This is a genomic window from Phycisphaeraceae bacterium (genome assembly GCA_020851465.1).
In the GTDB taxonomy this organism is placed as follows: domain Bacteria; phylum Planctomycetota; class Phycisphaerae; order Phycisphaerales; family Phycisphaeraceae; genus JADZCR01.
On record JADZCR010000001.1, the window covers coordinates 346,029 to 403,699 of the forward strand.

Genomic DNA, 57,671 nt, shown 5'->3' on the forward strand with positions numbered 1-57,671 from the left:
GCATCCAATGGCACAGACCACGGCACCGCGGGGCCTCTTTTCCTCTTTGGTGAAAAAGTGCGCGCCACGAAAACTGGACTCCTGGGCGAACAGCCTTCACTGGCGGCTGATCGGCTTGATCAAGGAGACCTGATTTACAACACGGACTTCCGCTCGATTTATGCTGCGGTGCTTCAGGACTGGATGAAGGTGGACGTGAAAGAGGTTCTAGGCGCGCCGTTCCGTGCCGCGTCGGTGATTAAGACGTAAATGACGGACGGCAAAGCATTCTCTGCGGGATTTGAGGCAGGGGGGTTTTTAAGTTTGCCATTCCCTTCGTAAACTCCACCGCATGCACGCCCCGCCGTTGTGGCTTTTAATTCTCTGGTCGCTGTTTGTTCTTCAGGCATGGTTGTCCGCAGCCCAGGCGCGGAAGTTTCTGCGCTCCTTTCGTGAATCGCGCCATACGAACAGCCTCTATACCCCCGAGGTCACGGTGATTGTGCCCTTCAAGGGTGTGGATCACGAGATGGAGTCGGGCGTCCGTCGTCTCTGTGAGCAGAACTATCCAACCTATTCGCTGCGAATGGTGGTTCAGAGTGAGGATGACGCAGCCTATCCGATTCTGTTGCGTGAGCTGGCGCGCTATCCGCAGCGGCAAGCCCAGGTGCTGGTGGCGGGCGAGGCATCGCCCACCGAGGGACAGAAAGTTCACAATCAGCTTTTCGCGCTGCGGGACATCTATGACAACACTCCCGATCAGGATGTCTGGGTTTTTGCGGACAGCGATGCGATCCCCGGCCCGGAATGGCTTCGTCACCTGGTCGGCCCGCTGGCACAGTCGAAAAAAACCGGTCTGACCACGGGATACCGCTGGCTGATTCCTTCGCCAGCTTCGTCGGGGCAGGTCGCGGAATCTCCCGCTATTAACGAAAGCAAGCCGACGATCTGGTCTCATCTGGCGAGCCTGATGAATGGCTCGGTGGCGATGATGCTGGGGCGGGACGAATGGAACCACGCATGGGGCGGGTCGATGGCCATTCGTGCGGACATCGCACGACAGGGACGGCTGCGCGATCGGCTGGTGGGAGCGCTTTGCGATGATTATCAATTCACGCGCCTCAGCCGCGACCTGGGTTTACGGGTTTACTTTGTGCCGCAGTGTTTGGTGGCCACGCCTGTGAGTTTTGATTGTCGGGGGATGTTTAATTTCGGGCATCGTCAATATCTGCTCACGCGCGTGTATGCGCCTCGCGTGTTTCTCACCGGCCTGCTGCTCACGAGTCTGTACGTCACAGGCTTCGCCTCGCTGGCAGCCTATCTGCTGTGGTGTGTGGCGCACGGCTGGACGAGCATGCCGTGGATCTGGCCGGCGGCAGCCCTGGTGCTCGCAGCGGTCGGCGATCAATTCCGCGCTCTCTTTCGTCGTCGTGCGGTGCGACTCGCGTTTGGGGAGAAAATATTTCAGCAATTGCGTCCGACTCTGCGGCTCGATCAGTGGGCAACGCCTTGGTGGATGTTGATGCACTGGATGACGATTGTCCGATCCGCGTTTGGGCGGACGATGCGATGGCGGGGAATCCTCTACCGGCTGGACGGCCCGCAGCAGTGTGAACGGCTTACGCCTTAAACGGCCCTCTTAGCAGTAAGGTTTTCGAGAAAGACACGCCCCGATTGACAGCTCTATAGGCGTCTCTGCTGCAATCACATCTTTGTGTTGTGCCACACGGCTGCCAGTTTTTCGGTCAGGGCAGCGCGATCGTGGTGCTCCGCTGCATATGCACGCCCAGCATGTCCCAGGCTCAAGCGCAGTTTCGAGTCGTCAAGCAACTGGCTGATGGTGCGGGACCACTCTGCGGAAGTACCTGCGCAGAACCCGCGCGTTCCATGGCCCGCGCTGGCGATGTTTTCCCCTACGGCTGATCCGACCCATGGCAGGCCATGTGCCAGGTATTGAATCACCTTGTAGGGACACTTGCCGCGTGTCCAGAGAGTGTCGGGCATGGGACACAAGCCGACATGACACTCGCGTAATGCGGAGGCTTCTTCGTCAGGGGACCATTTACGGAAATCGACACGCAGCTTGCCGAAAGACATCGGTTGATGCGCCACCAGCCGTAATCGAGTGTGCGGATGCGTCGTCGGCAGTAATTCGAGTACGGGTCGAATCTCTTCCAGATACGGCTGGGTTGCTGCGGAGCCTACCCAGAGGAGGTCAAGCGACCCGTCTTGTGCCGGCTGCCGCTCCCCTGCGGCGGGCGGCGGGTCGATGGCCATGCGAAGTACCGTCACGCGCGGACAATACGGCCGCGCAAGCGAGGCAAGATATTCGCTTCCCGCCAGAGCCGAATCACAGCGGCTCAACATCCGTGCGAAGCGAAACCTGCGGCTGGCGCTGGGTCTTCCGCCTTCTGCGCTGGACGAGGTCAACGGATCGTCGAAGTCGAACACGATCCGCCTTGCATGTCGTCGCAGGCGGGGTAGCCACCAGGGCGCGAGCAGATGGCGATGCCACCAGATCCCATCAAATCCGCGTGTGCGGCCGAGTAACCGCCACTGCCCCGCCGCCGAGCTGGGCAGCGTAGCGCATTCCACTTCGATGTTTCGTGCCTGCAAGGGCAGGACATAGCCCGCCACCCGCTGGAGAAAGCTGGCGGATTCCGGCTTGCGCGTGATGGCGAGAATTCGGATCACGGAGGGTTCGCCAGTTGCGTGGCCCGTAGGCGCAGCGACTATACTCGAACCGTCCGCAACGCGCTGGCGCGTTGCAGGAGCACTCGCGGTCCAACCCAACACCACAAAGGTTCCCATGGGAAAACCTCTCCGCTCACTCATCCGCAACACGCTGTTTCGTGATCAGGGCAATCTCGTGGCTCTGGATGATGCCTTTGTCACGATGAAGCGACTTCTCAACGGGCATGAAGTCAGCGATATCCTCGATGCGGGTGCCAGCGACGGCCGAATATCACGAAAAATGCTGCGACATTTTCCCAATGCGCGAAGCTGGCTGTTCGAGCCGCATCCAGCTTATCGGGAGCGACTGGAGCAACTCCACCGGGAGAATCCCCGTTACAACCCGCAATTTCTCGCGCTGTCTGATAGTCCGGGGACGATTGACTTTTTTGACATGCCCCGGCTGGGGGAAACATCTCGGTTCGCACCCAGCGAAAGACTCATTCAGTATCTCTCACATACCAGCAGCCCGTCCACAAAAACCACGGTGCCGGCTGTCCGGCTCGACGACTGGCATGAGGAGAACGGCCGGCCGCCGATTCAGGTGATGAAGTACGACATTCAGGCTGGCGAACTGCTCGCGATGCGCGGGGCGACACGGGTGCTCGAATCCAGCGTGCTGCTGGTGTACACCGAGGTTTACTTTAATCCCATGTATGAAGGCGGCGCCCTGTTTGGAGAGGTGGACCAGTTTTTGCGCGAACGAGGATTTGTCCTCTATAACCTTTACGGTTTGCGCAGCGATAAAAACGACATGCTGGCCTGGGGTAATGCCATCTTCGTTCACGCGCAACGAATGAAGTTGTAAGTTGGCCGCTTACGGAGCGGAAACTCGACGGACTCGCAGTGGTTGCATTGTTAGTCAGGCGCGAGCGGTACGCCGCAACATCGCTTCGACTCGATGACCCAGTTTCAGACAAGACGCTGCGTGGGAAAGCAGCTTTTCTCCGAATTTGCTGCTGCGCGATCGTTCAGCAGAATCGCGCCGCAACCCCGTGCGATAGCCGTGAGTCTTGAGAAACAGCGGCTCCAGTCCGCAAGCGCGGAGGTAGTGCCGCATGCTCACAAGAGTAGGGATGAATATGTGGCCGTCGCCGAAATAGTGCCAAGTGCACGGTTGCTTCCAGACGCTGAGACTTTGTGCGTTCAGCGTGTGAAGGTAAATCATCCCACCTTCGCGCAGGGAGGCGGTGAGTTTTTTCAGTACAGCCATCGGTTGTGACAGGTGCTCGAAGACGTTGTCGCAGATCACCAGATCAAAATAGTTCTCCGGGATCGAAACTTCTTCGATCGGGCCAGTGTGAATCGGCACGCCTGTCGAGCGGGTCAGCGAGTCAGCAGCAAAGGCGGAAATCTCATTCCCCTGGGCCTGCCAACCAAGCTCCAGCGCAGCGCGGAGCAACACACCTTGGCCGGAACCTACTTCCAACAGCCGTCCTCCGGGACGCGCGGTTGCCAGTCGTTGTAACCAGAGGCGTCGTTTGGCGATGGCGGCTCGCGCCTCCTGCTCGCGCAACTGATGTGCCGCCCACCAGCGATCATAAAGCTCCACCGGCGGCGGGCCTTGTGAATCGCTGGATAATTGCCCCGTCTGTGCGCAGATCCAGTAATCCCCGCCGCTCGTCTTGAGCCGTTGATGCTCCGTCTCCACACCCAGCGCATCACAAAGACGAGAGCATCGTGTAGCAGGATCGCTGGCTTTCCATGCTGGCCGCAAAGTGCGCGGAAGACTCACGGGATATTTTTGTGAATGCGGAACGTCAGCCATCAAGTCATCATAAGGCGAGCATCTCCTTCGAGAAATATTCGAGCTGCTGGAGGTCGGTGCTATGATGCGCGGCGATGCTGAAATGGGACCGATGTGAATCGCCGCCGCCGTTGCTGGACCAGCGAATTCTCGCCGCCGCGCGGGTGGAAACCTATAAATCCGACGCACGCAGCACCGTCTGGCGCACGGAGACGCCTGAAGGGGCGTGGGTCGTCAAGCGTTTCGAATATTCACCACTGCGGCAACGGGTTTCGCTGATTTTGGGAATCCATCCGGGCCAGCGTGAACGACGCGCCAACGCGGAACTGGTCCGCCAGGAGATGCCTGCCGTGCCGCTCGTTGGTTGGGTCGAGCAGCGTGTCGGGCTGGGCTGCAAGATTCATCTGGTGACACCTTACGCGGGTGAATCCTTGCAGCGGTTGCTTCGGAGCGGACTGGTGCATGATGCGGAATGGTTGCGACGCACGTTACCAAGAGTCGGTGAGTTAGCGAGCCGGTTGGTTGAAGGCAGATGGTTTCTGGCTGATCTGAAGACTGCAAATATTGTGATCGACAAAGATGGCCAGCCTCGTGTGATCGACGTGGGCCGTGCGCGTCGCTGTCGCAGCCGCGCCAAGACAACGCAGATGCTCGCGGTTTTGGAAGACACGCTGAAAAAGGACGGTTTGGCGGAGGAAGTATGTCGGCAATGTGTTGCCCCCGCAGCCGCCGCAGCGCATTAGTTTTCGGGTGACCTCTTGATCAACCGCCGTGATCGCGCGGATGGGTTAAAGCTTCAGGCCGTGATTGAGGCATTCCCAGTAGAACCGCGGGCTGAACCAGCGATTGCGGCGAGGATCAATCTGGGGGTGTGCTGCGATGCGGGCGGCCATGGTAGCCGGATGTGTGTCCCGGTAATTTTTCAGCGCGTAGTACTTGCTGGTGAATGCGGGACCAAACCGCCGCTTGAGATTGCTTTCCTGTTGTTGTTTATTTTGCTGGCCCCAATAAAGCTCCTTGATCCACTCAAATTTAGTAGCCAATTCTTCGGGGCTTTTGACCCAGCCATAGTGAAAGAGCCGGGTATTGGCCCACCGGACGTAGTTACCAAGCTGCTCTTTGTTGAAATAATCGTGCTTGGGGTGGCCGCCCTTCAGGCCGGGACCGCAGCCGTCGCCGTAAAACTCAACCGTTCCGTCGAGTTTCATCGGTCGGCAAACCTTGCGAAACATCCAGGTGTCGATGGACTGGTAATCGAACGAGAATTGCAGCACGCGGTGCATCAATGCCTTGACGCCGGGCGTCGAGGCGTATTCATCCATGGTCGCCCGCAGGGTTGGTAATTCTTTCTCGTGGATGACCTCGTCAGCAAAGAGGAACATTCCCCAGTCGCACTTGGTTTTTTCTGCCAACTGAAGTGATTTGTTGCCTTCGATGCGAAAGACCTCGCCGCCCGCCGTGATGGGTACCCATTCGCTGTCGTGGATTTGGATGCGCGGATCAATCGACTGGATCAGGTCGCGCGTTCCGTCCTCTGACTTTCCGCAGAGGAAGACAAACTCATCGCAGATCGGCAGGATCGAGCGGATCGACTCAACAATCGGATAGTTGAGCCGTACGAGATTTTTGCCGTAGGTAAAACCGCAAACTGATGGCATAGGGTGGCTGAAGTTGGGGAAAAAGAACAGAGTCGTGGCTCGACCACGCGGTTCGAGCAGTTTTCGGATCGGCTAGTCCTGTCCCTGCCGCGTCGGCCGGACTGGCGGGCGGCACCCGCGATTTAGTCAGCCCAGTCGCAACAGAATGAGGACATCATGCTACGATAATCGTTCCCCCATGAATATCCGCAACTTCTGCATCATAGCTCACATTGACCACGGCAAGAGCACCCTTGCCGACCGGATGCTCCAAAAGACCGGCGCGATCTCCGAGCGCGACATGACGAACCAGGTGCTTGACGGCATGGATCTGGAGCGCGAACGCGGCATCACGATCAAGGCCAGCGCGGTGAGCGTGAAATACACGCCTCGAAGCGGCAAGTTTGCCGGGCAGGAGTTCCTGCTTAATTTCATTGATACCCCCGGCCACGTGGACTTCCACTATGAGGTCAGCCGAGCGTTGACCGCCTGCGAAGGGGCGATTCTTGTCGTTGATGCGACCCAGGGTGTCGAGGCACAGACCGTCGCCAATGCCTACATGGCGATCAATCAGAACCTCGAAATCATTCCACTGGTGAACAAGATCGACCTGCCATCCGCCCGGCCGGAAGATGTGGCTATCGAGGTCGAACACGTTTTAGGTATTCCGTCGGACGACGTGATCTTCGCGTCAGCGAAAACGGGACAAGGTGTTGAAGAGTTACTCGACGCCATCTGCAACCGTCTGCCCGGCCCTAAGGGTGACGTAAACCAGAAGACACAGGCTTTGATCTTCGACAGCGAATACGACGACTATCGCGGCGTGATTGTCTATTTTCGACTGTTCAACGGTCGTCTCGCCCCGGGTGACAAGATCCGCATGATGGGCACCGGCCGAAGCTACGCGATCACAGAAATGGGTAAGTTCACGCCGAAAATGGCGGTGAGCAAGGCGCCATTTACTGCGGGGGAAGTAGGCTATTTTGTGGCGGCAATCAAGGCGCTCGATGAGGTCAATATCGGCGATACCGTGACGCTGGAAAACAACCCCGCGGACACCCCGCTTCCGGGATACCGCGAACCGCAGCGGATGGTGTTCTGCGATTTTTATCCGATCGGGGATACACAGTTCGATGAGCTGCGCGATGCCATCGACCGGCTGCACCTCAATGATGCGAGTTTCAGCTATGCGCCAACCTCCAGCGAAGCTCTGGGCTTTGGTTTTCGGTGCGGATTCCTCGGGATGCTCCACATGGACATCATTCAGGAGCGACTCGAGCGCGAAGGCAAGGTGGAAATCGTTCAGACCGCGCCGACGGTGACTTACGAGATTCTCAAAACTGAAGGCGCGGTGATCCAGATCACTAATCCCGCGGATTTACCCGATCTGTCACAGGTGCAGGAGATCCGTGAGCCGATCGTCAAGATCGAGATCATCACACCCAAGGAATACATCGGCGACCTGATGACGCTGTGCGAATCACGCCGCGGCCGCTATGTAAAACAGCAATTTCTCAGCGATACGAGGCAAATTCTGGAATACGATCTGCCGCTGGCGGAGATCATTTTCGACTTTTACGACAAGCTTAAAAGTATCACGCGCGGTTACGGAACGATGGACTACAACCTTGCCGGCTTCCGTGCGGATGACCTGGTGAAAATGGACATCCTCGTTAATGGCGACAAGGTTGATGCGCTGAGCCTGATCGTCCATCGAGAGAAAGCGGAGCTGCGAGGCCGAGCACTGCTGACTCGCCTGAAGAAAGAGATCGAACGCCACCTCTTTGAAATTCCGCTCCAGGCGGCCATCGGCGGAAAGATCATCGCCCGCGAAACCATCAAGAGCGTAGGTAAAAACGTGACAGCGAAGTGTTACGGCGGCGACGTCAGCCGAAAACGCAAACTGCTGGAAAAACAAAAAGAAGGTAAGAAACGAATGAAGCGCGTAGGGACGGTGGACATCCCTCAGGAAGCGTTTATGGCGGTGCTGGATTCGGGTGAGTGAATTATCAGACCGCAGTCCGAACAATATGTACGTCCGCCTCTTGCGCAAAAACAGTCCCAAGCCTGCTCATTTGCTGAATCCACCTGTCGCGACATGGCAAGATGATTTGTTGAGAGGTTGGTGTGTCTTGTCGTGGCCGTGTGTGACGATCAGGCAAGATTACTGACCGGGAAAAGTAGGGCAAATTCATTTCGGCGGCTGGTTCTTTCTTTAATCCAATTGTTTGGTTATCGACGTCCTCGCCGGATCGTGATTCGGTCGGCGGCGGCTTATCGAAGTTTTGTGGGGAATGATTAAGTCACCCCCGCAACTCGACGATGACTAGTGCGAACGGAAGGTTCCTAGCCGACTCCGCCAAAGTGGCGCCCGCGGAGGGGAGACGGCACCGTGAACCGAAGTTTGAACAGGCTTGGAGTGAAGAAAAACTTCGGGTTCGCGTGGACCCGAGCAATGAGTCAGTCGGAGCACTTTTAGGAGAAAGTCCATGAACCGCTACCGCAATGCTTCTGGTTTTACGCTTGTTGAAATTCTGATCGTCGTTGTGATCCTCGGCATTCTCGCCGCGATCGTCATCCCGCAGTTCACCAGCGCCAGCGAAGCCGCCAAAGGCTCAAGCGTGGTGAGCCAGCTCCAGACGGTCCGCAGCCAGCTTGAGCTGTACAACGTGCAGCACAACGGCACGTACCCAACGGTTGCTCAGCTCTGGGGCAACATGACCAGCATGACCAACGCTGCTGGTACGTCGGTGACTTCAGGCGGCGTCGGCCCCTACCTTCAGCAGGCCCCGGGCAACGCCCTTGAAGGCGGCAGCTCCTCAGTCGTCAACTCGACCACGGGCACCGCAGCGGCGGGTGTGGGTTGGTTCTATAACCCCACTACCGGCGCGATCAGGGCAGTCTGCTCGTCCGCCAAGGCTACTGAGCTGAGCCTCGACACGACCAACGACGTGGCGACGTACTAAGCTCTATCGGACTACTACGGTCGCCCCGGCTTGACGGTCGGGGCGACCTTTTTCTTTTCAGTCGCGTGGTGAAGTAACAACCGCTTGTTTAACGCGACGCGCCAGCCGGCTGAGGTGAACATGGAAACTCCAACACCATCGACACAGCGCCGCCGCGCCTCTCGTCTTCTGGAAGCGCTGATCGTTCTGATGATTCTTGGCGGCCTGAGCAGCCTGGTGTTGCCTCAGTTTTCAAGCGCAGCCCGCGTTTCGCAGGAGACCTCGCTGCGCGACGATCTGCGATATATCCGCACACAGATTCTTGTCTATCGAGCGCAACACGGCGGAACAGCGCCGGGCTATCCCGACGGTGATGCCACCCGTCCGCCAACGACCACAGACTTTGCCGCACAGATGACGCTCTTTACCGACGCTCAGGGGCGGACATCCATCCAGAAAAGCGAGCAATTTTGCTTTGGTCCTTATCTGGAGCAATTGCCGGCAAATCCTGTGAATCACAGTGCCGCGATTCGTTTCATCGCATCCGAGGTTCCGTTCCCGATGGTTCCGGGCGGGAGTGAAGGCTGGTTTTATCAGCCCGCCACCGGCACATTTGCGCCGAATATTGAAGGCCGGGACGCAGTGGGTGAGCCGTACTTTCAATATTGATCCTCACCACAGACTGCACAAGTCCTTTACGGCGGCAATCCTCAGCGTATTTCGGCGTGATTGAACTTATTTGCCTCCTGATTTTCACCGATGAGGGGAGAGAAAGGAGATTCCGCATGCGATCTCTGCGCTATCTCAACACGATTCTGACCATTCTCGCGGTGCTGCTGGGTCTGGAAATCTGGACCACCTGGATGCGTCCCGGTGACAGCGGCCTGGCTTCACCAGCCGTTGCCGGAGCCGATACCCGCTCGACGGACCGTTCCACAGGCGGCATTCCCGATGCGGGAGCACAGCGCAAGGAAATGATCGATCTGCTCAAGCAACTCAACGTCCAGCAAGCGGACGTGGTGAAGGTGCTCAAGTCCGGCGAAGTGCGCGTGAAGCTCGAAGACGCGCCGAACGATAACAAGTAAGCGTTTCGACTTGCTTGAGATCGCGCTGGACGGAGGCGACGTTCCCTGGTCATCAACAATCCGGGGAAGGGGATGAAATGCGACACGTTCAAGACAACCCGACGCCCAATCAGCATTCAGAGATGAATGGGATGCTGCGTCTGTCGGCGGGATACCGCCGTGCATTTACGCTCATCGAAGTGTTGTCGGTCGTGGTGATTCTCGGCATAGCCGGCGCGGTTGTGGTTCCGCAGATGCTCAGCCGAGGAAACCTCCAAATCCAGGCTGCCAGCCGGATCATCATCGCAGACCTGCTCTATGCGCAGAACGAAGCCATCACGCGCCAATCTGTCCGCCGTGTCGTCTTTGACACCGCAGCAAACAGCTACAAGTTGACGGACGGCAACGGTAACGTGCTGGCGGTGTCGTGGAAAAACGGAAGTGCCGCCAATTATGTCGTCAACTTTTCGGCAGATTCGCGCTTTGATGCGGTCACGCTGAAAACCGCCAGCTTCGGCGGTACGCAAACCATCGAGTTTGATCCGCTGGGAGCTCCCAATAACGGGGGCACGGTGGATTTGGTGACGGGATCCATAACTTACCGCATCTCAGTTGCCGCGTTTACAGGGCGGGTGACTGTCGCGCCGGTGACGGCGACCAATCAGCCGTGACAGGAGGCTAACGAAAGTGCGTTTACCTTTTATTCAGAGTGGTGTCTGCCCCATCGGACTTGATACCGGCACACACAGCATCAAGATGATGCAGCTCGAGCGTCGCGGCAGCTCCTTTGCCGTTCGTGCAGCCGGTTCACGCGCGCTGCCTTGCGATTTACCCAGCACCGCCTCGGAACGCTCGACGCTCTATGCGAATCTAATCAAGCAGATTCTCGCAGAAGGCGATTTCCAGGGCCGCCGGGTCGTGAGTTGTCTTCCGGCAACGTCGATTCAATACAAAAACCTACGGCTGCCACGCATGCCCTACGACGAGCTTCGTTCCGCTGTCGAGTGGGAGGCCGCGGATCGTTTGAAGATTGTCCCAGAATCGATGCAGGTGCAGTTTTTCGCAGCAGGCGAGGTGCGTCAGGGAGAGGAACAGCGAGAAGAAATCATAATGCTCGCTGCCACCCGTGATGCGATCAACGAACACGTGGACACTCTGGTCAAGAGCGATCTCAAACCAGTAGCGATTGACGCGGTGCCCGGAGCACTGGCCAGAACACTGGTGTTTCATAGCGATAACAACACAGATCAAGATGCGCCGCAGATGGCGCTGGACATCGGATCATCTTCCAGCAAGGTGCTGGTGGTGCGCCAGGGGCGCGTGGTGTTCTTCAAACTCATTGATATCGGCGGACGCAAACTCGACCAGACGGTGGCGCAAAATCTCAGCCTGCCCCTGGCGGATGCGGCAGATTTGCGGCGGCGTCTTCAGCGGAGCCCGAAGCCAGAGGACGGGAGCACCGCAGGCGAACAACTTTTTGGCTCCACAAGACGCGAGAGTCTCGAACGCGCGGTTTATGAATCACTCCGCGCCACAGCGAGTGAACTGGCTAAAGAAGTGTCACTTTGCCTCCGCTATTACAGCGTGACTTTCCGCGGCAAGAGGCCGGAGAAAGTGTTGCTGGTTGGCGGGGAAACCTATGAACCACAACTGGCGCGGGCACTGGCGGAAGGCATTGACCTGCCCGTCGAAGCGATCCGCCCCTTTGCGGGCGTGGACATATCGAAGGCGACCGAGCTGGACGCTGATGGGACCAATAGCGAGTGGGCCGTGGCTGTGGGGCTGTCGATGCGGCGCGAGGCCGCGGCTAAGCGGGGTGCCGCATGAACGAGATTAACTTTTTACCTCAGGTGTTTATCGAACAGCAGACCCGCCACCACCGCGTACATCGCGAGCTGGTATGGGTAGCTGTGACCTTGCTTGCGATCGTGGGTTGGTACGCCAGCTCGCGAGGCAGCCTCGATAGTCTCGAAAGCTACGCCAACGCATTACGTGATGAAGCGGACGCGGTGCGAGATCAGGTGAGCGAGATGGAGAAGCTCAGGATTCAGCAGAAATCTCTGCTGCATCAGGTCAAGATTCAACGCGAGCTGACTCAGCCGATCAACACTACGTCGGTTCTGGCCACGGTGGCGAAACTGATGTCGCCGTCGATGGCGTTAACCAGTCTGGAGCTTCAAGGCACACGACCGGTTCCAGCTCCCGCGCCGCCGAAGCTCAAGGAGGGAGAGGTTGCGCCGCCACCCAAGCCGGCCCAGCGGCAGATTCTCCGGCTTGAGTTCATCGGGCTTGCGCCGTCAGACGTTGAAATTGCCAATTTCGTAGGTCGGCTCAGCGATCATCAGCTTTTCAGCAACGTCAAGATGATCTACAGCCGCGCTACGGTTGTTACCGAACTCCAGGCACGCGAGTTCCGCATTGAGCTCGAGGTGCCGCTGGACCGCGACTACAAGGTCGCTGAGAGCAAGGAGGTGGCTCTTGCGGATTGAGAAAGACCAGAAGCGCACGCTCGCCACGGTGGGCATCCTTGTCGCAGCATTTGTCGTGGGTCTGTGGCTGCCCCACCGACTTCAGGAACGAAGGCTGCATCAGCAGATCAAAGCGGCGCAGAAACAGCTTGGCTTTGATCGCGCCAGCTCTCAGGGCCTGGGAAAGCTTGCCCGTGACGTGATCGCATTGCGCGAAGTCACCGATCAATCGCAAAAGTATGTTCCGCAGGAGACAGAGCTGGCGCCGTTGCTGCGGCAATTGAGCACCAACCTGCAGACGCTGGATACGTCGGATCAGGTTATGGAAACCGAGACGAGCACCACCGGGCAGGACTACTCGGTGATTCCGGTGACTCTGAAATTCAAGGGGTCCTTTCCCAGTGCTTTCGGATTTATCAAAAACATCGAGTCCATGCGTCGTCTGGTGCGCATCACGCGCCTGTACGCACGGACAGATGCTTCAAAGCCGGGGGAACCCCTGACGGTGGAGATCCAGATTTGCGCGTTTTCGTCTTCGTCTGAGGAGGCACCTACGCCATGAGTCCTGTGATCAAGAAGCTCGTCAATCAATTGACGGCAGACAAGAAAAAATTATCGATCATGCTCGCGCTGGTGATGGTGGGCATGCTGCTGTGGGGCCGACTGCTGCTCAAGCAGGTACCTCGGACAGCCGTGGCTAATCCGAGCGAATCGCTCAGCGCTCAGACCGATAAGGTGATCGAAGAAGCCCGAGAAATAGCCCGTAAAACCATCAACATCGACCTGCCATCAGCCCTTTCGCGCGATGTATTCACCTTGAATCCCGCGGGTTATGCCCGAATTGAGAAAGTTGAAGCAACGGTCACGCAGGTAGGAAAGTCGGACCCTAAACCGGCCGATGAATCCGAGCAGGTCAGCGTCACGGTGCTCCGTGCCGCCAAAGGCCTGGTGCTCCAGACCACGATGCTTGGTGAAAATCCACGGGCCATGATTAACGGTCAGGTGTTAAAGCCGGGTGAAAAAATACGTGGTTTTGAGCTTAAACAAGTGAATTCGCGTGACGTGATCCTCGAAATGGAGGGGATCGAAGTTCGGTTGGAAATGTAAACCGTGAGGCCGGGCCAATGCCCAAGGAGACCGCTATGGGTTTTTCAACGAAGCAGATTTTGTCGGCCGTTTTTTTTTGCTCGGTAGGGTTGGTTTATAGCAGCCCGGCAATTGGGGATGACCGTCCCGCAGCCAAGGAAGGCAGCAGCGCGGTTCAGCAGGACGCTACTCCTGCCCCTGCCGCGGACGCCGCCGAACAAACCAAACAGCCGCCTACGACCCAGCCATTGAGCCTTTTCGGCTCGGATTCGGACGCCAAATCCGCCGACCCGCAGAAGCTCCCAGAGGGGCAGACCGTCGCGGTCAGCTCGATCGGCCAGATTGATTTACACGTCAAAGACCTGGAATTGACGCAGGTGCTTCAGCTCCTCTCAATCCAGTCGCAGCGGAACATCGTCGCGACCAAAGGCGTGAGCGGATCGATCTCCGCCGATCTCTACGGTGTGGATTTTTATGAAGCACTGGACGCCATTCTGCACACCAACGGATTCGGCTACCGCGAGAAAGGCAACTTCATTTATGTGTACACCGCAGCCGAGATCAAGGCCATGCAGGACGCGGAGCGGAAGCTCACCAAGCGTCTGGTTCGGCTGAACTATCTGACTGCCGGTGACGCAGCGAAGTTTGTTACCCCCCTGCTTTCAGGTGCTGGCTCCATCACGGTCAGCGCGGAGTCAACGACAGGCTTTCAAGCGAGTGTCGCCGACGGCGGCGCCAACACCAATGCGCACGGCGACATGATGATTATTCGTGACTACGCGGAAAACGTGGACGACATCGCCAGCGTGATTAAGGAACTCGACGTCAAGCCCAAACAGGTCGAGGTCGAAGCGACCATTCTGCAAGCACGGCTTAATGAGGATAACGCCTTCGGCGTCGATCTAACCATCCTGGCCGATTTTGCTGCCAGCGAGTTCACTTCGCCGCTGACCGCGATTGATCAGTTGATCTCCGGCACCGGCCCCAGCGGCAGCGGTCAAGCGATCCAGACCACCGTGGGTCAGACGGGTACGGGTGAGAGTGGTGCCCGCGTCGGCATTATCTCCAAGAACATCGCAGCGTTTGTGAAGGCTTTGGATTCGGTGACTGACACCACCGTCCTGGCTACACCCAAGATTCTCGTGCTCAACCGCCAAAAAGCGGACATGCTCGTCGGTGAAAAACTGGGCTACCTCAGCACGACCACAACGGATACCTCCGCGACGCAGACCGTCGAGTTTCTCGAAGTCGGTACTCAACTGACGCTGCGTCCGTTTATCAGTGACGACGGCTATGTGCGCCTGGAGCTGCGGCCGTCGATCTCTGACGGCGAGACCCGCACCGTGGGGTCTTCAGTCATTCCCAACGAAACGACCCAGGAGCTGACGACCAACGTGATGGTTCGCAGCGGTCAAACGGTCGTGCTCGGCGGACTCTTTAAGGAAGACACGACGGTTTCACGCCGCCAGGTTCCATACGTTGGTGATATCCCGATTCTCGGTGCGGCGTTCAAGGGTCAGGAAGACACGGTCACCCGTTCGGAAGTGATCTTCCTGGTGACGCCGACGATTGTGAAGGATGAGACGCTGGCGGAGGTTGGTGATCGCACCGCGGAGACGGTCGAGACACTGCGTCAAGGCTCGCGTTCGGGTCTTCTCCCCTTCTCGCGTACCAAGCTGACCGCAGCACACGTTCGCGATGCCCTCAAGTATCAGCAGGAAGGCAAACGTGACAAGGCATTGTGGGAAGCGGAGGTCGCGCTTTCTCTGGATGCGACCTGCATCGAAGCGATCCGCCTCAAGGAAGAATTGACCGGCAAGCGCATCTACTGGCCGGACACCGGCATCATGCGTGAAACGGTTGAGGGTGTAATCAACAAACAGATCGAGAACAACCCCGCGCCTCACAGTGCAGCCCCGGCGACTCAGCCGGCGGACACCAGTGCGGTTCAGGCTCCCGCGACTCCCGCAGCAGTTCAGGCTGCGGCGATCCCCGCGGCGACTCCGGCTATCGATCAGGCGCAACCGGAAGCGCCATCCAGCAATGCAACGGCTGTCGTAGATGAGAGAGCTGCCCTCGAAGCAGGCTCACCTACGGAATAAGCACTTTGCGAATTAGTGGATTACGACTACTGGCATCGCGAGTTCCCGGGAGGGGATGAAGGACCAGGAGACGCAAGCGATGAAGCTTACGACAAAAATGATTTTGAGCGGTCTCACGGCAGGCGTGGTGCTGCTGGGTACCGCTGGCTGCAACAGCAATCAGACCAAGAGCCACAAGGCCAAAGTCAATGCAGCAAACGCGCGCTGGATGAACCTACGCTCGACTCTGATGCTCCAGATGGCGCAGCAGCAGTTCGACACCGGTGATCTTGAACAAGCAGAACGGACAACGGCCGATGCGATCAGCATCGATCCGAAAAATGGCCGCCTGCATGTATTGGCCGGCAGGATCGCCTTGGAGCGAAGCCAGCTTGAGCGCGCTTATCAGCGGTTACAGACTGCCAGCGAGTTGGATCCAAAGCTGGCGGAAGCACACTACTACCAAGGCATCGTGCTTCAGCGCTGGCAGCGTTTTGATGATGCGCTAGCTGCGTATCGTCAAGCCTATGAACTTCAGGCGGATAATCCCGGCTACCTGCTGGCAATCAGCGAAATGCTTATTTCAACCGATAAGGTTGAGGAAGCTCGAGCTTTACTGACCGAAAAGGTTGCCTACTTCGACCAAAGCGCAGCCATTCGTGGTGCGCTGGGGCAGGTTTACCTCATACAAAATAAACCTGCTGAAGCGGCGGATTACTTCCGTCAGGCCTCATTGCTGCGGCCGGATGATATGCAGTTGATTGAATCGCTGGCGCTGGCTCAGGTCGAAGCGGGTCAGAACCAGGCTGCGATCGCGAGCTTTGGCCGGCTGGCCAAAGACGAAAAGCGCGCGAATTCGAGACACGTGCTGTTCGCGCTTGCCGCCGCATATGAGCGAAACGATCAACCCGCCCAGGCGAAGGACATCTATCTCAAGCTCACCCGCCAGGACTCTGCTGACGCCGAGCCGTGGATCAAGCTGGGAGAAATCGCGTGGGCGCAGCAGGATACTGCGGGCACATTGCTGGCAGCGAATCGTGTAATCAACATCGCGCCTAAGCGATCCGAAGGTTATTTGCTGGCGGGATTGGTTTGGCAGAAGCGCGGCAATGTCGATGAGGCTCTGCGCAATTTCGACCGAGCTGCAGAGCTGGCTCCGCAGAGCAACGATGCTGTGATTCTTCGCGGCATTACGCTTCAGCAGGCCGGCCGGACATCAGCCGCAGCGCAGGCCTACGCCGAAGCGCTCCGCCGCCGTCCGGACGATAGCCGCGCGCAGGAACTGCTTGCGAGCGTGCCTGAAGCGGATCGGTAAATCGAACAACAAGCAGTGCTCCTTTGCGCCGGAAACAGGGCCGACGCACGGATCGAGTGTGGTGGGCGGCTTGGAGTGGAGGCAGGATTGTCGGTAACACGTTGGTCCAGTGCGATTGTCGGAACAGGCGCTGCCGGCTTGGTGGCGTCCTCCGGGTTCTATTTTCAGCCCATCCGATATAACGACACCTTTGCGGTTGCCCTGCTGGCAGGCATTGCCGTTGTGTCGGGATTGATCCTGGCACTGATTCACTGGCTCATGATCAGCAGGCTGGGGAGCGATCTCTCGCGCCTGACGACCCACGTGGAGGCGATCGGCAAACTTGATTCCCGTCCGCCGGCATATAAATCCAGCACCGATCTGAGTGAACTCGAAAAATCGATCGAACAGACGCTCGGAGGTCTGCGCAAGCGGATCGAGGCGCTCGTAAATCAGCGGCGCGAGCTTGAGGTACAGACGCGGATCGCGGAGGCGGAACGCCGACACGCGGAAGCGGTCCTTAACTCGATCACTGATGCGGTGGTTGTGACCGACGCCTTTAACGAAATCGCGCTGGCTAACGAATCTGCGGCACGGGTACTCAATTTCGATCTCGAGGGAGCGATACGCAAACCCATTGATCGCATTGTGCACGATCCTCTGCTGGTCAATCTGATCAAGGACACCCGCGAAGGCGGCAACGCTGCCCTTCGCCGCCACGTCGAGCACCGTCTGGGTCGGAATGGTCATTCGGCGACGTATGACGTCACGCTTGCGTGTGTTACCGACAACAGCCGCACGGGGCCGGAAACAGCAGGCGTTGTTGCCATTCTCCGCGATATCACCAGAGAGAAAGAAATCGCGGAAATGAAAAGCGACTTCGTTTCCAATGTTTCACACGAGCTGCGCACGCCGCTTTCATCCATCAAAGCCTATGTGGAGATGCTGGTGGATGGTGAAGCTCACGACGAAGCGACACGCGCGGAGTTTTACAACATCATCCAGGGCGAAGCGAATCGTCTTGGCCGCCTGATTGACAACATCCTCAACATCAGCCGAATCGAATCCGGCGTGATCAAGGTCCAGCGCGAGCACGTTTCTTTGCCGGGCGTCATCAAGGATGTCATCGACGTGCTGCTGCCGCAAGCTCGTGCCAAGCAGATCGAACTGTTGGAGATTCCAACGCCGATCTTCTTCCAGGTCTTTGCGGATAAAGACATGATCTACCAGGCGGTGTTAAACCTGATCAGTAACTCGATCAAGTACACACCCAACGGCGGCAAGGTCAGCGTGTCAATCGTCGTGGATGAGCATAGCCGCACGGTCAACGTATCGGTGGCGGATAACGGCGTGGGTATCCCCGCCACTGACCTCCCGCATTTATTTGAAAAGTTCTACCGCGTGGCGGACCACAAAAAGATGGCCAAGGGAACCGGGCTGGGCCTGAACCTGGTCAAGCACATTATCGAGACCGTCCACGGCGGCAAAGTCAGCGTCACAAGTGAACTTGGTAAGGGCAGTACGTTCACGTTCAGCCTTCCAATGGCCGACAACGGATAAGGGGAAGTGCTTATCCCGGTTTGTATTCAGGCTCCGGTAAATTGCCGGAGACGAACATTCAGACACGGATCAGTCACGGATCGGGGAGTGTGACTTATGAGCGACAAAATCAAAATTCTCGTGGTGGATGATGAAGCTCACATCCTGCACGTGGTCAGCCTCAAGCTGCGCAATGCGGGCTACGACATCATCACGGCAGAAGACGGTGAGGAAGGCCTTGAATCTGCGATACAGAACAAGCCCGATCTGATCATCACGGATTATCAGATGCCGTTCATGACCGGGTTGGAATTGTGTACCGCCTTGAAGGAAAACGAGGTGACCTGCGCGACACCCGCAATCATGCTCACCGCTAGAGGATTCAGTCTGGCACAGGAGCTTTTGGATAAGACCAACATTGCTGCGGTGTTGAGCAAGCCGTTCAGTCCTCGCGAAGTGTTGTCCAAGGTGGTGGAGCTTATCGGTGGAGATGTGCCCCAGGAGGCAAGTAATCCCTCGTGACCCAGACAGCCGTACCCATCTCGCGTCCCGGATTATCCGACCGCTTGCGTGAGCGGTTTGATGGATTAGGGGTTGCGCTCGTCTCCTTCGAGGCTTCGGGCCGCGCTGTCTTTGCTGACAGGATGACCAGTCTTGAAAAGCTGGTGATTGAGGCCCCCGCCTTCGCCGCCGCTGTGCGGTTGAACTGGCCTGCGCTTTCCGAGACACAAGGCGGTGCGATTTCGATCTGGCCGGGCGTCTGGCTTGCCCCCCTGCCTGGACAGCGTCGCCGCCGGATTGCCGCGGAGAAGTATCAATCACAGATTATCGCCGCGATTCTAATTGGAGGAGAGTTCCTCGAAACCGATCAGCTCCGTCTGGCTTGTGATAACGCGCGCCAGGATGTGCAGGCGACCCTCGCCCGTGTGGATCCGACACGACTTGTCAGTGCGTCGGAGGCTAATCGCCTGGCACTGACGCTTTCGTGGATGCAGAAAGACTCACTCGAAATTGATCGTCGCTGCGGTGAGATTCAGTCCATGAGCACACAGCTCGGAGAAAGCTACGAGGAGCTCAGCCTTCTCTACAAACTTTCAACGAGCATGACGGTCAACCAGGAGCCGCCGCAGTTTCTCACTGACTCTTGCGCTGAGCTTCAAGAAGTTCTGCGGCTGCGCTGGATGGCGCTGCTGCTGACGGATGATGATCCCCGGCTAAATGAGCTTTCGGGACAGGTGTTTACCGCGGGCCCCATTAAACTCTCGGCGGAGCAATGGTCCCCCGTTCGCCGCGAACTCCTCAAACTCAACGCTCACGACGGTGCCGCGATCATCATTGACGATACTGCGACGACTCAAATTCCTGAGCTGTCACAGATTGCCAGCCAGCTTCTGGTTGTCTTCATGCAGCGTGAAGACAAGACTTTTGGCGTGCTGATTGGCGGCGATAAGCTCGGCGGCGAGCACATCTCCAGCGTGGATTCGAAACTCTGTAGCTCGCTGGCGAACAGTCTCTCGATCTTCATCGAAAACCGGATGCTGTTTCAGGACATGGCGGCTATGTTCATGGGCACGCTGCACGCGCTGACCAGCTCAATCGATGCCAAGGACCGATACACACGCGGTCACTCCGAGCGAGTCGCGCTGATGTCGCGTCAGCTTGCCTCAGCGGCAGGCCTCGACCATAACACGGTCGAGCGCGTTTACATCTCCGGCCTGGTTCATGACGTGGGCAAGATCGGCGTACCCGAGGCAGTGCTGACCAAGCCGGGCAAACTCACCGACGAGGAATTCGCCCTCATCAAACTCCACCCCGAAATCGGCGCGCGCATCCTGCGCGACATACGCCAGATGCAGGACTTGATCCCGGGGGTACTGGCGCACCACGAACGGTGGGATGGTCGGGGATATCCAGCAAATCTCAAGGGCAACGATATTCCGTTATTTGGTCGGTTGATCTGCCTGGCCGACTCGTTCGACGCGATGAGCAGCAACCGTACTTACCGGCAAGCATTGTCTCTCCAACAGGTGCTCGCCGAAATCAGTCGATGTGCCGGAGCGCAGTTTGATCCCGATCTTGCGCAGGTCTTTGTCAAACTCGATTTCACGGAGTTTCAGCAGATGCTTCGTGAACATCAGCGGCAGATTACTGGTCAGGAGATCGCAGCATGAAACTCAGCCATGAAGACTATGACCAGCTCACGGTGATGCAGATCAAGGGCGATCTGAACGCGGACGCAACGGATGAGTTTCGGAAAGCGATCAACGCCCGCATCGACGCAAAAATCAGGGATTTTGTGTTTGATGTGGCGGAGATGGAGTTCGTCGATTCCAAGGGGCTCGAAGCACTTCTGTGGGCACAGGAGGTCTGCGGGGAAAAACTAGGCCAGGTCCGACTGGCGGCACCACGGGAAAACGTCGCCAAGATCCTGGAGATCACCCGCCTCAGCCCCCGATTCGACTGTCACGCGGACGTGGATGCAGCAATCAAGAGTCTCAGATAAACGATCCAGGTGAGACATGTTCAACCGAGGCACATCAATCAAGGCTCCTGACGACGGAACATCCGCCAGTGCGGGCGGGGCGTCCACGTCTGTGCGTTCCCGCAACGGGCACGCCGGCGAGGCCAAACCTGTTCGCGTAGGTGATCTGCTCGTGGAGCGAAAGGTCATCACCCCGGAGCAGCTTGCACAGGCGTTGGCGTCTCAGAAAGAACGCGGACACAAGAAACTGCTGGGCGAAGTCATCTGTGAGATGAAGTTCGCCACCGAGGAGCAGGTGTTGGAGGTACTCGCCGGTGCGTATGGCGTGCCATTCGCCCGCGTGTCTCCTAAGATCGCCGATCCAAAAGTTATCGAAATACTTCCTCGTGAAATGCTGGAAAAGCAGTGTGCGCTACCGCTGTTTGTTGTTAACGGCAAGCTCACGGTTGCGGTAAACGAACCAGCAAACGTCTTTCTTCTTGAGGAGATGGAGCGGGTATCGGGCTGTACGATCCAAGTCGTTGCCGCCACCGCTCGTGACATCCTGGCCACGCTTCAGTCCTACCTGCCGAACGCCAACGTCTTTGTTATTGATGAGATTGTTGACGATATTCAGTCACAGGACTTGACGCTTGTTGAGAAGGAAGTCACCGATCTAACAAACCTTGCTGACTCCGCGAGTCACTCGCCGGTTATCAAGCTGGTGAACTTTTTGATTCACGGTGCGGTGCAGGACGGCGCCAGCGATATTCACATTGAGCCTGGTGATGGCGTGCTGCGGGTGCGGTTTCGAGTGGACGGGTCGATGTTTGAAAAAATGAAACCGCCGCATCAAATGCAGCCCGCAGTGGTCAGCCGCATCAAAATCATGGCAGGATTGGATATATCCGAACGTCGTGTGCCGCAGGATGGCGGTATCACGGTCATGCTCAACAAGCGGCCGGTGGATCTGCGCGTCTCGACCATGCCGGGAAAATTCGGCGAAAAAGTCGTGATGCGCATCATTGATAACCGCAACACGCTGACGAGTCTGGAAAAAATCGGGTTTTCCTACACCATGCTCGAAAACTTCCGCCAAGTGCTGCACCAACCAAACGGTGTTGTGCTGGTGACGGGGCCGACAGGCAGCGGTAAGTCCACCACGCTGTACGGCATGCTCAATGAAATACTCGACGACTCACTCAACATTTGCACAGTTGAGGATCCTGTCGAATACAACCTGCCGGGTGTCAACCAGTTCCAGGTGAACGAGAAGGCGGGCTTTACTTTTTCCGGTGCGCTGCGGGCACTGTTGCGTCAGGATCCCGACGTGATCATGGTCGGTGAAATCCGCGACCAGGAAACGGCGAAGATTGCCACACAGGCGGCTCTGACGGGGCACCTTGTGCTCTCCACATTGCATACCAACGATGCCCCTAGTGCGATTACCCGACTCTTTAACATCGGCGTGGAACCCTATCTCGTTGCCGCATCGATTCGAGGGGTGCTGGCGCAACGGCTCCTCCGAAAAGTATGTTCCTCCTGCAAGGAAGCGATGGAAATTACGCCGCAGGTCCGTCGAACTCTCGACAAGATCACGGATGGGGCTGCTCCGATAGAGACGCTTTACAAAGGCGCGGGCTGCTCGAAGTGCAGAAATACGGGCTATGCGGGGCGCATTGGTGTGTTTGAGCTATTTACACCGGACGATGAAGTGCTGGACGCAGTCAGTCGCGGAGCGAGTCTTCAGGAAATACGCCGCCTCGCCCGCGCGGGGGGTTATGTCACGCTTCAACAGGACGGCATCGAAAAGCTCCGTGCGGGAATCACGACGGTCGAAGAACTTTTCAGCGCCACCTCAGTGGGGTGAGGTTACTTGCAAATAGGTTGGCGATTTCCCGTAGAGCCGACGCTCGGAAAGTAGAACCATGGCACGATATACCTATCAAGCCCGTACGAATCACGGCGAACTGACCACCGGTTCGGTACAGGCGGCCTCTCTTGACGAGGCGGGACGCATCGTGCGCGGCGAGGGCAAGTTCATCGTCAAGCTCACCCTAGCTCCCGCCGACTCGTCTGCAAACGAGAACAGTACGACGAATACGTCGAAAGCCAAAGGAAAGATCAAGCGGGCAGAGGTGATTTTTTTCACCCACCAGATGTCGGTCATGATTCAGACGGGAGTACCTCTGTCTGAAGCACTCGACTGCGCGGCGCAGCAGGCTAACAACCCTGCGTTCCGGGCGGTACTTGATGATGTTGCCAAGCACGTACAGGGCGGCGGCGAGTTTTCTGCGGCTCTCCGAAAACACCCCAAGATATTTCCCAACGTCATGATCAGCCTGATTCGCGCTAGCGAAATATCCGGCACGATGGGCACTATGCTCGAACGCATCTCCGGCTACCTGACCAAGGAGCAGGCCACCGCCAAACACATCAAGAGCGCACTGATGTATCCGTGCTTCATGATGACGATGGCAGTAGGCGTCACCATATTTCTGCTCGCTTTTGTGTTGCCGAAGTTTGCCAAGATTTACGAGTCACGAGGTGCGGCACTCCCGGCTCCGACACGGTTTCTGCTCGCCCTGAGCCACGGACTGGTCGCTTACTGGTGGATGTGGCTGGGCGGAGCGATTATCCTCGGCGTCGGCGGTTACTTGTTCGTTAAAAGTTCCAAGGGGCGGCGGGTATTCGACTACCTCAAGCTCAATGCGCCGATTTTCAAACACCTTTTTACAGGTCTTTATGTAAGCCGTGCCTGTCGCACCATGGGCACGATGACGGCTGCGGGCGTTTCCATGCTCGACATGATCGGCATCGTCAAAGAAGTGACCAACAACGTCTATTACCACGACCTGTGGGATAAGGTGGATGAACGGCTGCGCCAAGGCGCTCAACTATCCGAAACGCTGTTTTCCTCAACGCTGATTCCGCGCAGTGTCGCCCAGATGATTTTCAGCGGTGAGAAATCGGGTCGCCTCGGCGTCGTGTTGTCAAAGGTGGCGGAGTTTACGGAGGAAGAGTTTGATCGCGCGGTGAAGACGACGACACAATTCATCGAGCCGGTCATGGTGGGAGCGATGGGCCTGATCATCGGCTTCGTGGCCATCTCTCTGCTTTTGCCGATCTTCAGTGTTGGAAAAGTCGTCGCGGGCAAGTAATTCACCTCGGTGATCCGCGAACCCTGTCGTCGTGTCGTTTGGCGACCGTGCTAACATCCTGCCATGCACGCGCTTCTGATTCCTGTGGGCAGCAGTGGTGATGTTCACCCTTTCGTCGGCCTGGGTATTGCGCTCAAAGCTCGCGGACATCGTGTATCCATCCTGACCAACGGCTACTTCGGCGATCTGGTTCGTCGTGTCGGGCTTGATTTCATCGAGTTAGGTACAGCGGAAGAATTTCTCGCCGTAACACAGAATGCAGATCTTTGGCACCCTACGCGGGGATTCAAAACGGTGGTTGGCACATTCGCCAAAGGCCTGCCACCGATGTATGACGCGATCAAACAACACAGCGTGCCGGGCGAGACCGTGCTGGTCGGCGGCTCGCTGGCCTTAGGTGCGCGGATTGCCCAGGAATCGCTCGGCCTGCCGTTGGCGACGATTCATCTTCAACCGTCAATCATCCGCAGTGTGTATCAGACGCCGCGTATGCCGATGTTTGTCCTGCCGGACTGGATGCCCAAGACGTTGAAGCGTGGCGCATACTGGCTGGTGGATAATTTCGTCGTTGATCCCGCGGTCGGCCCCGCAGTTAATAAGCTGCGAAAAGACGTCGGCCTTGCCCCGGTTCGAGGCATCATGAAGGACTGGTGGCATTCACCGCAGATGTCGATCGGTCTGTTCCCTGCATGGTTTGCCCCACCACAACCAGATTGGCCCCCGTCGTTGAGGCTTACCGGATTTCCGCTGTATGACGAACGCGGTGCGGTCGAAGTACCCGCCAGCCTTGAAGAATTTATTCGCAGCGGCGAGCCTCCTATTGTGTTTACTCCCGGCTCAGCGATGCGGCATGGGCGCACTTTTTTTGAGGCGGCAATCGAGGCGTGTCAACATCTGGGCAGACGCGGCATACTTCTGACGCGCTTTGCGGAACAACTCCCCTCGACTCTGCCTGATAGTGTCCGCTATTACGACTTTGTACCGTTGACCCAACTCCTGCCTCGCGCCGGGGCGCTGGTTTGTCACGGCGGTATCGGCACCATCGCACAGGGACTGGCAGCCGGAATTCCTCAACTCATCATGCCTCTGTCGCACGACCAGCCGGATAATGCGTGGCGGATTAAAAATCTCGGCGTCGGCGATTCAATCAAGCCATCGAAATTTCATGGTCCTGCGGTTGCGGCAAAACTCCGTGTGCTGCTCGAATCGGAAACCATTCGACAAAAATGCCGTTCGGTCGCAGCGCAATTTCAGGGGAGTGATCCGCTTTCACAGACATGTCATCTGATCGAATCACTCCAGTCTGGAATAAAATGCGCAGCAGATACGGCAAATCCAAAACTGCGGAACGCCTGAATTTCACGGATATAATGTGATATTGGACTAAGGAGAACTGCCGTGAAGGCGCTCGTATTGCTATTTACGAACACCCTGCTTGCGGGACTGTTATTGACGCAGAACGGTTGTGAGTCAAAGGCTGTGCAGGGGGGCTTGATCGGTTCAGCGGGTGGTGCTGGGATTGGTGCAATCGTTGGCAACAATGTTCACGGCCAGACCGCCGAGGGCGCCGCGATCGGTGCGGGTATTGGCGCCATCAGCGGCTACATGATCGGCAACGAGATCGATAAAAACCAGACGCGCCAGCGACTCGACCGTCTTGAAGGGCGCAAGACGTTCTCCAATACATATTGAACACGACGGTACCGCCGCCTCAGCACCCAAACGAAAGCAAACGCAACACACGCAAACTCTGTCTGTGTTTTCTCGTTCAGTGCGCCGGTCGCACCACGAGTCGCCAATCCACCGCATTGGTGTCCAGGGCCGCACCTTCCAAAAAGTGTTCGTCGCGAACTGCCAGGTTCAGGAACTTCCATCCCTGATTGGTTTTGAGTGGTCGTCCCTGTGCGTCGAAGAACTGGAATTGATATTGAATGTTAAGCACGCGCTTGCTGATGTTGCGCACAGCTTGTGCCACCCGCATGGGCCGGTCCTCGGTTGTCGGATCAACAATGGTTTTTCCAAAAACCAGCTCCTCATCAAACCCTTCGAGCACGACGCCTCTTGGGTATTGGTCCGCAGAGAGTTTGTCCATGCGCCCCGAAGGCGGTGCTTTAACCGTGTCACAACCGACCGAAGCGATGGTGATCGTTACCAAAAGCAATACAAACATCGATGATAAGTTTCGGTTCACGGCTGGTCCTCGTGAGGTTTGCGGGAAATTGTTAGCGCCACTTCGGCGCATTGTCTTCATTGTCCTATGGTTTTGGGCGACAAAGCGCTTCGCTGGTTGTCGATCTGTTGCCGCAGCGCGATGACGCGCGGACTTTTTGGCTGATAGACGCCGTGATCCATATCAAAGAGTCGCGCATAACCTGTGGTGCCGGAGTAAGGCGATACGAGTGAGTGACCACCTTCAAGAATATGCAGGCCGGGTGTGCCGTATTCGTCCTGTGTCGTCCAGGTGATGCCCTCATCACGGTACAGGCTTTCCAACTCGCCGGGGGTCATGCCGAGGAGAAACCCAGCTCGTTGATAGTCATCGAGTGCTTTGGCGGAGGGGATGCGCACACTGTCGCCGCCAAGAATCCAGGGAAGCTGCACCCCCACGGAAGGTGCGGCGTCATTTCCATAGAAGATGCGGCCGGAGGTCGCCCAGATCGGCGCTACGCCGCCGGACTGGCGGCCCGCCCACGGGTTATAAAGCAGGCGTACGTAGCGGAGTTGCGCAGCTTTACCCGTCGGCGGGGACAGCCCGGTCAGCACGAGTCTCGAAGCGGGCTCCCCTTCCACTTGCACCGTCACCGCCGTAGTTTCTCGGGTGATCATCACGGGTACGACGTACACGCGCTGCGGCAATAACTCGATGTGGCGTGTGTCGGCGTGGGCTCCCGCCTTAAGTAAAGCACCTGCTGCCATGGCTCCGAGTCCGGCAAGCGCAAGCTCCGGACTGCGCTGATCCGCGCCGATCATTGTTGCCCCCGCTCCGCCGACAAGCAGACCGGTTCCCACTACAGCCTTGCCCCGGCGCATGTCTTCGAGGTTGTTCCACCGATGGTCGGTGGCCATTTCATTGAGATCAGCCGCGAGCGGGTATGTGGCGCGTGACAATTCTGTACTCACCCACAACCGTGCCGAGCTGCTTGGGGTAATTGGCTCGAAGGTGGAAATCGAGTTATCCAGACCCGATGCAACTTTCTGCGGCCCCCTGCCGTAATCGACAACAAGGATCGTGTTGTATTGCTCCGACCGGATGACATCGATGACTTGACGCAGGTCTGGTCGAATAGCGATTGCACTGCGGAAATTTTCTTCAGCCTCCTGGATACGGTCCGGATCGCCCGTTTCTTTACCAATCTCATGGGCAGCGATTCCTGTCATGAGAAAACCAAGCGCGAAATTAGTACGAACCTCTTCCGGGTGGTTAAACGCCACCTCGCCATCGGGAGTTTTCTGGATCACTTCAACATTGCTTATCCGGCGGTTATCCGGTGTTTTGATGACTGCCTTAAGCGGAAACAGAGAGTTCAACTCAGCCGCACGGGCGTTATCCCAGCTCCCCTGCATGGCGTAGTGCAGACCGATGTAGTGGAACGCCAGCGCCTGCTCGAAAGGTTCACCTTTCCAGACCTTGAGGTCCTCGTTTATTACGACAGATGCCAGGCCGGCATCTTTATTGATACCCGCCCGACGGAGGATCTGATAGAGATCGTCCCAGGCGCTGCCTATTTGCGGTGCATAGCCGTCGGCAAGCGTCAGGAGTCCCAGCCGCATGCGGTCGAGCGCGTAGTCGCGGCTGGGGTTTTTCGGTGTCCGTGAAGTGAGTGGTTCGCTGCTGCGCGCAATCTTATCTTTCATCGACTGACGCGCAGCTCCGTAGTCAGCGCGATAAACAGCTGCGACAAGAGTGGGTTCGGGTTGGGCGACGCAGGCAGATAACGAGATCGCCAACGTTGCCACAAGCGCGACCACACGTCGGGCGGGATCGCAGAAGGCCTGCAGGCGGCAGAAAATGTGCTGAAGCGAATTCATCAAGTCCTCAATCGATCGCCAACCCACGGGCCTGTCTCTTAAACTCGAACGAATCCGTCCAGACGATCTCGCGTGTCTGGATCGACTCAATGACATACTGCATCGTGTAATAGTCCACTCGGTCGTTGACCAGGCTATGCGATTTTGTTCTCGCAACTCGTGTGCTGGAGCGAAAGGTTGCTTTCATCACGTGTGTGGCGGGTATCTGGGCTGTGGGATCGGTGAAATCACCACGGTATCCGCCCTCACTGGCTAAAAGCTGTCGTTCGGGAGGGATTTGAAACCGGATATTTTTACGTTTGCCCAGCTCTCGGATCGGCAATGCGCCTTGCAGGCGGGCCATCAACATCCACTGCTCGCCCGGCGGAATGGGATCGCTGGTCAGATTCTCAACCTTGTTAATTGTGATGATCGCCAACGGGGAGTCGGGGGTGCGGTCGCGCAGAAAATCACTGGCAGCAAGGCTGGAGACCATCTCCTGCGTAGCAGCATTAAAATCTGCAGATCGGATGATGGTGGACTTTCCCTGGTTCGAACACGCGAAACTGAAAACACACATGGAGAGGATGAGCACCGGGCAAAGACAGCGCCGGATACATCGTTGGCTGCACGAAGAAACGGTCGGAGTAGGTTTCACCGGCTCATCCCTCTGCAAAGGCGGCACGCTCCGTCGCTAGGGCAAGACTGCACCGCCTCTATACACGATTCGCGGGGAATGGATTATTGCTGGCCAAGATCGAAGTGTTCACTGAACACGATCTCGCGCGTAACGAGGTTGGTGAGCTTGAACTCGAAGTAGTACTGCCTGCGGTCAAGGCGATTCATTTCAAAGAAATCTCCTTGGAGGACGTACGTTGTGCGCGGGTCGTAACCCGCCACTCCGCCGCGATCGCTTGGCTGCGAATCCCCGCCGGGAGGCCCGTCTGGTCCCACGATGCGATCGTATTCCGCTTGCATCCGTTGGCGATTTTCCACGATCAGGAAATACTTGCGCATGAGCCTGCTTTGATACAACTGGCCGCGAACTCGATTGCGGAGCTGCTCGAAGTCGCTTGACGGTGTTGCGGTATGGTTGTCGATCGAGCCGAGCTCGAGCACCACCTTGGTAGGCGAGTTGCGAATCTCGTCGATATCGGTGATCTGCTGCGCCAACTGAGCGGCGACGGTGTCGCCAAACTCAAGCATGGCTGGGATGCTGGCGCGATCAGACAACCTGTCCGCGGAGGTCGTGCGGTAGGGATCAATTCGGCCGCCGGTACTGCCGGAGTTTTTCTGGCATCCCGCTAAGGGGATAGCCGCGAGTGCCGCCACCAGTGACATACGTGCGATAACCGCCAACCCTTGAGTCTGTAATCCGGATTTCAACACGAGAAGCCTCCTAAAAGTGGCGATGAGTGCTTGTCGGGGCCGGGTATTCGTGGACGCTCCGTTGGTGCTCCGCGCAGGCCCGACCCCGGGAATGAGAGTAGAACGAAAACTCCCCGGTTTCAATTACACAAGGTTCTGTGAAACAAGGTCCATCCTATCCACTTTTCCGGGAGCAGCAGCCGATTTGCAGCCTATCCTTATGTCATGCAATGCAATATCAACTCACGAGGCAAAGCATTACGGCTGGTCAGCGGCTTGGTGATTACGCTTCTGGGAATTGTTCTGCTGACGTTGTTGATTGCAGGGGTGCTGACGGGGTGGGTATTTTGGACGATCTGCGTGCTGGCTCTGGGGGCAGGGATATTTCAGATATACGAAGGATGGGCGGGGTGGTGTGTCCTTCGTGCGATAGGATTCAAAACGCCTGTTTGAGATGAGATGGCTATGTGGCGGTTACCGCCACTTAACACCGCTGCCGTTTTGAGTCATGAACGACCGGACAGGCGTACGGGTTTAATCCTCTTCAATGCGTAGAGTCTGACTCTGGATCGTGTCAGTGATTGACTTTGTCAGGGTTTGATCCTTGACCTTGAGTCGAATTTCGATCTGTGTCTCCTGAGTGGAATTACGGCCTATGGCCTCGTGCCGCTGCAAGTCATACATCACCTGTGTATTCAATGAGCCGGACTTGAGCTTGATGTCAATTTTGGGACTGCCCGCCTGATTGAGCAATTCTTTTGGAAAAACTTTGGTGACGTCCGGTTCGAGTGAGAGGTTCCCGCGACCAGTCACATTGGCGACGGGGATGCCGGCTATGTCCTCAACCGAGACAAGGGTCTGCTCGAGAGACACGTTGATTTTTCCCAGCTCGTGATTCCACGTATTGCGTGCGGTCCACTTATCTTTGAGTTGTGCCTGCTTTGGTGCGGCGATGATCGTGGCGAGATCACTGGCCGATTCCATAAAATCCAGATTGTTCGGCGGGTCAAATTCTTTCCCGATTTTTCGCTCAATAACTTCCGCCCCACTGGCGCTGAGCACGGAGCCGTCTGCGGCAAGCTCGATCCGTACCGGTACGCCGGCCATCGCCCGAACAAGCTTGTGAATAGTCTCATTTCCACCAGCGGCGCGACGGCTGTCGTTTTCCGTCTTTTCGCCGGCGGCATTCGTGTAGTCGGCACTGATCCAGTCGATGGTCATTACACACGTCGCTCCGCCGTCAGGCTTCACTTTTTCAACCAGCCACGTTACCTCGCTTTTGACTTCGATATGTGTGCCCGCGCTTTGTGAACGGCCTGCTGCTGTGAGAACGATGCGGTTATCACGCATCGTCCATATCTCGTAACGCGATTTTCGTCCCGCCTGAAAATGGGGTTGAAGGTCTGTTGCCTGCTCAACAGCGTTGGCATCCGGAGTATCCGCTGCCGGAGCTAGCACTGCCGGAAACAAGCAGAGAAAAAACGCCGTCACCACAAATAGTTTCTTCATGACACGCCTCAATTTTGCAGTTCGTTCGTATTCTTACGAGTAATCCGATGCGCTACCGCCAGATGCCAATGGGCGGCGGGGAACCCTGCAACAGCATCCATTGAAATTGTGTGATGCGCCAGAGTCCGTCGGGTTGCATCTCCCAGGTAAAAATCCAGTCCGTCACGACTGGAGAGGACGAGCTCTGGCCGCCGAATGTCGTGCGAATGTGGGCAGAGGTGCGTCCAATATTTGGTGTGGATGCTTCTGCCTGTAATCGGCGCGCATCTTGGGCGACGATGGAAAATCGCGGAGTGGCCGAGGCGAGTTCATTAAAAATCTCGTCGGTCGAAAGCCACGGCGATCCATCCGGGCCGAGGAGTTGTGCCCCCGGCGCAACATAACGGCGCAGGCGTGAAAGATCGAGTGGCGCGGTGGATGCGATCATGTCGCGGGTTTGTGCAATGAGCATTTCACGAGTGGTGGTTATCCAAAACGCCAGCAGGACAACCCCGCCAGCCAGTGCCACGGAGACCCCAGCCGCAATTACAACGCGTCGATTTAGTCGGCGAGTTCCTTGAATAAAAAGGATGAGGCCGACCAGAGCAAACATTGTTGCAAGAGTCCCGGGTGCCTCAAACAGGTAGTGTTCAAAAAATGGCGGGTTAGGTAGTGACATAGAGGTGAACGATGATCGACGGGAAAGGATCGGGTGACAAGTACGGATTTCCTCGCGAACTGAAGACCATTTCAAGCGAGTCTTTGAGATGCTCCGATAAAAGCGGTTGGGAGGTCCATGATTACGCCGTCGAACATCCTTCTTGCCAACTTGGCGCAGCTTCGGAAGGTTGAGCCGGAGCTTGCTCAGCGAATATTAGATGCAACTCCCGCGGAGCTGGAGTGGATCCCTTCGCGTGCAGGTCCTCTATCGGCCGTCCTCAAAAGAGATGGAAAAACCTTCACTCTTGCGAGTCGGTTCGACCCGCTGGCGGAGGCAGACAAGCTACTCACCCCTGTCGATTACCAGAAACACGGCGGGATCGTGTTGCTGGGAATGGGGCTTGGCCACCACGTGACACGGGTGGTCCAGCAAATGAGTAAAGATTGCTTGTTGATTATTTTTGAGCCAGATATTTCAGTTCTTCGCGCTGTCCTTGAACGCATCGATTACACCGCATGGTTGGGTAGCGCGAACATTGTTCTTGTCGATGGCGAGATTGACCGAGCGGGGATAGTCAGCCGCGTTGAAAAATACGCCGCGATCATTACTCAGGGGACGATTCTTGTTACGTATCCGGTAACGAGAACGCTGTTCAGCGAGACAATTTCGCGTTTTAGCCAAATCATTACAGACACGTTGTCATACTGTAGAACCACAGTTGCGACATCTCTCGTAAATGGTGCTCGTACAATCGCCAATCTATCGATGAACATCGGTCATTACGCTGCCGGAGCGACTACCGATGAGCTTCATCGTTATGCTGCGGGATTCCCAGCCGTTTGTATCGGAGCCGGGCCAAGCTTGGCGCGCAATGTTCACTTGCTTTCTGACCCGGCGGTTCGTTCCAAAGTGATCGTGATCAGCGCTCAGACAACTCTAAAGCCGTTGTTGGATCGAGGTATTCGGCCGGATTTCGTCACAGCCCTCGACTACCATGAAATCTCTACTCGCTTTTATGAAGGCCTACCGGAGCTGCCGGACGTGACCTTGGTCGCAGAGGCAAAGGTCAACCCGTCGGTTATTGATACCTTTCCCGGCCCGATTCGTTGTACGCAGAATAATTTTCTAGATCGGATCCTGGGAAGTCTGGCTCGGCCACGAGTGCAAATTCGTGGCGGGGCGACGGTGGCCCATCTGTCCTTCTATCTTGCGCAACATCTTGGGTGCGATCCGATCATTCTGATTGGTCAGGATCTGGGATTTTCCGACGGTCTTTATTACTGCCCCGGTACCGCGATCCACGATGTGTGGGCTCCCGAACTTGGAGCGTTCAACACGCTGGAGATGATGGAATGGCAGCGTATCGTTCGCCATCGCAACCACCTTCAAAAAGTGGAGGACATCCATGGCCGGCCCGCTTATTCCGATGAGCAGATGCTCACTTACCTCAAGCAGTTTGAGCGTGATTTCGCAGATGCTCCGCAGACAGTAATCGACGCAACCGAGGGCGGCCTGCCCAAAGACCACACCACCCGCATGGCTCTTGCCGACGCATTGGCGACTTATGCGACCCGGCCAGTGCCTCGCATGTCGCTTCCCGTGCGCGGGCTTGATCCGCAAAAACTGGCAGCAATCCATGATCTGCTCGAGCAACTCATGACAGAGGTTCACGAGCTGCGCCAGCTCACAAAAAAAACCATCCCGATACTCCATCAGATGATTGAACATCAACGCGACATGGAGCGGATGAACAAGCTCTTCCTGGACCTCGATCGCAACAAGAAAAAGGTAGATCGGATGCCGCGGGCGTTTGGGCTGGTGAATGATCTGAACTCAATCGGCGCGTTTAAGCGTGCGCGGGCGGATCGCGCGATACAAAACAGCGGCGGAACCGTGTTTGAAAAACAAACCCGTCAAATTGAGCGTGATCTGGAAAATCTGAATTGGCTTGTTCAGGGTTGTGATGAAGCGATAACGATTTTTCGTAACGCCTTTTCCCGTGTGCAGGCTCAGCGCAAAACTACCGGAAACACTCAGAAGGAAAAATTATCAACACGCGAAACATCGCCGGTGTGATGGCGTAACGAGTGCGTTGGCTGCCGAAAGCACAGTAAGTAACCAGGACAGCCTGAAAGCGTTGAATAGCGGCTTGTCGATGCTGGCAAGCTCAATTGAGGAACAAGGACGTTCAAAATGCCGCGAGTGATTGCTGTCATCCCGACGGATCTGAAGCAGAGCCGCCTCGGCCTGCCTTCGCGGGTGTCGCGCATCGTCGTCGGCCAGCCGGTGGTTCAGCACGTGGTGGAGCGTATTAGCCGTATTGCTTGCATAGAAAAAATCGTGCTGGTACATCCTGAAGGACAACATCCTTCAGAACTGGCGAGCCATCCCAAAATGGTCACACTTTCCGACGCTGGCGGATTGAGCGATCCATACCGCCCGCTTCGTACTGCCGGTCGAAAATGGTCCCTCAATGCCTGGCGTGGCGGACTGGGCGGGTTGACCTGCTATGACGAACTGATGCCAGCCGCGCCGATTCTCAGAGCACTCGAAACCCACGGCGGAGATACCGCACTTCTTGTCGGTGCAGACTGGCTCTTTGTCGATCCCGCTCTTTGCGAGAAGTGTCTGACTTTGCACCTTGAGCATCCCGAGGCTCTCCAATTGACGTTTACTCAGGCCCCCCCGGGCCTGTGCGGACTTGTTCTGGCTAAACCCCTTGTCGAACAATTTGTCGCGACGCCTTCAAGCTATCCGGGCCAGGTCCTTGCGTATGTGCCAAGCCGTCCGCAAGCTGATCCGATCGGCCGGGACGTGTGCGTGCAGATTCCGCCATCGGTACGGAATTGCGGGCTGCGTTTTATAGATGACACGCCGCGCAGCAGCGCGATGATTGATGCCATAGCAGCGCAGCTAGGTCAGGCGTCGATCACCGCCGATGCCGTAGCGGTCACGGATGTTGCCTCAAAGATTTCTGCGACGTGGGCGTCAGTGCCGCAACAGGTGACACTTGAGCTGACGCCACAAAGAGCTGTTGGCGGCAGCATCACCCCGCAACACCATGTCAAAATTGACCGTCCTCCGATTTCAATTGACGAAGCGATCCGCATTGTTAATCAGCTTGGTGATGCAGGAGATGTCGCGTTGACACTTGGCGGTTTAGGAGACGCGTTGCTTTATCCGCACTGGGAGCAAGTAGTCGAAGCTGCCCACCGTGCTGGCGTACTTGGAATTTGCATTGAAACTGATTTGCATGCGGACAAAGCAGATCTTGCACGACTTGTCGAACTTCCGATCGATGTGGTCGCAATTCGATTGAATGCGGATCGCGCAGCGACCTATCAGGCAGTGATGGCCAGCGACCAGTTCGCACAAGTCATTGCGAATCTTCAGTACGTTTACGAGTTGCGCCGTCGCCGGGATGCGACCGCGCCAGGACTGCCATGGCTCGCGCCCCGGATGATTAAGACGGCTGAAACGCTTGATGACATGGAAACCTTTTTTGACAAGTGGATTCACTATCTGGGTCATGCGGTGATCGAGCCGGCAACCAGTGGTTGCGGCCTGATGCCTGAGCAAAGCCCGGTTGCGATGAATCCGCCAAAGCGCCGGCCGTGTCGTCAACTCACCACTCGACTCACGGTGCTTTCTACGGGTCAGGTGGCGCAATGCGATCAGGACTGGCTCGGTCGTGAGTCACGGCGGCGCGACCAACCGCTGGCGGAGTCGTGGAAGTCTTTGCAACAAATTCGCGCCAAGCACGAAGCTGGCGCGTGGGATGAACTCGAACTCTGTGCCGCGTGTCATGAATGGCATCGGCCATAAAGGAGCAGCAGGGGTACAAGACGAGCTGATCGGTTGTGACGCAACGAAGCGTATTGCCGCCAGTTGTGATGTACCCCCTGATACATATGACGACCATCGCTGTCATTATCGCCCGGGCGGGAAGCAAAGGGCTTAGGAACAAAAGCATGCGACCCCTGGCGGGAAAACCGCTGGTTGCATGGACCATCGAGCACGCACTTGGGTCGCGCCGCCCGGATGCCGTCGTGCTCAGTTCGGATGGTGACGACATCCTGGAGGTGGGCCGAAAATATGGAATCGAAACATACAAACGCCCCCCCGAACGCTGCGGTGACAACGCAACCATTGATGATGGGGCACGCCACGGCGTTGAGTGCTGGGAAGCGAAACACGGCAAAACGGCACAGTATGTTGCGATTCTATACGGCAATGTTCCATTACGACCTGCGGACCTGACCGATCGCGCGATGACCAAACTTATCGAGACCGAAGCGGACAGCGTGCAGACGGTGTACCCCGTTGGCAAGATGCATCCGTTATGGATGCGTAAGCTCACCGGTCCATTTGGAGATGTGCTGGAGAATTACCAGCCGAATGAAATATTCCGCCGCCAGGATCTCCCTCCTGTGTATATGCTCAACAGCGGAGTACTTGCGGTAACACGGCAGAATTTGTTCAACGTTGATCCTGCGCACCCGCATAACTTTCTTGGTGCCGATCGGCGTGCGATCGTGACTCGGCCGGAGGATGTCGTGGACGTGGACGACGAGTTGGACTTGATCATTGCAGAAGGGATCGTGGCTCTGCGGTCGCGTCAGGAACGAAGCGGATAAACAAGCCGTCGTACTGTTGCTTGAAAAGCCGAGCTTGAGTCGGCGATAAGGATTGAACCGCGTCATCCTGAAAGAACTACATGCCCAGAAAGAGGCATATTGTTGTTGTTACGGGTACACGTGCCGAGTTTGGGCTGCTCGCGCCGGTTATGCGGGCAATCAGAAACCATCCGCGGCTGCGACTGAGCATCGTCGCCATGGGCACCCATCTGACAACAGGCACGGTTGCAGACATTCTTGCCGCTGGTTTTAAGATTGCGGCAAAAGTCCCGATGCAACGGCGTGGAGTAACCGGCCGCCCGGCGGATGTCGCTGCGTTAGGGCGCGGAATCGTCGGCTTGGGCAAAGTCTTCGAGAAGCTGCGACCTGACGTGGTGCTTGTGCTGGGAGATCGTATCGAAGCGTTCGCGGCAGCAACCGCAGCGAGCGTTGGTGGAATATGCGTTGCCCATATCCATGGCGGCGATCGTGCTGAAGGGGTTGCAGACGAAGCGATGCGACACGCCATTTCCAAACTATCACACATACATTTCCCTGCGACCATCCAAAGTCGTGAACGGCTGATTCGGATGGGTGAGCAGCCAGCCAAGGTATTCATGGTCGGGTCGCCGGCGATTGATGGATTGAAATCAATCAAGCCCACCTCGATTCGCGGGCTGCACGGAATTCTCCTGCAACATCCCATCGGAGCGAGCAACGCAACCGAAGAGTCCTGGATGTGCGAGACGATCAGTGCAACTATTTCCGAGCTTCGCGGTCATTTTCTGCCCATCGCACCCAACAGCGATCCGGGTAGTGACGGCATTCGCCGCGCCATGCGTAGTGTCTGGAAGCGCAACTCCGGCATTGATCAGATTCATTTACCGCGAGCGGAATTTCTCACATGGCTGAAGGCTTCAAGCGTAATTATTGGTAACTCATCCGCAGGATTGATCGAGGCGGCAGCTTTGGGAATTCCCTGTGTCAATATTGGTCCGCGGCAGAACGGGCGTGAAAAACCCGCAAACGTAGTGGACTGTGAGTATGGTCAAGCCAACGTCGCAGCCGCAATACGCCGGGCATTGAAACTTGACCTTAGAAAAATGAAACATCCCTACGGCGACGGTCGATCGGGTCAGCGCATCGCACAACTGCTCGCGAAGCCGTCGCTGACGAAAGGCCCCCTGCGGAAGCTGAACTCATATTGACATAAACAAGATGAGGACTGCCCGGCTTGTGGTTACGCTTCCAGATTCAGCCACTTGATTTCCTGCGATGTTAGCTGGACGTTCAATGCTCGGAGCGAGCTGATGGTTTCGCCGATCGTACGCGGCCCGATGAGCGGGAATGTCGGGAACGGCTGATGCAGCACATAGGCAAGAGCAATGTTGATCGGCTCGACACCTTTCTTCTTCGCCAGCTCAATTGCCCGGTCACGACGCTGGAAATTGTCTTCACTGAACCAGCAGCGGACGACTTCCGCGTCACCGGTGTAATCGCGGGAGATGTGGGGAAGAAAGAAACCTCTTGCCTGGCTTGACCAGGGCATCAAGGCAAGTTGCGTTTTCTCAAACCATGCGCGCGATGCAGGATCGGATGTTCCGACACAACCGTCCCAGACGGGATCGATCATTCGTGCGAGGCTGAAGTTGTTGCTCACCGCCGCGAAGCCGGTCAACCCTTTGGCCTTGGCGTAGTCGTTGGCAGCCTGTACCCGTTCAAGTGTCCAGTTGCTTCCGCCGAATGCACGTATTCGTCCCGCTTTTTTGTGTTCATTGAGCACGTCAACAAACTCTCCCACGGGGATGTCCACGTTATCGCGATGGAGCATATACACGTCAACGTAGTTGGTTTGCATCCGATCTAGACTTATTGCGAGCTGTTCGGTGATGTGCTTGGGTGTGCAGTGCGGTGTGTGAGCACCTTTCCCGAGGATAACGACCTGCTCACGCACGCCGCGCGACTGAATCCACGCGCCCAAATTCTTTTCCAGCTCACCGCCAGCATAGATGTATGCGGTATCAAAGGCGTTGCCGCCACGTTCAAAATAGTCATCAAACATGACGGTGGCGTGCGGATAGAAGGTTTGGTTATCAACGCCCAGGAGCAGCCGCGAAACCGGTTTGTCCACCCCCGGCAGCCGGCCATAAGTCATGGAAGCGCTGTTGCTCTTTTTCAATGTGCGGCCAGACACCGTCCGCGATGAGGCGCCACGTTTCTCCGCGTCATAGACAACGCCGACCCGTGCGCGCCAGGTGTCAAGAGCACGCATATTTCCCAGCGAGTCGTCCCACGTCATGGCTGGTGAAGGTGGCTGAGTTTTGCCCTGTGCCACAGCATCACCAACGACATCCGCTTCAAGCGCATAGGCGGTGACGTCGGCCTTGATGACGACATCCTCCGTTCCTTTGCCGTAGCGTGTGACGTGGAGATGATAGTCGCCCCCCGAACCGCGATCAGCAGTCCATGGCGAGGGAACGAAAATCGAGCCGGATGTGCCAAAGATACGAACGCTGTTATCAAGGTTCAGGCCGACACCTGTTGCGACCTGGGCGACAATCTGATTGGGAAAGGTAAGCGTAGCTGCAGCGTATTCGTCTACACCTGTGGATGCGAGTTTCCCCGAAGCTTTGATATCAATCGGTTCGGCAAAGTCTCTGCCCAGTACTACACCGGCGACGAGCCTCGACATTGAAATGGGGTAACAGCCGACATCCATGATGCCCCCGCCAGCCAGCGCGTTGCTCCAGATTCGGCTTTCTGCATGGAATCCCGCAGAAAAGCCGAAGGTTGCGTGGATCATCCGCACTTCTCCGATTGCTTTGCTCTTGAGCAATTCGACAAGCCTCTGCGTCTGTGGGTGGCAGCGATACATGAACGCTTCCATCAGAAAGACGTTATTTGCCCGGGCGGCTTCGATCATCGCCATCGTCTCGGCGGCGTTCAGACCGATTGGTTTTTCGCAGAGAATGTGTTTCTTCGCCTCGGCAGCGAGAATCGTCCACTGCGCATGCATGGGATGTGGCGGTGCGATGTAAATCGCCTGGACCTGTGGGTCAGCCAGTAGAGCTTCATAGGACCCGTGGGCGCGTGGAACATTAAATTCCTTGGCAAACTTATCAGCCGCCTCCTGCGTCCGGCTGGCGACCGCCACCAGTTTTCCTGTACGCGAATGAACCAGTCCCCTGGCAAACGCCTTGGCGATAGCGCCGGTGCTGAGAATTCCCCAGGCGAGCGATGAAGGCATGACTAAAAATCCTTGTAGGTGAAGTAAAAGTGGCCAGAGCGTATCGGCAGACTTCCATGCTATCAACGTGCGGCGTTGTGAGTTCGGTCAATGGTTGTTCTGTAGGCGTGGATTGTGTCGCCGATCGTAGATCCCCCATAGATCCTGCCCATCAGGGCGGGCTGTGTGTCGAACCATCGTACATATACGACACCTCACGGCATCGTGTGACGAAAAAAACACGGCTTCACACGGGTGATGATCTGGGATGCTGTACAGGTGGATATAATTTGACATCTCGGATGAAGGGATTTCGTCCGGTTATTTGCGAGCACGTTATGGCCACGCCCCCCATGTCTGACACTACGACCGAAGGGGTTCGCGTCGGTGCCACTGCGTTTTACCTGCCGGAAGAATCTGATCCACAACAAGATCGTTATGTTTTTGGTTATCGCGTGGTCATTGTTAATCAGGGACAGGAATCGGTTCAGTTGGTTTCCCGTCATTGGATCATCATCGATGCCGACGGCCATCGCGAGGAGGTCAAAGGTGCTGGCGTGGTGGGGCAAACGCCCACGCTTGAGCCGGGACAGGGATTCAAATACACAAGTTTCTGTCCGCTGAGTACGGAATGGGGCAGTATGGAGGGCACTTATCAGATGCGTCGTGCTGATGGAAAATTGTTCGAGGCACGAATTGGTCGGTTTTTTCTGGCACGGCGGGTTGCGGTCCCCGATGCTGCGCCATAAATCAGCAGCAGATGGAGCACACTTCCGCCCCCATCGCTCCGTTGTCTGGCGTTACTACTCCTTGTGAACTTTCAATGGCCTATTGCCCACGCCACGTCTGCAGCTTGCCGGCTTTCTCGTACATCATGAACCCGAAATAGTCGCACGCCGGCAGTGACTCCTATTGCGGTCGTAGCGCACGTCGCACCGATCAGTTCATCCGGTGCGGGTTGCCGCACGGTTTGGCCGTCCTGAATCTGACAGATCGAACCCATGAAACGCTTTCTGCTCGTGCCCAGCAATAAGGCATAACCCAGATCGACGAACCGGTGGAGATTTCGCAGCAGCGAAAGGTTATGTTCCCGAGTTTTTCCAAAACCGATTCCAGGATCGAGCACGATACCTTCTCGCGGGATACCGGCCTGTTGCGCAATGTCAGCACGGCAGCGCAGAAAAGACAATACCTCGCTGACGACATCGACATAGGTTGGATTTACCTGCATCGTGGCTGGGGTTCCCTGCATGTGCATGAGGACGATTGGCACTCGCCGTTCCGCCGCAAGGGTGAATATGCCTTCGTCATCTCGACCTGCGGAAATGTCATTGATCATGTCTGCACCAGCGTCGAGTGCGGCTCGCGCAACGTCGGTTAAGGTAGTATCGACGCTGACAATTACATTGGGCGGCAGAGCACGAATGACATCAACGATTCGCTTCTTCTGCTCAGAGGCGCTGACACGCTGCGAGCCCGGCCGCGTCGATTCACCGCCCACATCAATAAGATCAGCCCCGTCGGACAGCATTTGTCGTGCATGTTTGACGGCCAAGTCAGTGGTTGTGTGATGGCCGCCGTCACTGAAGCTGTCGGGTGTGACATTGAGGATACCCATGATCCGTGGGCGCGAGAGGTCAAGTGATGTGCCATCAGCCAGCGGGAGGATCATGAGGACATTATGCCGTCCCCGGTCGTGACAGGTCTTGATCAGAGGTAGAATTTCCTTGTGACTCCATCCTCTGCCGTGATTCGCCACCACCCGCGACGCCATGCAGCAGTCCGCACGGATGAATATATCTATTCGCAACTCATTCCCTACCTGGGGAACAAACGGAAACTACTCCCGTTGATTGCGGACGCCTTGGTTTATACGGGTTTGAATCGCGGCACAGTGGTGGACCTTTTCACCGGCAGCACAGTGGTGGCGAGACTAGCCAAGACGCTTGGTCATCGTGTGATCGCTAATGACTGGGAGCCGTATTCCGCAACGATTGCGAGAGCGACCGTATCGCTCAACGCTCCTCCGCCATTTGTCGGACTTGGTGGGGTTGACGCCGCTTTTAGAGCGATCAATAGCGTTGAACCGCGAGATGGTTACATCGCGACGCATTTATGTCCGCGCGATGACGACAAGCCGGACCCCTCGCGGGAACGGATGTTCTTCACTCGCGCCAATGGCAGGCAAATCGATGCCGCAAGGGAGTTGATCGATCATTGGGAATCTACGGAGAAGGTCACACCAGCGGAGCGGGCATATCTGTTAAGCGCGTTGCTTTATGCTGTCAGTTATGTGAGCAATACGTCTGGTGTTTTCAAGGGATTTCATCACGGCTGGGGCGGCAAGACGAGAACGGCTCTATATCGCATTCTGAGTCCGTTGACCCTGCGTCCGCCAGCAACACACGATAACGGTCAGGATAATCGCGCGGAACAACTCGACGCCGCCATGCTGATCGGCAACCTGAAAACCGATCCGGCCCATACAGCTGTTTATCTCGACCCCCCCTACAACCAGCACCCCTACGGAAGTAACTATCACGTACTAAATACGGTTGTGCTCAATGACGCCCCGCCAGTGTCGCCGACCATTACGGCTTCCGCACGTGGACGGGGTCGTCCCAATGCGCGGGATAAGTCGGCGATTCGTACTGACTGGCGAACTCAGCGGCGCAGCGCGTTTAACCACGCGGCTACAGCACCCGTGGCGTTGGCGCGCCTCATCGAAGCCATAGATGCAAGATGGATCATGCTTTCATACAGCACCGACGGCAACATCCCGCTTCGCGAGGTGCTGCGACCGCTCGCCCAGCGCGGCAAGCTCAAGGTATTCACGCGAAAATACAAGCGTTACCGTGTCAGCTCGCCGCGCATGTCTTCAAAATCGCACAATGTCGAATTCGTTGTTGTGACGGATACTGCTGCCCGGCCACAAACCCGATCCGTCGAAAAATTGGCGGAGCAAATCGAATCGGAAGAGCGGCGATTTTGGCGCGGATGATCCTTGCGGCATCGCATCTTTACACAGGAATATCAAAGCCAGCTCCTATAATGAAGACCATGAAAAGCGACGTTCGTAGTCGCAGAACCATTAAGTGTGCGACAACAGCTTTGCTGCTGTTGCTCACGACGTTGTTGTTTGGCGCCAACGAAGCCCCAACCACCGCTGGACGTGCCGCGTCCGACGAGATGACGTCGCAGCCATCTTCCGCCGTAACACCTCCCGGCCCTATAGCCACCCCGGCAGGCCCGCTCTCAAACCTGATCCGCAGCGGTTCCAAGGTTGCGATCTTGCGCGTTGATGGCCTGATCTATGACTTCACCCTGGAAAGCCTCAAGCGTCGTGTTGACCGCGCTGTCGCGGGCGGTGCGACGGTGATCGTGTTTGAAATCGATAGCTACGGCGGTGTCGTGACCAGTGCTCTCGACATTTCCAAGTACATCAAAACGATCCCGGTTCCGACCATTGCGTGGATCAACCCCAAGGCTTATTCCGCGGGCATCCTCATCGCCTCATCGTGCAATGCCATTGTGATGTCATCGTCGGCTGCGGCAGGCGATTGTGCGCCGATCGTGCCGGGACAGAATCTCTCCCCTACGGAACGAGCTAAAGCGCTGTCTCCGATCCTTGCAGAATTCCGCGACAACGCGGTCCACGGCAATTATGACTACACCGTGTTTCACGCCATGTGTGAGCTTGGAGTCCAGCTGTACGAAATTGAGCACAAGGCTACCAACGAGCGGCGGATTGTGAATCAGGCGGATTATGAAGTGATGGTGCGTGGCGCGACGCCGGATCAATTTCGCGGAACAGGGATCAATCCTCCTGTACCAAGTACGACCGCCCCCCCATCCCCCCTGCCCGCACTCACGCCGGGTAACGCTGCCTCGCAGCCGGTTCCTGTGCCGACTCCCGGCGCGCCGGACCCCGCTGCGACGCTTGGTGATGCAGGGACGCGTACCGAGGAAAACTTCAACCCTGACGATCAAGGAGGCTGGACACTGGTGCGGCAAATCCATGATGGCCGATCGCTGCTGACACTTTCACAAGGGGAGGCTACCGCTCTGGGGATTTCACGAGGTGTCGTTCAGAACGAACAGGATCTGCAAAACCTGCTCAGCGCGTCGAGCATCACGCGAATTGATCTTTATTGGGTTGAAGGCGCCGCCTACTGGCTGACACGCCCGTGGATGCGGGCAATTCTGGTGTCGATCGTGTTGTTGGGAGCGTACTTCGAAGCACATTCACCGGGCTTTGGTGTCGGAGGAATTGCTGCTGGTATCGCCCTGCTTCTTCTGATCGTCTCTCCCTACCTCATCGGGTTGGCTGCTGTCTGGCACTTGATTCTCTTTGGTCTTGGGTTGTTGCTGCTGCTGGTGGAGATTTTCCTGATCCCCGGATTTGGTGTGGTGGGTATCGCGGGCATCGTGATGATGTTTGTCGGGCTGGTGCTTGCCATTGTACCGACATCGGGCTCGGGTCCGCTGAGTCTCCCGCCTCCGGAGATGTGGAAACAACTCCAGCTTTCGTTGATCTGGATGCTCGTCGCGGTACTCTTTAGCGGCATCGGGTTTTTTTATATCACGAAATACTTTGGTCACCTCCCGCTGGTTGATCGGATCGTGCTGACACACAGACCGGGTACAGGCGGAGCTATCGCGCGCGAGCTGCCGGTGGGCGGTGACGAGGTGATTGGGTTCGGGAAAATTGTCGTCGGCAATTCCGGTCGGGCACTCTCACAACTTCGCCCCAGCGGACGTGCGGAGATTGATGGCCAGGTGGTCGATGTGGTTACACCCGGCGTATGGATCGAACCCGGAGCGCCGATCAAAGTCGTTGAAGTCGCAGGCAATCGTATCGTGGTAGAGCGAACGTAAGGCTTGACAGGCTTGCCCGCGCGCCGCTGAAACCAAATCACCTAGCTGTTGTTGTGTCGCGGTGAATCAGTGTGCCAAGTCCAGTTCCGGCTGAGGCGGATCGATCTTGAGCAGTTCGACGTCGAAGACGAGAACAGCATTGGGGCCGATGTCCTCGCCAGCACCATCTTCTTTATAAGCGAGTTCAGGGGGAATCCACAGGCGATACTTGCCCCCTTCTTTCATGAGTTGCAGGCCTTCAGACCAGCCTTGAATCACGCCGCGCCCACCAGTGGGATCAAGACTGAATGTCGCAGGCCCCCGCCCTTCCGAGGAATCAAAAACCTTTCCGTCGAGCAGTGCGCCGGTGTAATGGACGGTGACGGTACTCTTGGCGTCGGGCGATTTGCCCTTTCCTTCCTGGAGAATTTTGTACTGCAGGCCGGACTTGGTCGTGACGACCCCTTCCGCGGTCTTGTTTTTTGCGAGGAAAGCTTCGCCCTCTGCTTTATTCTTGGGGGCAAGCACTTTGTTACGTTCAGCGATTTCACGTGCTTTGGCCATCTGCTTTTCGATCATTTCACGTTGCAGTGCGGCCATCGTCTCTTGAATCTGTTGCGGAGTCAGAGCGAGCTTGTTGGCTTTTAGTCCGTCCGTCAGGCCGCGGTTGAACGCATCCTGATCGACAGAGATCGGAGCATTTTTAAGCTCATTGCCGATCTGCACACCAAAAAAATAACTGGCGCGCTGTGCTACGGATTCCAGGCCAGCCGGATAAGTCGTCGCAGCGGGAGCCTCGGCGGCAGCAGGTTGTGTTGCGGCAGGCTGTGCGAATGCAACGCTGGTCGTGATCAACAAAGCCAGCGCGATAAAAAACGCAAAACTTTTCATGAGGTCTCCTTGGAGCAAAATTAGTTACCGCGGAACGCGGCCTGAGGCGGAATGATAGCACAGCCGTTGACTGATACGACTGCGAGGTTCCTCCAGCTCACGCGGCAAGACAACCAAGCACCCGATAAAGTGCGGTTTACTTATAAATTAACTATTAACCTGTTGTTGGCTGTGTGTTCAAGTGGTATCAAACAGGTCGTCAGCTTTGGGAATGGTCAGCTCAAACCGTGCTCCTTCGCCGGGCTTGCTGGTGACGGTGATGGAGCCGCCCGCGTTACGCACCAGATCGCGGCAGATGCAGAGTCCCAGGCCGGTGCCCTTTCTTTCCGCGGGGTCTGCGTGAGGTCGATGAGTGACGAACGGCTCAAACAATCGCTTCATGATGGATTCGGGAATGCCCGGGCCGGTGTCAGCTACGACGATTCGTACAAGGTTGGCTTCAACACATGCGGTAACCGTAAGACGCCCGCCCGTTCGACGCATGGCCTGCTTCGCGTTCAGAAAAAGATTGAGCAACACCTGCTGTAGATTGAGCGGCGACATCGCCACTTGTACGTCAGGAGAATCGACAACCAACGCAATGCCGTCTTTTTTGGGATCACGCGCCAGGCAGCCAATGGCTTCATCGATGACTTGTCGAACCCTCGCTGCATGCTTTTGGTCCGCTTCGCGGGCAAAGCCCAGAAGCGAAGCACTGATGTGGGCTGCACGCTCCGCCCCCGCAAGTGCTTTTTCAACAGCCTTTTTCATGAGCAGGGAATCGTCAGGCTTGGCGAGCGAGAGTTGCGCGTAGCTGATGATCGGCGTGAGTATGTTGTTGTATTCGTGTGCAATGATCGAGGCGATTGTTCCCAGTGTCGCAAGGCGGTGGGAATGGGTCAGCCCCTCACGAACCTGCTGAAACTGAACTTCCAACTGCTCGAAGTGCTTGAGAAGTTGCTCGACACGAGCCAGGTCGTCAGGATGGTGTACCTCGTGCTCAACGATGGAATCGTGTGGTTTCGACTTCATTGATAGAAATATCGGAAGTCACAGGTGTCTGGCTTGACGGAAGCCGACAGCAACACAGAATGACGCAAACAAAGCTAATCATGCGTGTTATGAAAGTCCAATAATTGAAAATGAACAACGGTCACGCATTAAGAAAACGATGTTCACTTTAATTCTACTGGCCATCGCCCCAATTTATTTTATGAGAAGTGTTTTAGCGGCCCGTACTACTCAACTTTCCTTTTGAGACTAAGGCAGCGGCTATTGGGTGTTCCACGTGGAACGCGAGAAATAGGGTTAGTTTTTCTGACCCGGCTTGACGGCGCCGCATTCCGGGCAACGATCTTTTTTTGAAGATCGGAGGTCATATCCGCACGCACCGCAACGCCCCTGCCGTTGCAGGCGCAAAGCCCGACGTGAATCGGCTGGGAACACTGAATGACATTCCGGACAACAGGCGGGGCGTGAACCTTGAAGGTCAAACCCGCAGTTTCTGCAGCGCAATCTTCTTCCGGAGCTTCCGCGAGAAAAATCAAACACCACGGTTGCAATCCAAACGACAACAATCAGCATTGCGCCTATGGCAGCCATAAACACAAAGTGGGGAAATATTCCCGAAGTCATAACTGTGCCAATTGCTTTGTTGTCCAGTTTTATCGTACGGAAGAAGAATAGCAATGGTGATCTGTTTGCAAAAAGTTTCCATCGTTTCACGTGGAACATCTTGAAGGTCGAGTGAATCGCGGATAGGCTTGAGCTGAACACGGAGGTTCACATGGCGGAAACAAAATCTCGTCCACCTCGGCTTGGAAAAGGGCTTAGCAGTCTGATGGGGAGGGCGGTTGAGGTCGCCTTGCCTGCAAAAGAATTGTCGGCCGCAACAAAGCCAGGAGACGCGCCAGGCGTGTCGGCTATTACGGGTACCAATCATCTTGTCGCTCAGCAGCCCCCTGCCGTTGACCGGCGAGACGGATTGGTGGATTTACCCATCGAATCCATTCAACCCAACCCCCACCAACCGCGTCAACATTTTGACGAGGGATCTCTCCAGCAACTTGCTGCATCTATCCGTTCTGCCGGAGTAATGCAGCCTGTGATTGTCCGCCCTGTTAGGGGTGTGACTCAGGAGGGGGCGGAACGATACGAACTGGTTGCTGGCGAGCGACGATGGCGGGCAGCCCAAGTTGTTGGCCTGTCTTTTCTGCCAGCGATTATTCGACAGCTCGACGATCTTCAGCTCTCTGAATGGGCGATCATCGAAAATCTTCAACGCGAAGATTTGAATCCAATCGATAGGGCAGAGGCTTTTCAACGGCTTATACAACAATTCAATCTTACCCACGAAGATATCGCAGCTAGGGTTGGATTAGATCGATCGTCAATATCTAACAATCTGAGATTACTTAACTTAACAAAAGAAGTGTGTGGTCTTGTTAGAGCTGGAAAATTATCAGCCGGCCAGGCAAAGGCGCTGGTAGGGGTCTCTAATCCTCAGCAGCAGGCTGGCTTGGCTCATCGAGCGGTGAAGCAGGAGTGGTCGGTGCGACAACTGGAGCAAGCTGTCCGAATGCTGTCAGGAGCAACAACGCCAGACCCTCCATCGGGGGATGATAAAAACAAAACAAATCGTCTTTCCGCTCACTTGGCGGACCTTGAACAGCAGATCGGAAGGCAACTTTCAACCAAAGCCAGGATACGTCCGGGACGAAAAAAGGGTACGGGCAGCCTGACAATCGAGTTTTATTCAATCGATCAGTTCGATTCACTGTTATCAAAGCTAGGAATAGAAACCGAATAGTTGATTGTATTTTTAATCAACTTTTAGTTGTGGTTGTTGGTTCAACGGGGGTGTGATATGGCTTTGAGTGGCGGCAGGAGCGGGGGCTGCGGAATGCGGTTGGTTATATCTCTGTCACTCTGTGCGTAGTCTTTGCGTGTTCTGTGGGGTGACATGGAATAGAATCACGTTCTGCGGAGTGAGGCTTGGTCAGCGGTGAGGCACTGTTCCACAGAGATTCACACGAAAGCAATGACTGAACCTTATCTCGACATACGTACTGCCGATGGTCGGACACTCAGGAAACCTCTGGGTGACAAGCCGCTCACCATTGGTCGGCATCCCGACAACGCGCTGAACATCGCCGAAGACACCGCCAGCCGCTTTCACTGCGTCATTGAAAAAATCCCATCCGGCTACCGCGTGCGCGATCTCAAATCCCGCAACGGCATCAAACTTAATAACCAGAAGATAGAAACCGCATCACTTAAAAACGGCGACACCCTATCAATCGGTAAGACAATCTTTCGCTTTGTTTTTGACAATCCTGCGGAAGCGGTCAACAAGCCAGCCAAGCCCGTTCCGCCGCCGCGTTCGTCAAAGTCCACGCCGAGCAGGCCAACTGCTCATGCTGTGAACCCAGTCATTCCTCACGAAGAAGAGGAGGCCCCAATCGCGATGCGCGCTGACCCAGAGGAGGCGGTGCAGCCTGTCGAACCCATTGTGCTTGAGCCGGTTGAGGATGATGAAGGCGAGAGCGGCTCATCGAATGAGGATTCTTTAGCAGCGCTGCGCAAATTTGCAGCGCAGGGTGAGGGTGAAAATCTGTCCGAACATGATCTGATCCTGGCAAACTCCCGCGGCGAGACGGTTCACGCTGCCATGGGGAAAGAAGGGGATGAAGCCCGTGAAAGTCAGGAGGGCGTGCGCATCATGCGATTGCTGCTGCTTTCCTGTGCTCGTACGCGCGCAACCGATCTGCATGTTGAGCCCAAAGCCAGCGACTACATCGTCCGGCTGCGTATTGATGGCACGATGGTTGAAGCGATGCATCTGGACCGCCGCACCGCTCAGCGTCTAGTTGGCGTGACGAAGGTTCTCAGTGACATCGATATTTCGCAGCGCGCAATTGTTCAGGAGGGGCACTTTTCCGTGCAATTAGCGGGGCGGCGAATCGACTACCGCGTCAGTTTCACACCCAGCGTGCACGGTCAAAAACTGGTTATTCGTGTTCTCGATCTGGCTAATGCGCCGCGCTATCTCACCGATCTGCAGATGCCCGAATGGATGAGTAACCAGGTCAGGCGCGTTTCGAAGCAGGATGCGGGCATGATTCTCGTGACCGGACCAACCGGCTCGGGCAAGACGACGACGCTGTACACCGTGCTGCGCGACATCGACGTCAATCAACGTAACGTCGTGACGATTGAAGATCCCGTTGAATACCAGCTCCCGGGTGTGACGCAGATTCCTGTCGATGCGCACAAAGGCAATAACTTTGCGCAGCTTCTGCGTTCGATTCTTCGTCAGGATCCAGACGTAATTCTCCTGGGCGAAATTCGTGATAAAGAAACAGCCATGACCGCCATGCAGGCTGCCATGACAGGCCACCTTGTCCTCTCAACGGTTCACGCCAAGGACACGATCGGCACGATCTTTCGCCTCCTCGATCTGGGAATTGAACCGTACCTGGTTGCATCAGCATTGAACCTTGTCATCGCCCAGCGACTGGTGCGCGTTCTTTGCCCGCATTGCAAAGTGGAAAAGAAGCCGACTCCGCAGCAGCAGATGCGCATGGGTAAAGCCATCGAGGGCATGACTCGGATTTATATTCCTGCGGGTTGTTCCAAATGTATGGGAACGGGCTACGCCGGCCGCCGTGCGATTTTTGAACTACTCCATGTCACAGATGAAATCCGTGACCTGATCCTCAAGTCCCCGACGATCACTGCTATCCGCGACTCCCTCAAGATGGAAGTATTTACATCTCTCCAGCACAACGGCTATAAACTCGTAGCGGAAGGCATCGCCTCTATGGAAGAGATCGAGCGCGTGACGGGAACCGAATAACCGTGGAAACTGGTGGGGGCGAATGAGTCTGCCTACCTGGGTTCCTGCTGACTCAGACAGTGAAAAGCTCCGAGTCCGACCACCAACGACTCGGCTCGTATTCCAATCACACGATGTTTTGGCATTGCCTGCTGAAGAATATCAAGAGCTTTGTCGTCGGTTGGCTGGCCAAAAATGGGTACGAACACCCCGCCATTGGCGATAAGAAAATTCGCGTAGCTTGCCGGCACCGGGTTTAGTCCGCCGGGTCCGAAGCGGTCAGCAGGAAACTGGTAGAGAATCGGATCAGGCACCGGCAGGTCGATGACTGTCAGTTTTTTCCCGTTCTGATCACGAGCGTTGCGTAGTGCTCGCCGATTTCTATTCAGAATTTCAAAATCGGGATGGTTGCTGGGCGCGTGAATGCTTACGATTGTTTCCGCGTTGATGAATCGCGCGATGTCATCAATGTGACCGTCGGTGTCGTCGCCGATGATGCCGCCGGGCAGCCAGAGGACATGGTGGGTGCCCAGTGCTTCGTGAACCTCATCTATGATTGCTTCCCGTGAAAGATGGGGGTTACGGTTTTTATTCAGCAGGCACTGTTCGGTAGTCATGACAGTGCCGCAGCCGTTAACCTCGATCGATCCACCTTCGAGTACGAGGTCGTGAATCCACAAAGGCACTCCCAGATGTTTGGCGAGGTACTGTGGTACCAGATCGTCGAGAGTGCGATCTTCGTACTTGCCGCCCCAACCGTTGAATCGAAAATCATGGGCAGCTTTTGGTGCGCCGGAGACATTGACAGATGATTTTCCGCGAGCAGCCGTCTCCGTACTTTGTGTGTGATCAGACTTGACTACGAAAATCGGTCCGTAATCTCGAATCCATGAATCGTTGGTTTTGATGCCGAGTCCCTGTGTTGTCGCAACGTCAACATAAGGCTTCATCGCTTCCATCAACTCAGCAAATTGTTTCTGCGCTGCTGGTAAGCAGCCCGGCCAGGTTTCCTCATTATGAGGAGGAGTTAGCCAGATACGGGTCGTCGGCTCCCACTCTGCGGGCATGCGGTAACCCAACTCGCGGGCGGAGGCGGCAGGGCGGGGAAGTTTCACAGCAAAGGGCGTTAATGGGTGAGACATAAGGTCACTTTAAAGCACGGTGTAAGAAAATACTGAATCCAGTTATCTCGCTGGCTTATTAATCTGTGATGAGTTTACGAGACGAAAAACACCTGCAGGTTGATTTCTGTCTTGACATATCTGGCAGCGATGTTTGCGGATGAGGCGTTATTTACTTCGCGCACTTAAACATACGTGATCAATGGTTGTTCCAAATAAATCATCGCTACTGTTGGACTAACTGAGTTTTCCTGAAGCTTCGATCGGCCAGATATCAATAACCTTCTCACCATCGTGAACATAGAACTCTCGATATAGATTGCAGGTCGTGCATGCGTGGCTTGAAATGAATTCGACAGTATCACCAACGCGCCAAGAGGGTACGTTTTTCATCGCACAATGCTCTTCAGCAAGAAAGAAGGGAATCACGACATCTGGATGCCCTTTAATTTTCGGCAGGCCAAACTCTGCGCCGGCTCCTTTGACTCCTATGTCAAGAACAGCACGATCGCCATTCCTGCTGATGACACGAGTCAGAATGGTCAACGCGATCTGAAATTGAGGCACCAACTCCTGATACCGCCAATCCATCGTCGCATAGGTGCCGCACTGAAGTTCTAACATCCGACGCATGATGCCGACGGTTGCGTAGGTTGAAGAAGCACCGCCGCTAATTCCACGGCATGGGATGCCGTTCTGCTCCAGCAGGTCACAGGTATCGACCGCTTTTTGCATAGCCTCTTGTGTTTTGATGTAGCGCTGCTGTGAATCAGACAGATAGACCGTGTGACCTTCATAGGCCTGGATGCCGTCGAATCGAATCCCTGGCAGATCGATAATCTGCCTTGCGAGCTTGAGGGACTCCTCACCAGGCTGAGTGCCGCAGCGCGCCATGCCCAGATCGACTTCGAGCAGTATGCCGATCTCCACTTTGGCATCACGAGCCGCGTTGGAAATAGCTGCCGCCTGCTCGATTGCATCAACCGCAACGCCGACCTTTGCCTTTTTCGCAACCTCAACCAACCGTTTCACTTTTATCGAACCTACAACCTGATTGGCGACGAGAATGTCATCAAACCCGTGATCGGCGAGCACCTCTGCCTCTCCGAGTTTGGCGCAGGTAAGGCCGACCGCACTACCTGCCGCCAACTGTCGCCTTGCAAGCGTGACGCATTTGTGGTTTTTGAAATGAGGCCGGAGCTGACAGGTTTTGTTCCGAAAAAAGTCAGCCATCACTTGAAGGTTGTGATCCACTTTGTGAATGTCGAGGAGCAAAGCGGGGGTATCGAGATCCATGATGCGCGATCCGATCGCAGAATGAGGTCGCGCATGGGACTGTGGAGTTGTCTTGTGGCGTGCAGCGGTACTCACTCCGGCCATCCACCCTTCTCGGTTCCCAGGCCGTAAAGCACAGCCTTGGTATTCGTGAACTCGTGTACAACCTCGTCGAATCCCAACTCTGTACCGACGCCGCTCATTTTGAAGCCGAATACCGGGACATTTGCTCTGAGAAAACCTCCGCCGTTAATGACGATGCGACCAGCCTTGAGTTGTCGTGCGAGTCGTAGCGCCCGGCCGCCATCGCTTGTCCAAATGCTTGCCATCAGGCCGTATTCCGAATCATTCGCAAGCCGTACCGCGTCTTCCTCATCCTTAAATGTCATTACCGACAGAACAGGGCCAAAGACCTCCTCCCGCGCGATCGTCATGTGCGGCTTGACTCCATCGAATATGGTCGGCTTGTAATAAGGCAGATTTTCCAAGCCTTTTGGCTTTTCACCGCCTAGAAGTAGCGAGGCACCTTCGCTGCGAGCTTTACTTACGTAGTTTTCGATTGTTTTCAGGTGCGCAGACGTGGCGATACAACCCAGATGATTACGAGCATCTGTTGGATCGCCTTGGCGCAATCCTCTGGCCTTGGCGACGACTCGATCGACGAGCTCGTCATGTTGCTTCTCGTGTACCAGCACACGACTGGCAGCTACGCATACCTGGCCGAGGTTGAAAAAGATTCCGGTGACGATGCCGTTAACCGCGTGTTCTAACGGAGCGTCGGGAAAGATCAGGTTTGGTGTTTTGCCGCCCAGTTCCAGAATCACGCCTTTGACGTTTTTTCGGGCAGCTTCAAGCATGTGTCGGCCGGTTTCTATCCTGCCCGTAAAGGAAATCTTGTCGATGCCAGAATGCTCGACAAGTGCTTTCCCCGCATCACCGCCAAGTCCGTTGATGATATTGAGCACACCTGGCGGAAGCCCGACCTCATCGGCGATCTCGCCGAGCATCAGAGCTGACAGGGGAGATAGTTCTGACGGCTTGAAAACGATGGTATTGCCGGTCGCCAGTACTGGTGCAATTTTGATAGCTGCGTTAGTCAGCGGAAAGTTCCACGGCGTGATTGCTGCAATCACACCCTTAGGCTCGCGGAACTGCATAGTCACGTTGTCGTTGAGTGTTCCGAAGCATCTGCCGGAGATTTTGTCAGCAAGGCCCGCATAGCTTTCAAAAAGCTCAACCGCGCACGGCACGTCGAAGCCTTTACTTTCTCGGATCGGCTTGCCGATGTTAAGCGTGTCGGTGAGTGCAAATTCCTCAGCGCGGTCGCGGATCTTCTGTGCAAAGCGAAAGAGAATACGACTTCGTTCCAGCGCATCCATTCGCGGCCACGGGCCTTCATCAAAGGCTCTTCGTGCTGCCGTCACCGCGCGATCGACATCGATCACATCAGCCAGCGAGACGTTCGCAAGGGTTTCGCCGGTGGCGGGGTTATTAACGGCCAGCGTCTTGCCCGACGCGGAGGCAACCCACTTGCCGTTGATGTACAGCTTGGTCGGCCACTTTGGTAGGCGGATTGATCCCGACGCGGAGGCGGTCGTGGTCATAATGGGCGCTCCAGTGAAGCGTATCGGAGTCGGTAAATATAAACCATAACTCACACGCTGTGCTTTTCACCGAGAAGAGTGACAGGAAAGCAAATAGACAGCGGTTGCAGTCGATCAAGAACGGACTTTTGGCGCGATACGTTTGGAATGATCAATCAATGAGTCGTTTGGTAATCTGTCCGTAGGCGTCGATCCTGCGGTCGCGCAGAAAAGGCCAGCCCTGTCGGATTTCATCCATCCGATCAAGAGGACAATCCGCGGTCAATACTTCTTCATCTCTATCACCAGCCTGTGCGATGATTACGCCGCCGGGGTCAGCGATAAAGCTGCCACCCCAGAATTCCAGATCGTCTTCAACGCCGACACGATTGATCGCAGCAACAAAGACGCCGTTGGCGATGGCGTGTGCTCGCTGAATAGTCTGCCACGCCTCCTTCTGTTGTTTACGATCAAAAGGAGTTTCCTTGTGATACCAGCCGATGGCGGTGGGGTAGAAAATGATTTGCGCACCGTGCAATGCGGTAAGCCGTGCCGCTTCGGGATACCACTGATCCCAACAGACGAGCATCCCAGTCTTGACCTCTTGATTTTTCGGGCGACGCCAGGAAAGGGTTTGCGTCTGCCAGCCGAGGTCGCCAGGGGTGAAATAGTATTTCTCAAAGAATCGCGGATCGTCTGGAATGTGCATTTTCCGATACTTGCCGACAATTTCTCCGGAAGGAGAGATCATCACTGATGTGTTATGAAAAACGCCAGCAGCGCGTTTCTCAAATAACGATGCGGTGAGGTAAATCTTGAGCCTCTTAGCCAGCTCGCCGAGTTTTTGCGTTGTTGGTCCGGGGATCGACTCCGCGAGCTTAAATCGCTCGTCGCTTTCGATCTGGCAGAAATAGCTTGTGAGAAAAAGCTCCTGTGTCGCGACAACTTGCGCTCCACGACCAGCGGCATCGCGGATCATCGCGATGGCTTTATTGAGATTCCTGGCTTTGTTGAAGCCGGGCGAGGCATGCTGGATCAGGCCGAGGCGGACAATATTATTTTTGCTGCTCATTGGATATTCCGGCGGCACCGTTTATTTGTAGGAACAGGTCTGCCACTCTCTGATGATATCGGTCTGGTTACGATGTTGCCGCACTCCAAGGTTTAACTCATGGCCACTACCCTCCTTGCCGGAGTTGCCCGGCGTGACATCACCCCTCCTCTGGGCGTGCCGCTATTTGGCTATCCCAATCCGCAACGTGTCGCCGAATCAGTTCGCGATGGGCTGAATGTGACCGTACTCGTGCTGGAGCAGGATCAAATCAGCGCAGCCATTGTGAGTTGTGATTTATGTCTCCCTGACGATGAAACTGTCGCGCAGATTAGAGCCGGCGTGTCTCAAAAGATTGGCATCCCGCCGCTGCATGTCACCGTGAGTTACACACAGACCCACAGCGGGCCTTCCACACAAACCGCATGGGGTTGGAGCGATCGCAATGACACGTATTTGGCGATGATGACTTCGCGAGCCATTGAAGCTGCCGTTGAGGCTTGGAATGTGCGACAGCCCGTACGGGTCGGGATAGCCACCACCAGCAGCGATGTAGGAGTTAACCGTCGTGAATTGGGCGAAAACCACCAGGTTGGCCTAGGGGTCAACCCGTGGGGTCTGTACGATCCAACGATGACAGTGCTGCGTTTTGTCACCATTGCCGATCAATCATTGGCGACGATTATTCACTATGGTGCTCATCCGACAGTTCTGGATGGCTCGACCCGTGCCATTTCACGAGATTGGCCGGGTGTCATGGTTGATCGAGTTGAGCATTTTTCCAAAGCGCCAGCAATTTTTATCAATGGCGCTGTCGGCGATATCGCGCCGCGATCCAACACACTCCGCGCCGTGGGCGATGGGGAAATCGCGTTGCAGGAAGTCGGCACCCGCGCTGCGATGGATGCGATGCGAGCTTTCCGGCAGATCAAGGATTTTCGTGATCTTAAACTTGCAGTTCATACGGGTACATTCACGATGCCCTATAGGCCGATCGCTCCGCTTGACGAGGCGGTTAGAAAGGTTGCCGAGTATGAGTCGAAAAAAGATGTTTACGGTACGCCGCGATGTGAATTTCTTCACTGGTCAGCAGTGGTAAAAGCACATGAACAAGGCGGCGGGGTGGAAGGCAAGAAGTTTGATCAAACCATCACGTCGCTTGACCCTGTGGCGATCGTCGCATTTCCTGGTGAAGTATTTGCTGAAACAGTCATGCGACTGAGAAGATCAAGCCCCTTTGAATACACGCTTTCAGCAAGCACGACTAACGGATCAAACGGTTACTTTCCCACCCGGGACAGCCTGCATCGCGGCGGTTACGAGGTGTGGGTCGCGAAGGCCTTTGGCCCAAGCATCTTCGTGGAGAACATCGACGACGTTCTTTTTGAAGAAAATCTAAAATTACTCCGTGAAGCATGGAAGCGCGGGAGAAAATGAGCTCACACCGCGAAAGGTGACGGCTCAACGAGGTTTTTGACGTTGTCTGTCCGGGGCAGTGAAATTGGCATTACGCAGAAAACGGATGATCTCTCGCTCGAAACGCGACTCGTTGCCAGGCCCTGGAAAATCATTGTGGCTGCAATCGAATTCGATCCATGTTGCCTCTGGCACGAGAGCGTGTAGTTTTCTGCCGTCTTCAATAGGGACGATGTCGTCCTGTGTTCCATGGAACATGAGAATTGGAATGTGCAGCATGGGTAGCACAAGATCATTTCGGTAGGGATTTTTTACGAGCAATCCCGGAGCCAGATAGTGATTTGCCATTCGTTTGATGTTGTAAACCGTGGAGACAGTGATCAGCGCCGCTGGCTTTGGAAGTTGTCTGGCTTCACAAACACCGGCCAGATCGATCGCCACGGCACCGCCGATTGAGCGACCGAAAAAGAGCACTCGCGAAGGATCGACATCAGAATGCGCCACCGCTTGCTTCAGGAAGTCGGAACAAGAATCACGTATTGATGTTTGCGACGGGCTTCCTGCCGATCGTCCATAGCCGGGATACTCCGGGACGAGTACCGCAAAGCCCAACGACCCGAAAAAGGCGGTCATGTCTTCCTGTTGATCAATAATTTCCGCATTGCCATGAAAGATGACAGCAAGTGGGGCGGTACGCTCGCCGCGACTGCGTGGCGGTGGAGTGAACCACGCCTCAACCTTACCGGCAGCAGTGGTTAATTCCAGAACCTCAGTCCCCCGTGGCGGCTGGCCGATCGGTGGTCGCGGGGCCATGTCAGCCGGAAATATCATTTTGGTCTGGAATAAATACAGCAAAATCCACCATACCAGGGTGGACCCCAAAACGATCGCGAGCACCACGCGCGTGATGCGCCGCAGCCAGGAGTGACGTTTTACAGGGGGTGTTGCTGCGGGGGCGGATTCATTCATGGAATGGAACTCCAGCCAACAGTATCGATCACAAGTCACGCATCGTGAAGTCCAGAATCAGTCTCCAAGACTGTTTGAATGGAACTCACTACTCATTCAAAAGAGTTCGACCACACGGCCTTCATTCATC

Annotated in this window: 52 protein-coding genes and 1 pseudogene (2 of these 53 cut by a window edge); 34 read left to right on the forward strand and 19 right to left on the reverse strand. The window is 56.0% G+C overall.

Annotation, left to right across the window (positions count from 1 at the left end):
• On the forward strand, positions 1-249 hold the 3' portion of the coding sequence (locus IT444_01295) for a DUF1501 domain-containing protein (protein ID MCC7191390.1). 1,056 nt of this gene lie to the left of the window's left edge; the window shows 249 of its 1,305 coding nt (coding positions 1,057-1,305); its start codon lies beyond the left edge, outside the window; the stop codon is at positions 247-249.
• An 82-nt stretch (positions 250-331) separates the two neighbouring features.
• A complete protein-coding gene (locus IT444_01300; protein ID MCC7191391.1) occupies positions 332-1,609 on the forward strand; it encodes a glycosyltransferase in 1,278 nt (425 codons plus the stop codon).
• A gap of 74 nt (positions 1,610-1,683) precedes the next feature.
• Here IT444_01300 and IT444_01305 read toward each other — a convergent pair whose 3' ends face one another.
• Positions 1,684-2,673: a glycosyltransferase family 4 protein gene (locus IT444_01305; GenBank protein MCC7191392.1), complete on the reverse strand. Its 990-nt coding sequence runs from the start codon at positions 2,671-2,673 to the stop codon at positions 1,684-1,686.
• Between the two features lie 115 nt (positions 2,674-2,788).
• Between IT444_01305 and IT444_01310 the strand changes: the two genes are divergently transcribed.
• A complete protein-coding gene (locus IT444_01310) occupies positions 2,789-3,520 on the forward strand; it encodes an FkbM family methyltransferase (protein ID MCC7191393.1) in 732 nt (243 codons plus the stop codon).
• A 54-nt stretch (positions 3,521-3,574) separates the two neighbouring features.
• On the opposite strand, the gene IT444_01315 is transcribed toward IT444_01310, so the two are convergent.
• Entirely contained in the window at positions 3,575-4,480 is a 906-nt protein-coding gene (locus tag IT444_01315) for a class I SAM-dependent methyltransferase (GenBank protein MCC7191394.1), read from the reverse strand.
• A 74-nt stretch (positions 4,481-4,554) separates the two neighbouring features.
• On the opposite strand from IT444_01315, the gene IT444_01320 reads away from it, so the two are divergent.
• Complete coding sequence (locus IT444_01320) at positions 4,555-5,202, forward strand: hypothetical protein (protein ID MCC7191395.1); 648 nt, start codon at positions 4,555-4,557, stop codon at positions 5,200-5,202.
• 45 nt (positions 5,203-5,247) lie between these two features.
• On the opposite strand, the gene IT444_01325 is transcribed toward IT444_01320, so the two are convergent.
• Complete coding sequence (locus IT444_01325; GenBank protein MCC7191396.1) at positions 5,248-6,117, reverse strand: hypothetical protein; 870 nt, start codon at positions 6,115-6,117, stop codon at positions 5,248-5,250.
• 178 nt (positions 6,118-6,295) lie between these two features.
• On the opposite strand from IT444_01325, the gene lepA reads away from it, so the two are divergent.
• The 19 genes and pseudogenes from lepA (at position 6,296) to IT444_01420 (ending at position 25,887) form a co-directional block, all read left to right on the forward strand.
• Positions 6,296-8,101: an elongation factor 4 gene (gene lepA, locus IT444_01330; protein ID MCC7191397.1), complete on the forward strand. Its 1,806-nt coding sequence runs from the start codon at positions 6,296-6,298 to the stop codon at positions 8,099-8,101.
• A 484-nt stretch (positions 8,102-8,585) separates the two neighbouring features.
• Positions 8,586-8,681, forward strand: a pseudogene (locus tag IT444_01335) (prepilin-type N-terminal cleavage/methylation domain-containing protein).
• A gap of 501 nt (positions 8,682-9,182) precedes the next feature.
• On the forward strand, positions 9,183-9,710 hold the full coding sequence (locus tag IT444_01340) for a type II secretion system protein (protein MCC7191398.1): 528 nt from the start codon (positions 9,183-9,185) through the stop codon (positions 9,708-9,710).
• Between the two features lie 116 nt (positions 9,711-9,826).
• On the forward strand, positions 9,827-10,126 hold the full coding sequence (locus IT444_01345) for a hypothetical protein (protein ID MCC7191399.1): 300 nt from the start codon (positions 9,827-9,829) through the stop codon (positions 10,124-10,126).
• Between the two features lie 77 nt (positions 10,127-10,203).
• Positions 10,204-10,776 (forward strand): GspH/FimT family pseudopilin, encoded by a 573-nt coding sequence (locus IT444_01350; GenBank protein MCC7191400.1) that lies wholly within the window; start codon positions 10,204-10,206, stop codon positions 10,774-10,776.
• 16 nt (positions 10,777-10,792) lie between these two features.
• Positions 10,793-11,932, forward strand: a complete 1,140-nt coding sequence (gene pilM / locus IT444_01355) for a type IV pilus assembly protein PilM (protein MCC7191401.1) — start codon at positions 10,793-10,795, stop codon at positions 11,930-11,932.
• Positions 11,929-12,594, forward strand: a complete 666-nt coding sequence (locus IT444_01360; GenBank protein ID MCC7191402.1) for a hypothetical protein — start codon at positions 11,929-11,931, stop codon at positions 12,592-12,594. Before pilM ends, IT444_01360 begins: the two co-directional genes overlap by 4 nt.
• The gene (gene pilO / locus IT444_01365; GenBank protein MCC7191403.1) at positions 12,584-13,135 is read left to right on the forward strand and encodes a type 4a pilus biogenesis protein PilO; all 552 of its coding nucleotides are present in this window, start codon (positions 12,584-12,586) and stop codon (positions 13,133-13,135) included. The genes IT444_01360 and pilO overlap by 11 nt, the downstream gene beginning before the upstream one ends.
• Positions 13,132-13,680, forward strand: a complete 549-nt coding sequence (locus tag IT444_01370) for a hypothetical protein (GenBank protein MCC7191404.1) — start codon at positions 13,132-13,134, stop codon at positions 13,678-13,680. Before pilO ends, IT444_01370 begins: the two co-directional genes overlap by 4 nt.
• Positions 13,681-13,715: 35 nt before the next feature.
• Positions 13,716-15,761 carry a hypothetical protein gene (locus IT444_01375; protein MCC7191405.1) on the forward strand — a complete coding sequence of 682 codons (2,046 nt, stop codon included), beginning with the start codon at positions 13,716-13,718 and terminating at the stop codon, positions 15,759-15,761.
• A gap of 79 nt (positions 15,762-15,840) precedes the next feature.
• A complete protein-coding gene (locus tag IT444_01380) occupies positions 15,841-17,055 on the forward strand; it encodes a tetratricopeptide repeat protein (protein MCC7191406.1) in 1,215 nt (404 codons plus the stop codon).
• Between the two features lie 87 nt (positions 17,056-17,142).
• Positions 17,143-18,594, forward strand: a complete 1,452-nt coding sequence (locus IT444_01385; protein MCC7191407.1) for a PAS domain-containing protein — start codon at positions 17,143-17,145, stop codon at positions 18,592-18,594.
• Positions 18,595-18,690: 96 nt separating this feature from the next.
• Positions 18,691-19,095, forward strand: a complete 405-nt coding sequence (locus IT444_01390; GenBank protein ID MCC7191408.1) for a response regulator — start codon at positions 18,691-18,693, stop codon at positions 19,093-19,095.
• Positions 19,092-20,744, forward strand: coding sequence for an HD-GYP domain-containing protein (locus tag IT444_01395; protein MCC7191409.1), 1,653 nt, complete (start codon positions 19,092-19,094; stop codon positions 20,742-20,744). Before IT444_01390 ends, IT444_01395 begins: the two co-directional genes overlap by 4 nt.
• Complete coding sequence (locus IT444_01400; GenBank protein MCC7191410.1) at positions 20,741-21,076, forward strand: STAS domain-containing protein; 336 nt, start codon at positions 20,741-20,743, stop codon at positions 21,074-21,076. The genes IT444_01395 and IT444_01400 overlap by 4 nt, the downstream gene beginning before the upstream one ends.
• 16 nt (positions 21,077-21,092) lie before the next feature.
• A complete protein-coding gene (tadA, locus tag IT444_01405) occupies positions 21,093-22,904 on the forward strand; it encodes a Flp pilus assembly complex ATPase component TadA (protein ID MCC7191411.1) in 1,812 nt (603 codons plus the stop codon).
• Positions 22,905-22,962: 58 nt separating this feature from the next.
• On the forward strand, positions 22,963-24,195 hold the full coding sequence (locus IT444_01410; GenBank protein ID MCC7191412.1) for a type II secretion system F family protein: 1,233 nt from the start codon (positions 22,963-22,965) through the stop codon (positions 24,193-24,195).
• Positions 24,196-24,258: 63 nt separating this feature from the next.
• Entirely contained in the window at positions 24,259-25,551 is a 1,293-nt protein-coding gene (locus IT444_01415; protein ID MCC7191413.1) for a glycosyltransferase, read from the forward strand.
• A 42-nt stretch (positions 25,552-25,593) separates the two neighbouring features.
• Positions 25,594-25,887, forward strand: a complete 294-nt coding sequence (locus IT444_01420; protein ID MCC7191414.1) for a hypothetical protein — start codon at positions 25,594-25,596, stop codon at positions 25,885-25,887.
• 76 nt (positions 25,888-25,963) lie between these two features.
• Here IT444_01420 and IT444_01425 read toward each other — a convergent pair whose 3' ends face one another.
• The 4 genes from IT444_01425 to IT444_01440 form a co-directional block, all read right to left on the reverse strand.
• On the reverse strand, positions 25,964-26,365 hold the full coding sequence (locus IT444_01425; GenBank protein ID MCC7191415.1) for a DUF1425 domain-containing protein: 402 nt from the start codon (positions 26,363-26,365) through the stop codon (positions 25,964-25,966).
• Between the two features lie 77 nt (positions 26,366-26,442).
• A complete protein-coding gene (locus tag IT444_01430; protein MCC7191416.1) occupies positions 26,443-28,224 on the reverse strand; it encodes a hypothetical protein in 1,782 nt (593 codons plus the stop codon).
• Between the two features lie 7 nt (positions 28,225-28,231).
• Positions 28,232-28,699, reverse strand: coding sequence for a hypothetical protein (locus IT444_01435; GenBank protein MCC7191417.1), 468 nt, complete (start codon positions 28,697-28,699; stop codon positions 28,232-28,234).
• Between the two features lie 245 nt (positions 28,700-28,944).
• Entirely contained in the window at positions 28,945-29,592 is a 648-nt protein-coding gene (locus IT444_01440) for a hypothetical protein (protein MCC7191418.1), read from the reverse strand.
• 204 nt (positions 29,593-29,796) lie between these two features.
• Here IT444_01440 and IT444_01445 point away from each other — a divergent pair, with 204 nt between their 5' ends.
• Positions 29,797-30,024: a hypothetical protein gene (locus tag IT444_01445; protein ID MCC7191419.1), complete on the forward strand. Its 228-nt coding sequence runs from the start codon at positions 29,797-29,799 to the stop codon at positions 30,022-30,024.
• A gap of 81 nt (positions 30,025-30,105) precedes the next feature.
• Here IT444_01445 and IT444_01450 read toward each other — a convergent pair whose 3' ends face one another.
• Positions 30,106-31,080: a hypothetical protein gene (locus IT444_01450; GenBank protein MCC7191420.1), complete on the reverse strand. Its 975-nt coding sequence runs from the start codon at positions 31,078-31,080 to the stop codon at positions 30,106-30,108.
• A 52-nt stretch (positions 31,081-31,132) separates the two neighbouring features.
• Positions 31,133-31,738, reverse strand: coding sequence for a hypothetical protein (locus IT444_01455; protein MCC7191421.1), 606 nt, complete (start codon positions 31,736-31,738; stop codon positions 31,133-31,135).
• 117 nt (positions 31,739-31,855) lie between these two features.
• Here IT444_01455 and IT444_01460 point away from each other — a divergent pair, with 117 nt between their 5' ends.
• The 4 genes from IT444_01460 (at position 31,856) to neuC (ending at position 37,544) form a co-directional block, all read left to right on the forward strand.
• Positions 31,856-33,796 (forward strand): motility associated factor glycosyltransferase family protein, encoded by a 1,941-nt coding sequence (locus IT444_01460; GenBank protein MCC7191422.1) that lies wholly within the window; start codon positions 31,856-31,858, stop codon positions 33,794-33,796.
• A 117-nt stretch (positions 33,797-33,913) separates the two neighbouring features.
• Entirely contained in the window at positions 33,914-35,545 is a 1,632-nt protein-coding gene (locus tag IT444_01465; protein MCC7191423.1) for a hypothetical protein, read from the forward strand.
• 86 nt (positions 35,546-35,631) lie between these two features.
• Positions 35,632-36,357 (forward strand): acylneuraminate cytidylyltransferase family protein, encoded by a 726-nt coding sequence (locus tag IT444_01470; protein ID MCC7191424.1) that lies wholly within the window; start codon positions 35,632-35,634, stop codon positions 36,355-36,357.
• A gap of 80 nt (positions 36,358-36,437) precedes the next feature.
• Positions 36,438-37,544: a UDP-N-acetylglucosamine 2-epimerase (hydrolyzing) gene (neuC, locus tag IT444_01475; GenBank protein ID MCC7191425.1), complete on the forward strand. Its 1,107-nt coding sequence runs from the start codon at positions 36,438-36,440 to the stop codon at positions 37,542-37,544.
• A gap of 32 nt (positions 37,545-37,576) precedes the next feature.
• Here the strand turns inward: neuC and IT444_01480 are convergent, their stop codons facing one another.
• Positions 37,577-39,583: an aldo/keto reductase gene (locus IT444_01480; protein ID MCC7191426.1), complete on the reverse strand. Its 2,007-nt coding sequence runs from the start codon at positions 39,581-39,583 to the stop codon at positions 37,577-37,579.
• Positions 39,584-39,900: 317 nt separating this feature from the next.
• On the opposite strand from IT444_01480, the gene apaG reads away from it, so the two are divergent.
• The gene (apaG, locus tag IT444_01485; protein ID MCC7191427.1) at positions 39,901-40,311 is read left to right on the forward strand and encodes a Co2+/Mg2+ efflux protein ApaG; all 411 of its coding nucleotides are present in this window, start codon (positions 39,901-39,903) and stop codon (positions 40,309-40,311) included.
• Positions 40,312-40,382: 71 nt separating this feature from the next.
• Here apaG and folP read toward each other — a convergent pair whose 3' ends face one another.
• On the reverse strand, positions 40,383-41,234 hold the full coding sequence (gene folP, locus IT444_01490; GenBank protein ID MCC7191428.1) for a dihydropteroate synthase: 852 nt from the start codon (positions 41,232-41,234) through the stop codon (positions 40,383-40,385).
• A 57-nt stretch (positions 41,235-41,291) separates the two neighbouring features.
• Between folP and IT444_01495 the strand changes: the two genes are divergently transcribed.
• On the forward strand, positions 41,292-42,563 hold the full coding sequence (locus IT444_01495; protein MCC7191429.1) for a DNA adenine methylase: 1,272 nt from the start codon (positions 41,292-41,294) through the stop codon (positions 42,561-42,563).
• Between the two features lie 59 nt (positions 42,564-42,622).
• Positions 42,623-44,440, forward strand: coding sequence for a hypothetical protein (locus IT444_01500; protein ID MCC7191430.1), 1,818 nt, complete (start codon positions 42,623-42,625; stop codon positions 44,438-44,440).
• 66 nt (positions 44,441-44,506) lie between these two features.
• Here the strand turns inward: IT444_01500 and IT444_01505 are convergent, their stop codons facing one another.
• Together IT444_01505 and IT444_01510 are read right to left on the reverse strand one after the other, a co-directional pair.
• On the reverse strand, positions 44,507-45,310 hold the full coding sequence (locus IT444_01505) for an FKBP-type peptidyl-prolyl cis-trans isomerase (GenBank protein MCC7191431.1): 804 nt from the start codon (positions 45,308-45,310) through the stop codon (positions 44,507-44,509).
• A gap of 177 nt (positions 45,311-45,487) precedes the next feature.
• The gene (locus tag IT444_01510) at positions 45,488-46,321 is read right to left on the reverse strand and encodes a HAMP domain-containing histidine kinase (protein MCC7191432.1); all 834 of its coding nucleotides are present in this window, start codon (positions 46,319-46,321) and stop codon (positions 45,488-45,490) included.
• Between the two features lie 754 nt (positions 46,322-47,075).
• Here IT444_01510 and IT444_01515 point away from each other — a divergent pair.
• Together IT444_01515 and tadA (IT444_01520) are read left to right on the forward strand one after the other, a co-directional pair.
• Positions 47,076-48,098, forward strand: coding sequence for a ParB/RepB/Spo0J family partition protein (locus IT444_01515; GenBank protein MCC7191433.1), 1,023 nt, complete (start codon positions 47,076-47,078; stop codon positions 48,096-48,098).
• A gap of 231 nt (positions 48,099-48,329) precedes the next feature.
• Positions 48,330-50,147, forward strand: coding sequence for a Flp pilus assembly complex ATPase component TadA (gene tadA / locus IT444_01520; protein ID MCC7191434.1), 1,818 nt, complete (start codon positions 48,330-48,332; stop codon positions 50,145-50,147).
• A 32-nt stretch (positions 50,148-50,179) separates the two neighbouring features.
• Here the strand turns inward: tadA (IT444_01520) and IT444_01525 are convergent, their stop codons facing one another.
• From IT444_01525 to IT444_01540, 4 genes are all read right to left on the reverse strand, one after another.
• Positions 50,180-51,268, reverse strand: coding sequence for an agmatine deiminase family protein (locus IT444_01525; GenBank protein MCC7191435.1), 1,089 nt, complete (start codon positions 51,266-51,268; stop codon positions 50,180-50,182).
• A gap of 216 nt (positions 51,269-51,484) precedes the next feature.
• Positions 51,485-52,543, reverse strand: a complete 1,059-nt coding sequence (locus IT444_01530; GenBank protein MCC7191436.1) for a DSD1 family PLP-dependent enzyme — start codon at positions 52,541-52,543, stop codon at positions 51,485-51,487.
• A 71-nt stretch (positions 52,544-52,614) separates the two neighbouring features.
• Positions 52,615-54,126 carry an aldehyde dehydrogenase gene (locus IT444_01535; GenBank protein ID MCC7191437.1) on the reverse strand — a complete coding sequence of 504 codons (1,512 nt, stop codon included), beginning with the start codon at positions 54,124-54,126 and terminating at the stop codon, positions 52,615-52,617.
• 151 nt (positions 54,127-54,277) lie between these two features.
• Positions 54,278-55,177: a carbon-nitrogen hydrolase gene (locus tag IT444_01540; GenBank protein MCC7191438.1), complete on the reverse strand. Its 900-nt coding sequence runs from the start codon at positions 55,175-55,177 to the stop codon at positions 54,278-54,280.
• 99 nt (positions 55,178-55,276) lie between these two features.
• On the opposite strand from IT444_01540, the gene IT444_01545 reads away from it, so the two are divergent.
• Positions 55,277-56,593: a neutral/alkaline non-lysosomal ceramidase N-terminal domain-containing protein gene (locus tag IT444_01545; GenBank protein ID MCC7191439.1), complete on the forward strand. Its 1,317-nt coding sequence runs from the start codon at positions 55,277-55,279 to the stop codon at positions 56,591-56,593.
• A 24-nt stretch (positions 56,594-56,617) separates the two neighbouring features.
• On the opposite strand, the gene IT444_01550 is transcribed toward IT444_01545, so the two are convergent.
• Positions 56,618-57,541 (reverse strand): alpha/beta hydrolase, encoded by a 924-nt coding sequence (locus tag IT444_01550; GenBank protein ID MCC7191440.1) that lies wholly within the window; start codon positions 57,539-57,541, stop codon positions 56,618-56,620.
• A gap of 96 nt (positions 57,542-57,637) precedes the next feature.
• Positions 57,638-57,671, reverse strand: the final stretch of a protein-coding gene (locus tag IT444_01555) for a Gfo/Idh/MocA family oxidoreductase (GenBank protein MCC7191441.1). 1,244 nt of this gene lie beyond the right edge of the window; the window shows 34 of its 1,278 coding nt (coding positions 1,245-1,278); its start codon lies beyond the right edge, outside the window — the gene reads right to left on this strand; it ends in the stop codon at positions 57,638-57,640.

Bases quoted from the DNA above. Each gene is read 5' to 3' on its own strand.
- IT444_01300 (MCC7191391.1), top strand. From the start codon at position 332: ATGCACGCCCCGCCGTTGTGGCTTTTAATTCTCTGGTCGCTGTTTGTT.
- IT444_01310 (MCC7191393.1), top strand. From the start codon at position 2,789: ATGGGAAAACCTCTCCGCTCACTCATCCGCAACACGCTGTTTCGTGAT.
- IT444_01315 (MCC7191394.1), bottom strand. From the start codon at position 4,480: ATGGCTGACGTTCCGCATTCACAAAAATATCCCGTGAGTCTTCCGCGC.
- IT444_01320 (MCC7191395.1), top strand. From the start codon at position 4,555: ATGCTGAAATGGGACCGATGTGAATCGCCGCCGCCGTTGCTGGACCAG.
- IT444_01325 (MCC7191396.1), bottom strand. From the start codon at position 6,117: ATGCCATCAGTTTGCGGTTTTACCTACGGCAAAAATCTCGTACGGCTC.
- lepA (MCC7191397.1), top strand. From the start codon at position 6,296: ATGAATATCCGCAACTTCTGCATCATAGCTCACATTGACCACGGCAAG.
- IT444_01340 (MCC7191398.1), top strand. From the start codon at position 9,183: ATGGAAACTCCAACACCATCGACACAGCGCCGCCGCGCCTCTCGTCTT.
- IT444_01345 (MCC7191399.1), top strand. From the start codon at position 9,827: ATGCGATCTCTGCGCTATCTCAACACGATTCTGACCATTCTCGCGGTG.
- IT444_01350 (MCC7191400.1), top strand. From the start codon at position 10,204: ATGCGACACGTTCAAGACAACCCGACGCCCAATCAGCATTCAGAGATG.
- IT444_01360 (MCC7191402.1), top strand. From the start codon at position 11,929: ATGAACGAGATTAACTTTTTACCTCAGGTGTTTATCGAACAGCAGACC.
- IT444_01370 (MCC7191404.1), top strand. From the start codon at position 13,132: ATGAGTCCTGTGATCAAGAAGCTCGTCAATCAATTGACGGCAGACAAG.
- IT444_01375 (MCC7191405.1), top strand. From the start codon at position 13,716: ATGGGTTTTTCAACGAAGCAGATTTTGTCGGCCGTTTTTTTTTGCTCG.
- IT444_01380 (MCC7191406.1), top strand. From the start codon at position 15,841: ATGAAGCTTACGACAAAAATGATTTTGAGCGGTCTCACGGCAGGCGTG.
- IT444_01390 (MCC7191408.1), top strand. From the start codon at position 18,691: ATGAGCGACAAAATCAAAATTCTCGTGGTGGATGATGAAGCTCACATC.
- IT444_01400 (MCC7191410.1), top strand. From the start codon at position 20,741: ATGAAACTCAGCCATGAAGACTATGACCAGCTCACGGTGATGCAGATC.
- tadA (MCC7191411.1), top strand. From the start codon at position 21,093: ATGTTCAACCGAGGCACATCAATCAAGGCTCCTGACGACGGAACATCC.
- IT444_01410 (MCC7191412.1), top strand. From the start codon at position 22,963: ATGGCACGATATACCTATCAAGCCCGTACGAATCACGGCGAACTGACC.
- IT444_01415 (MCC7191413.1), top strand. From the start codon at position 24,259: ATGCACGCGCTTCTGATTCCTGTGGGCAGCAGTGGTGATGTTCACCCT.
- IT444_01425 (MCC7191415.1), bottom strand. From the start codon at position 26,365: ATGTTTGTATTGCTTTTGGTAACGATCACCATCGCTTCGGTCGGTTGT.
- IT444_01430 (MCC7191416.1), bottom strand. From the start codon at position 28,224: ATGAATTCGCTTCAGCACATTTTCTGCCGCCTGCAGGCCTTCTGCGAT.
- IT444_01435 (MCC7191417.1), bottom strand. From the start codon at position 28,699: ATGGTCTCCAGCCTTGCTGCCAGTGATTTTCTGCGCGACCGCACCCCC.
- IT444_01445 (MCC7191419.1), top strand. From the start codon at position 29,797: ATGCAATGCAATATCAACTCACGAGGCAAAGCATTACGGCTGGTCAGC.
- IT444_01450 (MCC7191420.1), bottom strand. From the start codon at position 31,080: ATGAAGAAACTATTTGTGGTGACGGCGTTTTTTCTCTGCTTGTTTCCG.
- IT444_01455 (MCC7191421.1), bottom strand. From the start codon at position 31,738: ATGTCACTACCTAACCCGCCATTTTTTGAACACTACCTGTTTGAGGCA.
- IT444_01460 (MCC7191422.1), top strand. From the start codon at position 31,856: ATGATTACGCCGTCGAACATCCTTCTTGCCAACTTGGCGCAGCTTCGG.
- IT444_01465 (MCC7191423.1), top strand. From the start codon at position 33,914: ATGCCGCGAGTGATTGCTGTCATCCCGACGGATCTGAAGCAGAGCCGC.
- IT444_01470 (MCC7191424.1), top strand. From the start codon at position 35,632: ATGACGACCATCGCTGTCATTATCGCCCGGGCGGGAAGCAAAGGGCTT.
- neuC (MCC7191425.1), top strand. From the start codon at position 36,438: ATGCCCAGAAAGAGGCATATTGTTGTTGTTACGGGTACACGTGCCGAG.
- IT444_01480 (MCC7191426.1), bottom strand. From the start codon at position 39,583: ATGCCTTCATCGCTCGCCTGGGGAATTCTCAGCACCGGCGCTATCGCC.
- apaG (MCC7191427.1), top strand. From the start codon at position 39,901: ATGGCCACGCCCCCCATGTCTGACACTACGACCGAAGGGGTTCGCGTC.
- folP (MCC7191428.1), bottom strand. From the start codon at position 41,234: ATGATCCTCCCGCTGGCTGATGGCACATCACTTGACCTCTCGCGCCCA.
- IT444_01500 (MCC7191430.1), top strand. From the start codon at position 42,623: ATGAAAAGCGACGTTCGTAGTCGCAGAACCATTAAGTGTGCGACAACA.
- IT444_01505 (MCC7191431.1), bottom strand. From the start codon at position 45,310: ATGAAAAGTTTTGCGTTTTTTATCGCGCTGGCTTTGTTGATCACGACC.
- IT444_01510 (MCC7191432.1), bottom strand. From the start codon at position 46,321: ATGAAGTCGAAACCACACGATTCCATCGTTGAGCACGAGGTACACCAT.
- IT444_01515 (MCC7191433.1), top strand. From the start codon at position 47,076: ATGGCGGAAACAAAATCTCGTCCACCTCGGCTTGGAAAAGGGCTTAGC.
- tadA (MCC7191434.1), top strand. From the start codon at position 48,330: ATGACTGAACCTTATCTCGACATACGTACTGCCGATGGTCGGACACTC.
- IT444_01525 (MCC7191435.1), bottom strand. From the start codon at position 51,268: ATGTCTCACCCATTAACGCCCTTTGCTGTGAAACTTCCCCGCCCTGCC.
- IT444_01530 (MCC7191436.1), bottom strand. From the start codon at position 52,543: ATGGATCTCGATACCCCCGCTTTGCTCCTCGACATTCACAAAGTGGAT.
- IT444_01535 (MCC7191437.1), bottom strand. From the start codon at position 54,126: ATGACCACGACCGCCTCCGCGTCGGGATCAATCCGCCTACCAAAGTGG.
- IT444_01540 (MCC7191438.1), bottom strand. From the start codon at position 55,177: ATGAGCAGCAAAAATAATATTGTCCGCCTCGGCCTGATCCAGCATGCC.
- IT444_01545 (MCC7191439.1), top strand. From the start codon at position 55,277: ATGGCCACTACCCTCCTTGCCGGAGTTGCCCGGCGTGACATCACCCCT.
- IT444_01550 (MCC7191440.1), bottom strand. From the start codon at position 57,541: ATGAATGAATCCGCCCCCGCAGCAACACCCCCTGTAAAACGTCACTCC.